At 72.9% G+C, this 43,614-nt stretch carries 38 protein-coding genes; 19 read left to right on the top strand and 19 right to left on the bottom strand.

Annotated elements, in window-relative coordinates; genetic code table 11:
* Nucleotides 1-132: 132 nt before the first annotated feature.
* Complete coding sequence (locus MOX02_RS18905; protein WP_147027348.1) at nucleotides 133-402, top strand: hypothetical protein; 270 nt, start codon at nucleotides 133-135, stop codon at nucleotides 400-402.
* 34 nt (nucleotides 403-436) lie between these two features.
* Nucleotides 437-1,333, top strand: coding sequence for a GNAT family N-acetyltransferase (locus tag MOX02_RS18900; protein WP_147027347.1), 897 nt, complete (start codon nucleotides 437-439; stop codon nucleotides 1,331-1,333).
* A 43-nt stretch (nucleotides 1,334-1,376) separates the two neighbouring features.
* Here MOX02_RS18900 and MOX02_RS18895 read toward each other — a convergent pair whose 3' ends face one another.
* Together MOX02_RS18895 and MOX02_RS18890 are read right to left on the bottom strand one after the other, a co-directional pair.
* The gene (locus MOX02_RS18895; protein ID WP_170267924.1) at nucleotides 1,377-2,843 is read right to left on the bottom strand and encodes a GumC family protein; all 1,467 of its coding nucleotides are present in this window, start codon (nucleotides 2,841-2,843) and stop codon (nucleotides 1,377-1,379) included.
* 289 nt (nucleotides 2,844-3,132) lie between these two features.
* Nucleotides 3,133-5,145 (bottom strand): heparinase II/III family protein, encoded by a 2,013-nt coding sequence (locus MOX02_RS18890; protein ID WP_170267923.1) that lies wholly within the window; start codon nucleotides 5,143-5,145, stop codon nucleotides 3,133-3,135.
* A 238-nt stretch (nucleotides 5,146-5,383) separates the two neighbouring features.
* On the opposite strand from MOX02_RS18890, the gene wecB reads away from it, so the two are divergent.
* From wecB to MOX02_RS18870, 4 genes are read left to right on the top strand one after another with little or no spacing between them, the layout of a single operon-like run.
* Nucleotides 5,384-6,583, top strand: coding sequence for a non-hydrolyzing UDP-N-acetylglucosamine 2-epimerase (gene wecB, locus MOX02_RS18885; RefSeq protein WP_147027344.1), 1,200 nt, complete (start codon nucleotides 5,384-5,386; stop codon nucleotides 6,581-6,583).
* Between the two features lie 49 nt (nucleotides 6,584-6,632).
* Entirely contained in the window at nucleotides 6,633-7,901 is a 1,269-nt protein-coding gene (gene wecC, locus MOX02_RS18880; protein WP_147027343.1) for a UDP-N-acetyl-D-mannosamine dehydrogenase, read from the top strand.
* Nucleotides 7,902-7,925: 24 nt separating this feature from the next.
* Nucleotides 7,926-8,708 carry a WecB/TagA/CpsF family glycosyltransferase gene (locus MOX02_RS18875; protein ID WP_147027342.1) on the top strand — a complete coding sequence of 261 codons (783 nt, stop codon included), beginning with the start codon at nucleotides 7,926-7,928 and terminating at the stop codon, nucleotides 8,706-8,708.
* An 18-nt stretch (nucleotides 8,709-8,726) separates the two neighbouring features.
* Nucleotides 8,727-10,205: a lipopolysaccharide biosynthesis protein gene (locus MOX02_RS18870; RefSeq protein WP_147027341.1), complete on the top strand. Its 1,479-nt coding sequence runs from the start codon at nucleotides 8,727-8,729 to the stop codon at nucleotides 10,203-10,205.
* A gap of 7 nt (nucleotides 10,206-10,212) precedes the next feature.
* On the opposite strand, the gene MOX02_RS18865 is transcribed toward MOX02_RS18870, so the two are convergent.
* The 3 genes from MOX02_RS18865 to MOX02_RS18855 are packed head-to-tail and all read right to left on the bottom strand — an operon-like array spanning nucleotide 10,213 to nucleotide 14,375.
* Nucleotides 10,213-11,292 carry a glycosyltransferase gene (locus MOX02_RS18865; protein WP_147027340.1) on the bottom strand — a complete coding sequence of 360 codons (1,080 nt, stop codon included), beginning with the start codon at nucleotides 11,290-11,292 and terminating at the stop codon, nucleotides 10,213-10,215.
* A 1-nt stretch (nucleotide 11,293) separates the two neighbouring features.
* Nucleotides 11,294-13,198, bottom strand: a complete 1,905-nt coding sequence (asnB, locus tag MOX02_RS18860) for an asparagine synthase (glutamine-hydrolyzing) (protein WP_147027339.1) — start codon at nucleotides 13,196-13,198, stop codon at nucleotides 11,294-11,296.
* Nucleotides 13,199-13,232: 34 nt separating this feature from the next.
* Nucleotides 13,233-14,375, bottom strand: a complete 1,143-nt coding sequence (locus MOX02_RS18855) for a glycosyltransferase family 4 protein (RefSeq protein ID WP_147027338.1) — start codon at nucleotides 14,373-14,375, stop codon at nucleotides 13,233-13,235.
* A gap of 288 nt (nucleotides 14,376-14,663) precedes the next feature.
* On the opposite strand from MOX02_RS18855, the gene MOX02_RS18850 reads away from it, so the two are divergent.
* From MOX02_RS18850 to MOX02_RS18835, 4 genes are read left to right on the top strand one after another with little or no spacing between them, the layout of a single operon-like run.
* A complete protein-coding gene (locus MOX02_RS18850) occupies nucleotides 14,664-15,938 on the top strand; it encodes a VpsF family polysaccharide biosynthesis protein (protein ID WP_147027337.1) in 1,275 nt (424 codons plus the stop codon).
* Complete coding sequence (locus MOX02_RS18845) at nucleotides 15,935-17,212, top strand: glycoside hydrolase family 5 protein (protein ID WP_147027336.1); 1,278 nt, start codon at nucleotides 15,935-15,937, stop codon at nucleotides 17,210-17,212. The genes MOX02_RS18850 and MOX02_RS18845 overlap by 4 nt, the downstream gene beginning before the upstream one ends.
* Before the next feature lie 56 nt (nucleotides 17,213-17,268).
* The gene (locus MOX02_RS18840) at nucleotides 17,269-18,453 is read left to right on the top strand and encodes an acyltransferase family protein (RefSeq protein WP_147027335.1); all 1,185 of its coding nucleotides are present in this window, start codon (nucleotides 17,269-17,271) and stop codon (nucleotides 18,451-18,453) included.
* Nucleotides 18,450-19,973, top strand: a complete 1,524-nt coding sequence (locus tag MOX02_RS18835; protein WP_147027334.1) for a glucosamine inositolphosphorylceramide transferase family protein — start codon at nucleotides 18,450-18,452, stop codon at nucleotides 19,971-19,973. The genes MOX02_RS18840 and MOX02_RS18835 overlap by 4 nt, the downstream gene beginning before the upstream one ends.
* Before the next feature lie 16 nt (nucleotides 19,974-19,989).
* On the opposite strand, the gene MOX02_RS18830 is transcribed toward MOX02_RS18835, so the two are convergent.
* From MOX02_RS18830 to MOX02_RS18775, 12 genes are all read right to left on the bottom strand, one after another.
* Nucleotides 19,990-20,601 carry a hypothetical protein gene (locus MOX02_RS18830; protein ID WP_238179920.1) on the bottom strand — a complete coding sequence of 204 codons (612 nt, stop codon included), beginning with the start codon at nucleotides 20,599-20,601 and terminating at the stop codon, nucleotides 19,990-19,992.
* A gap of 53 nt (nucleotides 20,602-20,654) precedes the next feature.
* Nucleotides 20,655-20,876, bottom strand: a complete 222-nt coding sequence (locus tag MOX02_RS18825) for a hypothetical protein (RefSeq protein ID WP_147027333.1) — start codon at nucleotides 20,874-20,876, stop codon at nucleotides 20,655-20,657.
* Between the two features lie 50 nt (nucleotides 20,877-20,926).
* Nucleotides 20,927-21,964, bottom strand: coding sequence for a formate dehydrogenase subunit gamma (locus MOX02_RS18820; RefSeq protein ID WP_147027332.1), 1,038 nt, complete (start codon nucleotides 21,962-21,964; stop codon nucleotides 20,927-20,929).
* A 52-nt stretch (nucleotides 21,965-22,016) separates the two neighbouring features.
* Complete coding sequence (gene fdh3B / locus MOX02_RS18815) at nucleotides 22,017-22,613, bottom strand: formate dehydrogenase FDH3 subunit beta (protein ID WP_109891549.1); 597 nt, start codon at nucleotides 22,611-22,613, stop codon at nucleotides 22,017-22,019.
* Between the two features lie 15 nt (nucleotides 22,614-22,628).
* Entirely contained in the window at nucleotides 22,629-25,571 is a 2,943-nt protein-coding gene (locus MOX02_RS18810; protein WP_147027331.1) for a formate dehydrogenase subunit alpha, read from the bottom strand.
* Nucleotides 25,572-25,578: 7 nt separating this feature from the next.
* On the bottom strand, nucleotides 25,579-25,797 hold the full coding sequence (locus tag MOX02_RS18805; RefSeq protein WP_147027330.1) for a formate dehydrogenase: 219 nt from the start codon (nucleotides 25,795-25,797) through the stop codon (nucleotides 25,579-25,581).
* 78 nt (nucleotides 25,798-25,875) lie between these two features.
* The gene (locus MOX02_RS18800; protein WP_147027329.1) at nucleotides 25,876-26,508 is read right to left on the bottom strand and encodes a TorD/DmsD family molecular chaperone; all 633 of its coding nucleotides are present in this window, start codon (nucleotides 26,506-26,508) and stop codon (nucleotides 25,876-25,878) included.
* A gap of 95 nt (nucleotides 26,509-26,603) precedes the next feature.
* Complete coding sequence (locus MOX02_RS18795) at nucleotides 26,604-27,299, bottom strand: DUF3306 domain-containing protein (protein ID WP_147027328.1); 696 nt, start codon at nucleotides 27,297-27,299, stop codon at nucleotides 26,604-26,606.
* The gene (locus tag MOX02_RS18790) at nucleotides 27,296-27,805 is read right to left on the bottom strand and encodes a DUF3305 domain-containing protein (RefSeq protein ID WP_147027327.1); all 510 of its coding nucleotides are present in this window, start codon (nucleotides 27,803-27,805) and stop codon (nucleotides 27,296-27,298) included. The genes MOX02_RS18795 and MOX02_RS18790 overlap by 4 nt, the downstream gene beginning before the upstream one ends.
* Nucleotides 27,806-27,822: 17 nt before the next feature.
* A complete protein-coding gene (locus MOX02_RS18785) occupies nucleotides 27,823-28,827 on the bottom strand; it encodes a DUF6352 family protein (protein ID WP_147027326.1) in 1,005 nt (334 codons plus the stop codon).
* Nucleotides 28,824-29,384, bottom strand: coding sequence for a DUF6505 family protein (locus MOX02_RS18780; RefSeq protein ID WP_147027325.1), 561 nt, complete (start codon nucleotides 29,382-29,384; stop codon nucleotides 28,824-28,826). The genes MOX02_RS18785 and MOX02_RS18780 overlap by 4 nt, the downstream gene beginning before the upstream one ends.
* On the bottom strand, nucleotides 29,381-30,151 hold the full coding sequence (locus tag MOX02_RS18775) for a biotin/lipoate--protein ligase family protein (protein WP_238179439.1): 771 nt from the start codon (nucleotides 30,149-30,151) through the stop codon (nucleotides 29,381-29,383). The genes MOX02_RS18780 and MOX02_RS18775 overlap by 4 nt, the downstream gene beginning before the upstream one ends.
* Nucleotides 30,152-30,295: 144 nt before the next feature.
* Between MOX02_RS18775 and MOX02_RS18770 the strand changes: the two genes are divergently transcribed.
* Nucleotides 30,296-32,293, top strand: coding sequence for a 4Fe-4S binding protein (locus MOX02_RS18770; RefSeq protein ID WP_147027350.1), 1,998 nt, complete (start codon nucleotides 30,296-30,298; stop codon nucleotides 32,291-32,293).
* A gap of 46 nt (nucleotides 32,294-32,339) precedes the next feature.
* On the opposite strand, the gene MOX02_RS18765 is transcribed toward MOX02_RS18770, so the two are convergent.
* Nucleotides 32,340-33,626: a c-type cytochrome gene (locus MOX02_RS18765; RefSeq protein WP_238179438.1), complete on the bottom strand. Its 1,287-nt coding sequence runs from the start codon at nucleotides 33,624-33,626 to the stop codon at nucleotides 32,340-32,342.
* Between the two features lie 147 nt (nucleotides 33,627-33,773).
* On the opposite strand from MOX02_RS18765, the gene MOX02_RS18760 reads away from it, so the two are divergent.
* The 4 genes from MOX02_RS18760 to MOX02_RS18745 are packed head-to-tail and all read left to right on the top strand — an operon-like array spanning nucleotide 33,774 to nucleotide 38,674.
* Nucleotides 33,774-34,889 carry a molybdopterin-binding protein gene (locus tag MOX02_RS18760; protein WP_147027323.1) on the top strand — a complete coding sequence of 372 codons (1,116 nt, stop codon included), beginning with the start codon at nucleotides 33,774-33,776 and terminating at the stop codon, nucleotides 34,887-34,889.
* Entirely contained in the window at nucleotides 34,886-36,883 is a 1,998-nt protein-coding gene (locus MOX02_RS18755) for a molybdopterin biosynthesis protein (protein ID WP_147027322.1), read from the top strand. The genes MOX02_RS18760 and MOX02_RS18755 overlap by 4 nt, the downstream gene beginning before the upstream one ends.
* Before the next feature lie 14 nt (nucleotides 36,884-36,897).
* A complete protein-coding gene (mobB, locus tag MOX02_RS18750) occupies nucleotides 36,898-37,437 on the top strand; it encodes a molybdopterin-guanine dinucleotide biosynthesis protein B (RefSeq protein WP_147027349.1) in 540 nt (179 codons plus the stop codon).
* Entirely contained in the window at nucleotides 37,421-38,674 is a 1,254-nt protein-coding gene (locus tag MOX02_RS18745) for a molybdopterin molybdotransferase MoeA (protein WP_147027321.1), read from the top strand. The genes mobB and MOX02_RS18745 overlap by 17 nt, the downstream gene beginning before the upstream one ends.
* Nucleotides 38,675-38,680: 6 nt before the next feature.
* On the opposite strand, the gene MOX02_RS18740 is transcribed toward MOX02_RS18745, so the two are convergent.
* Entirely contained in the window at nucleotides 38,681-39,682 is a 1,002-nt protein-coding gene (locus MOX02_RS18740; protein WP_147027320.1) for a helix-turn-helix transcriptional regulator, read from the bottom strand.
* A 71-nt stretch (nucleotides 39,683-39,753) separates the two neighbouring features.
* On the opposite strand from MOX02_RS18740, the gene MOX02_RS18735 reads away from it, so the two are divergent.
* From MOX02_RS18735 to MOX02_RS18720, 4 genes are all read left to right on the top strand, one after another.
* Complete coding sequence (locus MOX02_RS18735; RefSeq protein WP_147027319.1) at nucleotides 39,754-40,449, top strand: ABC transporter permease; 696 nt, start codon at nucleotides 39,754-39,756, stop codon at nucleotides 40,447-40,449.
* Nucleotides 40,446-41,171: an ATP-binding cassette domain-containing protein gene (locus MOX02_RS18730; protein ID WP_147027318.1), complete on the top strand. Its 726-nt coding sequence runs from the start codon at nucleotides 40,446-40,448 to the stop codon at nucleotides 41,169-41,171. Before MOX02_RS18735 ends, MOX02_RS18730 begins: the two co-directional genes overlap by 4 nt.
* Nucleotides 41,144-41,989, top strand: a complete 846-nt coding sequence (locus MOX02_RS18725; RefSeq protein WP_147027317.1) for an ABC transporter substrate-binding protein — start codon at nucleotides 41,144-41,146, stop codon at nucleotides 41,987-41,989. The genes MOX02_RS18730 and MOX02_RS18725 overlap by 28 nt, the downstream gene beginning before the upstream one ends.
* Before the next feature lie 86 nt (nucleotides 41,990-42,075).
* The gene (locus MOX02_RS18720) at nucleotides 42,076-43,590 is read left to right on the top strand and encodes an aspartate ammonia-lyase (RefSeq protein ID WP_147027316.1); all 1,515 of its coding nucleotides are present in this window, start codon (nucleotides 42,076-42,078) and stop codon (nucleotides 43,588-43,590) included.
* Nucleotides 43,591-43,614: the final 24 nt, after the last annotated feature.

Here is a 43,614-nt window from a genome sequence, read left to right as displayed (position 1 = left end):
GGAACTCAGCCGGGGCGCGCGCCCGATCCTCGACGACGGGGCCGGTCCTGAGCGAAGGACCGGCCCCGTTACGTTTCATGAACCCTGCCGTGCGACGCTCCGGACACGAATCGTCCGCGTCCGGAGCTTGGCATGAACGAAGACAGCGAGAGCGTCGCGACGCGCCTCTGGCGCGACCGGGTGCAGGTGCGCGAGCAGGAGCGCAACGAGGCGCAGGCCCGTGCCCGCATCGCCGAGGAGAAGGTGGCGCTGCTCGTGGCCGAGACCGAGCGCCTGGAGCGCGAGGTGGCGCGGCTGCGCGCCCTCCTCGCCCCCGACGCCGCCAGCGCCCGCGCCGAGACCGAGGCCCAGATGGAGGCGCTCCGCGGCGCGCTGCTGCCCCTCCTCAGCCGCGCCGCCTGACGCCCCTCCCCTCTCCCCGCGAAGCGAGGCCGCCATGGCTGGCGCGATACATGAGACCGCCGCTCGCCTGCGCTGCCGCCGGATCGACGCGGCCGACCGGCCGGACCTCGCCGCCCTCCTCGCTCGCGGCTTTCCGGGCCGAAGCCTCGCGGAATGGGACGACGCGCTCGCCCGCCTCCTCGACCACACGGCCGCGAGCGGCGGCCCGCACGCTGGCTACGTGCTCGATGCGGGCGGTGAGCTCGTCGGCGTCCTCCTGATGGTGTTCGGGGCCTCGCCCGGCGATCCGCCCCGCTGCAACCTGTCGAGCTGGTTCGTGGACGACCGCTACCGGGGCTACGCGTCGCTCCTCGTGGCCTCCGCCACGCGGGACCGGGCGGTCACCTACGTCAACATCTCGCCCGCCCCCGCGACGCGCTCGACCATCGAGGCGCAGGGCTTCCGGCGCTACACGGCGGGGCTGCAGGTGGCCGTGCCCCTGCTGACGCGCGGCGCCGAGGCAGGGGTCCGCGTGGTCGCGGGCGATCCGCCGCCCGGCATCGCCGTCGAGGCGGGAGACCTCGCTCTGATGCGCGCGCACGCGCGCATGGGCTGCCTGACGGTCTGGGGCGTGGCACGGGGCCGCGCGCACCCCTTCGTGTTCCAGCGCCGCCGCATCGCCGGCCACCGGGTCACGGTCGCCTACCTGCTCTACTGCGCCGAGGAGGGCGACCTGCGCCGGTTCGGGCGGGCGCTCGGCCGGTTCCTGCTGCGCAGGGGGCTCCTCCTCGCCATGGTCGACGCGCCGGCGCCCGTCGCCGGGCTGATCGGCCCCTACCTGCCGGACCGGATGCCGAAATACGCGAAGGGCCCGCAGGCCCCGCGCCTCGGCGACCTCGCCTACACGGAGGCGGCCGTGCTCGGCGAGGCGTTCTGGCTGAAGCGGACCTGAGCAGTCCTTCGAACCGTCGCCGAGGATCGGCGCGGGCCGCCGGTCACCACCGGGCCCGCGAGGCGGGCAGGTAGCGCGCCTCCGGTTCCCGCCACACGCTTATCGCCTGTGTCTCGTAGGCCGGCGGGTCGAACTGCTCGCGCAGCAGCGCCAGGGCGAGGCCGAGGAGCAGCCCGACGAGGAGCCCGCCCGCGATGACGGCGATCTTGGAGATGCCGGCCTTCGCGACGGGCGCGGTCGCGAGCTTGATCGTGCGGGCGTTCGTCGTGTCGAGGTAGTAGCGCTGCTGCAGGTCCTTGGCGCGGTTGAGGAAGGCCTCGTAGACGCCGCGGTTCGAGGCCGCCTCGCGCTCCAGCTCGCGCAGCTGCACCTGGTCCTCGTTCGCCCGGGCGGCCTCCTTCTTCAGCGCGTTGATGCGCTGGTCGAGATTGGCCTCGGCGGAGCGGGCGCGCTCGTAGTCGGTGTTCGCCGTGCGGGCGATGCGGCCGAGCTCGTCCTCGAGCTGCTGGCGCGCCGCGCGCACGCGCTGCGCCATCCCGGCATTGGCCGGGTGGCGGGGGCCGTAGACGAGGGCCGCATCGGCCTCGGCGCGCTTGGCCTCGGCCAGCGTCGCCCGCAGGGCCGCGATGGCGGGCGACTGCACGGCTTCGGCAGTCGAGTCCTGCAGGTCGCCGGAGCGGCGCACCTTCTGGATCTGCTCCAGCCGGGCCCCGGTCTCGGCCGTGCGGGTGCGGGCGCGGGCGAGCTGGTTCGTGAGGTCGGTGAGCTGCTGCTCGCCGATCAGGCGCCCGGAGGCGCCGACGAGATCGTGGCTGCGCCGGTAGCGCTCCACCGCGGCCTCGCTGACCTGCAGGCGCTCGCGCAGCTCGCCGAGGCGGGCCTCGAGCGCGCCGCCCGCGCGCTCGACCTCGTCGGTGCGCACGCGGGCGAGCTCCTTCAGGAAGGCGTCCGCGACGGCGTTGGCGATCCGCGCCGACTTGTCGGCGGATTCCGTCGAGATGCCGATCTCGATCACGAAGGTCTTGTCGGGCCGGCGCACGGAGATCGCCCGGTCCAGCGCCCGCAGCGCGCGCGCCTCCGGCGACTCGGCGTCCTTCTCCTTGAGGGCCGGGCCGAGGAGCTGGCTCTTGAAGGCCGCGAGGAGGCCGGGGCGCGGCGCGCCGAACTCGGGGTCGGTGGCGAGATGCTCCGACTGCACGACGCTCGTCAGCACGCTCGTCGCCCGCACCACCTGCAGCTGGCTCTCGCTGATGAGCGTTGCCTCCTCGCCGTTGCCGGCGGTGGGGTTGATGTCGTTCTGGAAGACCTGGAGGTTGCGCGGGTCGAGCAGGATCTTGGCCGTCGCGTCGTAGCGCGGCGGCATGGTGAGGGCCGCGCCGAGCGCCACGAAGGTCAGGGCCGCCATCGAGCCGGCGATCCAGCGCCAGCGCCGCCGGAAGGTCGAGAGGATGCCGCGGACGTCGATGACGGCCGCGGGCGCCGGCTGAAAGGCGAAGTGCGGGTCGTTCACCGCGAATCTCTCCAACCGGACCATCCCGACCTCGCTCCGCAGGCGCGCCGCCGCGCCGAAGCCTGTCCCGGCTCGGGACGGATCGGGCGTAGCCGCGCTGCCGGCCTAGAGATTTGCAAGGCGGGGACCATCGGACAGAGGTGGGGCCTGGAATTCCGGAGTCGATCGTCGGACAGGGTTAAGCCTCGGCCGGTTTACCGGCGATGAATTGCTGCGGCCTTTCCACAAGAGACCGATCAAAGATTGTTCATCACGTTTCAAGATCAAGCGACGTCTTCGTGACCACGACTCAGGACCGCGCGCCGATCTCGATCCGGGTCAGGGCCTCTTCGGCCCCGAGCGTACCCGCAAAGATCAGGCTGTGGGCCGCGGCGAGGTGTCCGAAGCGCGGCGCGTGGACGGCCTCGGGCTCGGGGCCGGCCCGGTCGGCGGACACGAGCCGCGTCCCGAAGCCGGACGGTGGCGCGAAATGGCACAGGAGCCCCGAGGCGTCGCGGACGCTCACCCCGCCCTCGTGCTCGGCCACGGCGAGGTCCGGGTGGATCAGGAAGCGGATCTCGACCGAGAGGGGCTGCCCCGCCCCGTCCAGCGCGTCGCCGATCCGGAACCCGTCCCCGGCTTTCGCGACGCGGCGCCGGTGCGCCACGCCGAAGCGGCGCCGGTAGCCCTCGTGAGCGCCGGTCATTGACCACTCCGCGCCGCCGGCCTCCGACACGAGGCGCGCGTCGGCCCGGCTCGCCCAGTGGAAGCCGGCGGAGGCCACGCTGTGCGAGGCGCCCATGACGCTCAGCGTGTTGTGGGCGAGGCTCTCGCGCATCGCCACCCGGCGGCGCCCGCCCGCATGGTACAGGTAGGTCCCGGCATCGATCAGCACCGGATTCCCGTCGATCGAGAGCCAGACGGCGAGCGCGTCGGCGTGCCCGTGCGCGGCGAGGCCGAGATAGCCGATCGGGCCGTGGTCGAAGACGAGGTGGGCGGCGCGCCCGCGCACCTGCGCGTGACAGACGGTGTAGCCGCCGGTCCGGAAGACGCGGAGACCGGGCTCGACCGGCCGCGCGGCCGCAGGCGCCCCGAAGATCGCGTCGCGCAGGTGCGGGTCGCGGGCGGGCGGGGCGAGGTCCGGGCGCCCCACGAGGCCGGCGATCGCCGCGGTGACCGAGGCCACGTAGCGCGGCTCGGGCCCGAGCCCGTCGCTGAGGATCCGCCCCTCGTCGTCGTCGCCGATGGCGGGGCAGCGGCCGCCCGCGTCGAGCATCGCGCGCAGGAACCCCGCGCCGAGCGCGAGCCGCGCGGTGACGGAGGCCGCGAGCGGGCGCCCGGCGGCGCGTGCCAGGACCGCGCCGAGCCCCAGCATCTCCATCGTCCAGGCCTGATAGGTCAGGGACTGCTCGGCCCCGACCCCGTCCGGGAAGATCTGCCGCTCCGCCTCCGTCTCCAGGATGCCGCGGCCCGCGGCCTCGTAGGCGGCCGCCTCGCGGTCCGCGCCCGCGAGCAGCAGGCCGGCCACGAGAAGCCCCAGCCCCTCCGCGATGCGGTGGTTGTTGGCCGAGGAGTGCAGCGAGGGAAAGGCCGCGATGGCGCGGGCATGGGCCGCGACGAGGCGCCGGAACGCGGCGCGCTCGCCCGGCGGCAGCCCCTCCGGCCCCGCCGAAGCGGCGACGAGCGCGAGCCCGACGAGCCGCAGGGCCATCTCGATGCCGGAGAACCAGTGGACGCCGCCGTAGGGCGGATTTTCGGCGATGAAGCTCGCGAGGATCGCGCGGGCGCTCTCGCCCGCCGCCGCGTCCTCGGCCGCCCAGGCGGCGGCGAGCGGGTGTAGCATCTGCAGGCGAGCGGGCTCCCACACGTACTTCACGTCGCCGGGGCGGCCCGTGCCGTCCGGCGCCTCGACGGTCGAGCGCACGTCGACGCGGAAGGCGCCCACCTCCGGACCGGGCCAGCGCCCGCCGCACACGGGATCGTGAAACCAGAACGCCGCGCCCGCCCCCGGCTCCGCGAAGCCGGGCTCCGGCCAATCTCGGCCGAAATAGTGGAAGCGGCCGGCCCGGATCTCGTCGAGGCTGCGGGCGACGCCCGGCAGGACGGCCGAGGCCGCGAGCGCGCGGCGCAGCTCGGGCAGATCCGGCAGCGGGGCCGGGTCCCCGGGGGGCAGCGCGTCCCAGGCGGCCGGCCGGCGCATCCAGGCGCGCCTGCGGGCCGCCTCGCCGACCCGGTGCAGGATCTCGCCCGGCCCCATCGCGCGCAGGCGCCCGAGATACCAGGCGAGTCGTTTGGCGCGCGCGCCATCCCGTCGCGAAGCCACTACCACCGGTTGCTGTTGTGCGAAGTCACGCGTACCGAGGCCGTCCACACCGATATCCCTATCCGACATGCCGCGTCCCGATTTGAGCCGTCGAAGTGCTGAGGTTGCGTGAACGGGATCGTAAGAGTGTCAAAACACAACAGTTGGCGGTAGCAAACCCGTGGTTCTCATTTTGCTGTCATCACAACCGCTGAGATGAGCGTCTCAAGATCGTCCTGAGTCGGGAATGGGCCATTCGATGAAAATCCTGTCGGTGTTCGGGACCCGGCCCGAGGCGATCAAGATGGCGCCCGTCGTCGCGATGCTGCAGCAGACGCCCGGCATCGCGTCCCGCGTGTGTTCCACGGGGCAGCACCGCAGCATGCTCGACAGCGTGCTCTCCACCTTCGACATCCGGCCCGACGACGACCTCGACGTCATGCGCGCCGACCAGAGCCTGACCGACGTCTTCGCCCGCGTGATGACCGGCCTCGACCGCATCCTCGCCGACTGGAAGCCCGACTACGTCCTGGTCCAGGGCGACACGGCGACGAGCACGGCGGCCGGCATGGCGGCCTTCTTCCGGCGCGTGAGGATCGGCCACGTCGAGGCGGGCCTGCGCACCGGCAACATCCTGAGCCCCTGGCCGGAGGAGGCGAACCGCCGCGTCACGGCGGTCGTCGCGGACCGGCACTACGCCCCGACGAGCCGCGCCCGCAACGCCCTCCTGCAGGAGGGCTACCCGGCCGACCGCATCCTCGTCACCGGCAACACCGGCATCGACGCCCTGCTGCGCATGGCCGAGTTCGTGCAGCGGCCGGGCGAGACCCGCGCGCGCCTCGAGGAGCGGTTCGGCTGGATCGATCCGTCCGCCCGCCTCGTCCTCGTGACGGGCCACCGCCGCGAGAGCTTCGGCGAGGGCTTCCTCGGGATCTGCAAGGCGCTGTCGGAACTCGCCAGGAAGCCCGGCATCCAGGTCGTCTACCCCGTCCATCTCAATCCGAACGTGCGTGGGCCGGTCTTCGAGCATCTCGGCGACAATCCCGGGATCCGGCTGATCGAGCCCCTCGACTACCCCGATTTCGTCTACCTGATGACCCGCGCGTCGCTGATCCTCACCGATTCCGGCGGCGTGCAGGAGGAGGCGCCGGTGCTGCGCAAGCCCGTCCTCGTGATGCGCGACACCTCCGAGCGCGCCGAGGCGGTGGAAGCCGGCGTGGCCCGCCTCGTCGGCACCGATCCCCGCGCCATCGTCGCGGGCGTGAGCCGCCTTCTCGACGAGCCGGCCGCCTACTCCGCCATGGCCTCGGGCGCCAGCCCGTTCGGCGACGGGCACGCCAGCGCCCGCATCGTCGCCGACCTCGTGAACCAGTCGGAAACCACGCCCGCGTTTCGTCCGAACCTTCGGGTCTCGCGCGAGTTCGCCGCCCCGAGCCCGCGCTTCCAGCGCTTCGCCTGACACCCCGCCCCTCGCAGCAGCCTTCCAGCCCACCGGAGCTGATCCCCCCATGACGCGCACCCGCCAGACCATCTCGGTGATCGGCCTCGGCTATGTCGGCCTCCCCACCGCCGCGACCTTCGCGTCGCGCGGCCTGCACGTGATCGGCGTCGACATCCGCGAGGACGCGGTCGAGCGCATCCGGACCGGCCAGGCCCACTTCATCGAGCCCGACCTCGACATCGTGCTCCGGGCGGTCGTGACCGCGGGCAACCTCCGCGCCACGACCCATCCGGAGCCCGCCGACGCCTTCCTGATCGCGGTGCCGACACCGATCCGCGACGACAAGACCGCCGACCTGACGGCGGTGCGCTCCGCCCTTGCCTCGGTCGCGCCGGTCCTGAAGCGCGGCGACCTGATCATCATCGAGTCGACCTGCCCGGTCGGCACGACGCAGGGCGCGGCCGAGCAGCTCCGGGGCCTGCGCCCCGACCTGACCTTCCCGGACACCGACCCGGAGACCTCCGACATCCTGCTCGCCTACAGCCCGGAGCGGATCCTGCCCGGCCACACCCTGCGCGAGCTGATCGAGAACCCGCGCACCTACGGGGGCCTCGACCATCGCAGCGCCGTCGCCGCGAAGGAGCTCTACGCCGTCTTCGCCACGGGCCCGCAGCGGCTCACCACGGCGCCCACGGCGGAACTGTCGAAGCTCGTCGAGAACGCCTACCGCGACGTCAACGTCGCCTTCGCCAACGAGTTGTCGCTGGTCTGCGACGCGCTCGGCCTCGACGTCTGGTCGGTGATACGGCTCGCCAACCTGCACCCGCGCGTGAACATCCTGGCGCCGGGCGCGGGCGTCGGCGGCCACTGCATCCCGGTCGATCCCTGGTTCATCCACGAGGCGCTGCCGCAGCAGACGCCCCTGATCCGGGCCTCGCGCGAGGTGAACGACGGCAAGCCGCGCTTCCTCGCCGACAAGATCGCCGGCATCGCTTCCCGGTTCCGGGAGCCGAAGATCGCGCTGCTTGGCCTCACCTACAAGCCGAACGTGGACGACCTGCGCGAGAGCCCGGCCCTGCACATCGCCTGCGACCTCGCCGATCGCCGCATCGGCCAGCTCATGATCGTCGAGCCGCACGTTCCGGAGCTGCCGGAGGGTCTGTCGGACCGGACGAACGTCGAGCTGATGAGCCTGAACGACGCGGTGGCCGCCGCCGACGTGGTCGCCGTGCTGGTGGCGCACGACCGCTTCCGCAACCTCAACCGCGGCGCGGTCAGCGCCAAGATCGTGGTCGACGCCGTCGGCCTCCTCGCCCAGCCGCTGGAAGCGGCCTGAGGCGCCAAGCGAGAGCCTGAAGCGATGCGCGTCGAACTTCTCGGACTGCCGGTCGACCTCCTCAGCTACGACGCCACCGTCGGGCGGGCGCTCGCGGCGATGCGCGGCGAGGCGCCGCGCTGCCAGCACGTGGCCCTCAACGTGGCCAAGCTCGTCAACGCGCGGCGCGATCCGGAGCTCGACCGGGACATCCGGGACAGCGACCTGATCGGGATCGACGGCGCCGGCATCGCGCTCGCCCTGCGCCTGCTCGGCCAGCGCGGGGTCGAGCGGGTCGCCGGCATCGACCTGTTCGAGAGCCTGATCGCGGCCTGCGCCGCGCACGGCTTCCGGCCCTACCTCCTCGGTGCGCGCCCCGACGTCGTCGCCGACACCGCCCGCGCCCTGACCCAGCGGCACCCGGGCCTGGAGCTCGCCGGGTACCATCACGGCTACTTCCGGCCGGAGCAGGAGGCCGAGATCTGCCGTCAGATCGAGATGAGCGGGGCGCACTGCCTGTTCATCGCGCTGCCGACGCCCCACAAGGAGCGCTTCATGCGCCGCCACCGGGACGCGCTGAACGTGCCCTTCCTGATGGGCGTCGGGGGATCCTTCGACGTGGTGTCGGGCCGCGTGCAGCGCGCGCCGCGCAGCGTCCAGGCGCTCGGGGCCGAGTGGTTCTACCGCCTCGCCCAGGAGCCGCGGCGGCTCGCCGGCCGCTATCTCAAGACCAACGCCGTCTTCGCCGGGCTCCTCCTCGGCGCGGCCGCCCGCCGCCTCGTGGCCCCGCCGACGGCGGGGCCGCTCGGGCGGGGCCGCGGGCGATGAGCCGCCGATGAGTCGCCGATGAGTCGCTCAGCCTATGCCCTCTACTTCCTGGCGAACCTCGCGCCGCGCGCGCTGATGTTCCTGCTGCTGCTCGTGCTCACCCGGCTGATGCCGATGGCGGAGTACGGCCTGTTCGTCCTCGTCGTGACCACTGGCGAGATCTTCGACATGGCGCTGTGCAACTGGGTGCGGATCTTCGCCCTGCGCAGCGAGGGCGCCAGCGCCACGATGCGCCCTCACCGGCTCGGGCGGCTGCTTGCGCTGACGGTGGTGACGACGACGCTCGCCTTCCTGCTCGCGGCCGCGAGCGGCCTCATGCGCCAGGAGCAGGCGCTGGCCTTCGCCGTGGCGACCGCCGCGATGATCCTCGCCTTCGCGCCGCTGCGGCTCTCGCTGATGCTGCTCCAGGTGCAGCGCAAGCACTCGGCCTACGCCGCCGTCGAGGCCCTGCGCGCGGGCGGCACCTTCGGCGCCACGGCGCTCGCCATGCTGCTCCTGGAGCCGACCTTCCTCAACGCCGCGCTCGCGCTCTCGGCGGCGACGGCGGTCGCGGGGCTCGTCGGTCTCTGTCAGGCGCTCGGCCGCGCCTCCCGCCCCCGCCGCGCCCGGGCTGGCTACGGCGCCGCCCTCGCCTTCGGGCTGCCGATCATGGTGGCGCAGATCCTCGTCTACGCGCTGGGCTATTTCGACCGCTACATCGTCGATTTCCTGCTCGGGCCGCACGCGGTCGCGGTGCTGGCCGCCGCCTACTCGCTCGGGCGCCAGCCGATCGAGCTGTTCATCGGGCCGCTCAACAACTACGCCTTCCCGCACCTCGTGAAGATCTACGAGCAGGAGGGGCCGGAGGCCGCCGGCACCGCCCAGGCGGGCCTGCTCGCGACGCTGATCACGGTCGGCAGCGCGATCGTGATGGGGCTGATCCTGCTGAAGGAGCCGCTCCTGACCATCGCACTGCCGGCGGATTACCGCGAGGAGGCGGCGCTGCTGCTGCCCTGGATCGCCTTCGGCTCGCTGGCGCTGTTCGTGAAGTTCTTCATCTTCGACAACGGCTTCCACCTCGCGAAACGCACCTGGCTGCAGCCCGTGGCGATGCTGCCGCCCGCGATCCTCAGCTTCGTGGCCTGCTTCGTCCTGATCCCGCGCGTCGGCATCGTCGGGGCCGGGATCTCGTTCGCGGTGGGCTCCACGATCGCGGCCCTGTCCACGGCCCTCGTCACCGCGCGCATCCTGCCGGTGCGCCTGCCCTGGGGCATGCTCGCCCGCATCGCCGTCGCCAATGCCAGCGCGAGCCTCGCCCTCTACACGGTGCGCGGCTACGTCGAGCCGGCCGGAGCGATCGCCGAGCTCGTCGTCAGCACGCTCGTCTTCATGGCAGTCTACGCGGCGGCGCTCAGCCTGATCGGAGTCTCGATCCGGCGGACCATCGAGACGCCGTGGGCGGCGGTGGCGCCGCCGGCCCACCGGCCGGTGCTGGAGCCGGCTCTGCAGAAGCCCTGACCGCCCCTCAGGCGTGGCCGGCGACCACGGACTCGAACACGGCGAGATACCGCTCGACGATCTGCGGCACGGCGTAGGCCGCCGCCCGCGCGATCCGGAGTGCCGGGTCGCCCGGATCGGCGAGCGCGGCGCCGAGGCCCGCGGCCAGCGCGGCGGTGTCGCCGACCGGCACCAGGGTGCCGTAGCGGCCGCCCTCGAGGATCTCGCCGGGCCCGCCGCAATCGGTGGCGACGACGGGCAGCCCGGAGGCCAGCGCCTCCACCACCACGTTGCCGAAGGACTCGCTGACGGAGGACAGCGCGAAGACCCGCGCGGCACCGTAGGCGGGCCAGGGCTCGGCGAAGCCCGGCAGGCTGACCCGCGCCGCCACGCCGGCCTCCGCCGCCGCGCGCTCGAGCGCCGCCCGCTCCGGGCCGTCGCCGAGAATCGTGAGGCGCACGTTCGCCGGCAGCAGGGTCAGCGCGCGGATCAGGCTGTCGTAGCGCTTCTCGGCCACGAGGCGCCCCACCGCGACGATGGCGGGCGGCCGGGCGGCGAGGTCGGCGGCGTCGGCCGCGCGGTGCGCGTGCTCCACGGGGATCGGGTTCGGGATGCTGACGATCTTGGCGCCCTCGGCCCGCCACTCGGCGACGAGGCGGCGCGCCAGCCCCTCCGACACGCAGACCGTCCGGTCGGACAACCGCGTGAGCAGGAAGGCGAGGCGGAAGGCGGCGCCGCCGAGCCGGCCGCGCACGATCTCGGCGTGGCCGTGATAGGAGATCACGATCGGCGTCCGGCTGCGGGCGAGGAGCTTCGCGGCCGCGAGCTTGACGCTCGCCGGCGCGTCGATCGCCATCACCACGTCCGCCCCGCTCCGACGCAGCCACCCCGCGAGGCGCCGCGTGTTGCCGAGATGTCCGCCGCCGAGCACGACGACGCTGACGCCCGGTGCCACGAAGCCGCGGTTCTCCGGGCGCTCGGCGTCGACGATGAGCGTGGTGGAGATGCCCGCCACGTGGAAGCCGGTGGCGAGCACGGCCGCGACCCGCTCCGCCCCTCCCGGCTGCAGGCAGGGCACGTAGATGGCGACCGAGCGGATCCGCGACACCTCAGGCGACCTGCGCCTCGGGCATCCCGGCCCCGAGGTCGGGCCTGAAGGTGCGCAGGAAGAGCTCGAGGTTGGCGAGCGCCCACAGCACCTTCTGGTGGTCGCTGCGGCCGTCGAGATGCTCGTGGACGAGGCGGTCGATCTCCGGCGCGCGCAGGATGCGGCGGGTCTCGGACGATCCGGAGAGCAGGAGGTCGTGCAGGCGCTCGCGCAGCGGGCCGCGGAACCACAGGCCGGTCGGCACCGTGAAGCCGACCTTCCTGCGGTTGAGGATCGAGGCCGGCAGCATCCTGGCGGTCGCCGCCCGAAGCACGGCCTTGCCCTTCGGGTGGCCGACGAGGAAGCGGTCGGGGAAGCGGGCGACGAGGCGCGCCAGCTCCACGTCCATGAAGGGCATGCGGCCCTCGATGCCGGCGGCCATCATCATGCGGTCGCCGCGCTCCAGGAGGTTGTCGGGCAGGTAGGAGGTCTGGTCGTAGAACTGCGCGCGCCGCACGCCGGAGCCCGTGGCGATGGAGAACGGGAAGCCGTCGATCTCGGCCGGCACCGCGCGGCCCGTCAGCGCCGCGCGCTCGTCCGGTGAGAGGCCGCCGAACCAGCGCCGCATGCGCACCGCGGGATCGCGCTCGGAGAGGGCGTTGGCGAGGATCTTCACGCGGCGCGCCCGGTAGGGCATCGCGCCGACTGCCGGGTGGACGAGCCGGTCGTGCACCACGCCCGGCACCAGCGACTGATAGAGCGCGAGCCAGCGCTCGGCCCGGTGCTTGGGATAGCCCGCCAGCAGCTCGTCCGAGCCCTCGCCGGTCAGGACCATCTTGACGCTGGCGCTCGCCGCGCGGGCGAGCAGCAGGATCGGGACGTCGGAGGTTTCGGTGACGGGCGCCCCGCGATGCGCCAGCGCGTCGGGCCAGGCGTCGAGGAAGTCACCGGGCGTGATCACGCACTCGGTGTGGTCGGTGTCGAACAGCCCGGCGACGGTGCGGGCGTGGTCGAGCTCCGAGTAGGCGGCCTCGGCGAAACCGACCGAGAAGGTCTTGAGACGCCCGCGGGCGTGGCGCGCCATGGTGGCGACCACGGCCGAGGAATCGAGCCCGCCCGACAGGAAGGCGCCGAAGGGCGCGTCGCTGCGCATGCGGATGCGCACGGACTCGTCGAAGCCGGCCTCGAACAGGCGCACGGCCTCGCCGAAATCGGTGACGTCCGGCGCCGTCTCGGCGAAGGGCGGCGTGAAGTAGCGGCGCAGGGCGAGCCGCCCCTCCTTCCAGACGCCCAGGCAGCCGGGCGGCAGCTTGCGGATGCCGGCGAAGAAGGTCGAGGGGCCGGGCACGTAGCGGTCGACGAGGTAGGCGTCGAGGGCGTCCCAGTCGAGGCGGCGGTCGGTCCCGGGCAGGCGCAGGAGCGCCGGGATCTCCGAGGCGAAGGCGATGCGCCCCGGCGACTCGGCGAGGAAGAGCGGCTTCTTGCCGAAGCCGTCGCGCGCCACGAGCACGCTCTGGCGGGCGCGGTCGAACAGGGCGAAGGCGAACATTCCGCGGAAGCGCCCGACGCAATCCTCGCCCCAGGCGCGGTAAGCCTCGATCAGCACCTCGGTGTCGGATTCGGTGCGGAAGGCATGGCCGCGGGCGCGAAGCTCCTCGCGCAGCTCGACGTAATTGTAGATCTCGCCGTTGAACGTGACGGTGACGGCCTCATCGGCCGAGGACATGGGCTGGTGGCCGCCGCCGAGATCGATGATCGAGAGGCGGCGGTGGCCGAAGGCGATCTCGTGCCGCCCGTCCGCGGTCGGAACCCGCCACAGGCCCGAGCCGTCGGGGCCGCGATGCTGCAGGTCGTCGGCGAGAGCCGCGAGCGTCGCCTCACCCGGCGCCCGCGACGCCTCCACCATCCAGCCGACGATGCCGCACATGCCGTGACCGTCCCGCTCCTGGGCGACGCGCGCGCTACGCGCGATCGCCTAACACAAGTTGAGCGGTCGGTGCAGTTCGCGTGCCCGTTCCGCCGGCCAGATCGGTGTAGATTCGGCACAATTCCGTCTCGAAGGCGCCGATCGTGAAGGCGTCGAGGAAGTGACGGCGCGAGGCCGCCTGCATCGCCCCGAGGCGGTCGGGATCCGCGATCAGCGCCGCGATCGCGTCGGCGAAGACTTTCGGATCGCGGGGCAGGAGCTGCCCGTTGACGCCGTCGCGGACGATCTCGGACGTGTTGCTGACGGGCGTCGCGAGGAGCGCGGCGCCGCCGCAGGCCCCCTCGATCAGGCTCAGGGGCAGCGCCTCCACCAGGGAGGGCAGGACCACGATGTCGGCCTCGCGCATGAGCGCGTGCACGGCGTCGGACCCGAGCCAGCTGGTGAACCGGATCCTGTCGTCGACGCCGCCGTTCCGGGCGAGCGCGGCGAAGGGCTCGATCTCGCCGTCGCCCGCGATCGTGCAGCGCCAGCCGGCGACGCCGCGCTGCGCGAGCAGGGCCAGGGCCTCCACGAGGACCCCCGCCCCCTTGCGCGGCCCGACCCGGCCGGCGAGCAGGATCTCGACCGGCGCTCCCGGGGCCCGCCTCTTCGGCAGGGCGAGGCCGGAGGCGAAGTCCGGCGTGCCGTTGAGGAGCACCCGGATCCTGTCCGCGGCCACGCCGTGGCTGGCGACGCGCTCGGCGGTGGGACGGCCGAGGACGATCAGCCGATCGACGCCCCGGCAGATCGCCAGGAACAGGCGGCCTTCGAGGTTCCGGGCGCGGATGCTCTCCTCGGGAACGCTATCGTGGAGATGCGCGGCCACGCGCGCGCCGAGAAGCTTGGCGAGACGCAGGATCGCGTACTTGCGCCAGGCGCTGCCGCGGTTGGCGAAGTTGATGTGGACGATGTCGGGACGGAACCGGACGAGCATCCACGCGATGCCGGCGAGATGGAGCGGGAAGGCGAGCGGCCACAGCGCCCCCTCGATGGGTCCGCGCGAGGCGGCGAAGCGCAGGTCGATGCCCGCCCAGCACGGCGCCTCGCCCGTGCGCAGGTAGCTGTAGAGCCGGTCGATGCCGCCCCGCCCCTCGGGGCCGGTCGGCGTCACGCAGAGGACGCGGATGCGGCGGCTCATGTCCGGGGCTCCGGGTGCGGGGGTGGCGCGCGCGTCGGGACGGGAATCGGCAATGGGCTCATCTCCGCAGCGAGTGCATGCGACGCTCGGGCAAGGAAATCTTTCTGTTCATCGGATTGGATCGGCGCCGGTCCCGTGTCACGACAATGGAGCGACACGAGCACATAATAATCGCTTTCTGCGGAGCGGGATTCCGGACTGTGGATAAAGGACAAGTATTAACCTCCGCATGTTTCCGTCGTGTTACTCGGCAGGCACACGATGAGGATTGAGCGTGGGGGCGAACCGGTGACCGCCATCAGCACGGCCGGTCTGTTGCCGCACCGGACGCGGGCCACGCCGCTTCTGTCCGCGCTGTACCTCGCCTTCGCGGGCCTCGTCCTGGCGCGCGTGACGCTGAACCCGCTGCTCCTCGACCTCGCGATGAACTACACCGAGGAAGGCGGCTCGATCCTCGAGAAGATCCACCCGACCTTCTGGGGCTTCCTCGCCATCGGGGCCGTGGTCCTCGTCACGCAGCGCATCGATCTCACCGCCTGGGAGGTCCGGGTGGTGCGGGCGCTGCTCGCCTTCTGCGCCACCTGCGTCGGGCTGCTGGTCTTCGCGGCCGCGACGGGCCGCAGCGCGTCCGTCGGCTACGTTCTGGACACCTACGTCACGCTCGCGACCCTGGTGCTGATGTTCGCCTTCCCGGCGCCGTGGCGGCGGGCGGTCGGCCAGGCGCTCGTCTGCTGCCTCCTCGCCTCCGCCGCGGTCGCCGTGGTCGAGTACGGGCTCGGCTTCCGCCTCATGCCCTTTGTCGAGAGCGAGCCGGTGTTCCGGCCGACCGGCCTGACGTCCCACCCGCTCGAACTCGGGATGTGGTGCGCGGCCGGCATCGGCTTCGCCGCCGCGGCGCCCTGGACCTACCGGCAGCGCTTCGCCGCCGCCGCGCTCCTGCTCGTCGGCTGCGTGGCGTCGGGCGCGCGCACTGCGACGCTGCTCGCGGGCCTCAGCGCCGTGATCCTGCTCGTGGCCGGGATCGGGGCGGGGCTTCCGGCCAAGCGGCGGCAGGAGCGGCGAGTGCTCGTGCTGCTCGGCGTGCTGCTGCTCGGCCCCGTGCTGCTCGGCGGCCTGTTGGCGGCCGGCGCGCTCGGGCGTTTCTCGGAGGGCATGGCGGACGGCAACGCGATGGCGCGCGTCGATGTCTACGGCGTGCTCTCCTACCTCTCGTGGAACGAGTTCCTGCTCGGGGGCGACCTGCCGGCCGTGCGCAAGCTCGCCTGGGAGAAGTTCAAGCTGCCCTACATCGAGAGCTCCGTCGTCGTGCTCATCGTGCAGTTCGGACTGATCGGAGCCCTGGCCTTCGCGCTGATGCTCGGGCGGCTGGTCTGGGCGATCGTGCGTGGAGGGCACGGCAGCGCGGTGCTCGGCACCGCGATCTTCTTCGCGGCGGCTCTGAGCAACAACGGCCTGTCGAGCAAGACCGCGGCTGTCTTCCTGATCCTCTCGCTGGCCATCGCGTTCCACCCGGAGGGCCCGGCGAACCGCCCGGTCCGGGCCGATGCGCAAGGCCGGCCGTGAGCGCGACGCGCCGCGCCGCGCTTCTCGCGGCGACCCGTTTGGCGGCCGGCCTGTGGGCGGCGGCCTCCGCACCGTCGTGGGCAGCCCCGCAGCCCGCGTCGGGCTTCCGGCGCGGCGTCGGCGTCCACACCATGATGAACTGGGGCCGGCTCGATCCGGCCGACCGGGGGCGCTACGCCGCCGAGCCTTTCTCGGGACCCGCCTACGCGCTGTCCGATGCGGTGATCCGGAACATCGCCGCGGCCGGGTTCGACTTCGTCCGCCTCACCCTCGATCCTGGGCCCTTCCTCCAGCTCGAGGGCGCGCCCCGCGACGCCCTCGACGCGCAGCTCGGCGCGACCGTGCAACGCTTCCTCGCCGCGGGCCTCGCCGTGCTGGTAGACCTGCACCCGAACACGCAGGTGCCGCGCTACGACCCGGTGCAATGGCTGCGCTCGACCGAGGACCCGATCTACCTCCAGTACGTCGCGACGGTGCGGCGCACGGCCCGCCTCCTCGCTGGACTCGGAAGCCCGGCCGTCGCCTTCGAGCTGATGAACGAGCCGCCGTACGGCTACGACCGCGCCTCCGTGCGGCGCTGGCAGGTCATGTGCGAGGCCCTGCACGCCGCCGTCCGCGCGGTCGCGCCCGATCTCCTCGTCGTGCTCACCGGCGCGCATGGCGGAGACCGCGAGGGACTCGCCGCGCTCGACCCGGCGCCGTTCCGCGGCAGCCGCGTCCTCTACTCATTTCACTACTACGAGCCCTACCCGTTCACGCACCAGGGCGTCGTCGCGGACAACGGGGATTCCGCCTTCTGGCGCTACTTCTCGGACATGCCCTACCCGGCCGCGAGCGTGCCGGCCGAGCTCGTCCTCGAGACGGTGCGCGCCAACGTCGAGGACGATGCGCGGCGCGGATCGGGGCGCGGGCGGCCCGCGATCGGCCCCGCCCAGGCGCAGGCCCGCGCCTATCTGGCCACGGGCTTCGACCGGGCGCGCATCGCCCGGGCCTTCGACGAGGTCACCGCGTGGGCACAGCGCAACGGGATCCCGCCCGACCGGATCTTCCTCGGGGAGTTCGGCGCGACGCGCACCTACGGCTCCTACCGCGCCTCGGACCCGATCTCCTACGAGAACTGGCTGCGCGACGTCCGCGAACTCGCCGAGGAGCGGCGCTTCGGCTGGGCCTTCTGGGCGCTCGGCGGCCACGGCGGCATGTCGCTCGTGAGCGAGGACGGCGGCTCCAGCCTCGATCGCCCGACGCTGCGCGCCCTCGGGATGCGGACCCCGTAGCTGCCGTGCGGAAGCCTCACCTCGCAGAACCGGCAATCTTGGAACCCTGACCCCAGATGCGCGCACCGCCCCACACGAGCGAGACGACCAGGCCGCCCGACGCCGCTCGGCACGGCGCCCGATCGGGCGCGGCCGCACCGGGCCGGATCGCGGGCCTCGACGGCCTGCGTGCCGTCAGCATCCTCCTCGTCATGGCCTCCCATTCCGGGCTGCAATCCGTGATCCCGGGCGTGTTCGGCGTGACGGTCTTCTTCTTCATCAGCGGCTTCCTGATCACCGGCCTGCTGATCGACGAGTGGACGCGCACCGGCACCATCGCGATCGGGCCGTTCTACATGCGGCGCTTCCTGAGGCTCTATCCGCCCCTCGTCGTGTTCATCGCGATCACCGGCATCGTCTGGTCCGCGCAGGGCAACGTCCTGCACCCGCTCGGCGTGCTCGGCGCCCTGGCCTACCTCGCCAACTACCTCGCCATCTTTCACAAGGAGCTGATGGCGGGCATCGGCGGGCAACTCTGGTCGCTCGCCGTCGAGGAGCACTTCTATCTGTTCTACCCGCTCCTTCTGGTCGCGCTGCTGCGGCGCGGCGCGCGCGTCATCCCGGTCCTGCTCGGCATCTGCCTGCTGTCCCTGGCCATCCGCGCGGCGGTCGCGTCGACGCATCCCGAGATCGCGGTGGACTACACGGGCATGGCCACCGAGTGCCGCATCGACCCGATCCTGTTCGGCGCCGTGACCGCCCTCGCCTGGCGCGCGCCGTTCGGCGCGCGCTTCGTCGCCGCCGTCACCCGGCCCGCCCTCGTCGCGGCGGCGCTCGGCGTCATCCTCGCGACCCTGCTGATCCGGGACGAGATGTTCCGCGCGACGCTCCGCTACACGCTCCAGGAGATCGCGCTGGTTCCCCTCGTCCTGGCGAGCAGCGTCGCGCCCGGCTGGTCGCGCCTCAAGGCCGCGCTGGAGATGCCTGTCGCCACCTATCTCGGTCGCCTGAGCTACTCGCTCTACCTGTGGCATCTCGCGGGGCTCGCCGCGGGCGAGGCGCTCGTGCCCGGTGCGGGCTGGCGCTTCGCCGCGGCGATGGCGGCCGGCTGGGCGCTCACCTTCCTCTTCGCGGAGATGTCCTACCGGCTGGTCGAGCGACCGTGCTTCGCCCTGCGCCGCCGCTTCGGCTCCCACGTCGCGGAGCCGGCAACGCCGCGCTCCGACGAGCCCGGCCGCGCGCTGACCCGGGGGGCCCTGTGACCGCGCGGCACGGCGATCCCGCCGGGTCTGTGGATGCGGCGGCCGCCGACGCGCGGCCGCGCGCCGATCTGACCGTGCGCCTCGACCCGAACCGCCTCTGGCGCTGGCACCTCTGGCTCGTCGACGAGATCGCCGCGACCGGCCGCTACCGGATCGCGCTCGATCTCTCGGCCGCGGGCGCGCCGATGCCCCGCGGCCTCGGCCTGCTGCTCGATCTCGAACGCCTCGTGTTCCGGCTCAGGGGCGAGCAGGCGGCGGAGCCGATCCCCGCCGAGACGATGCGGCGCGCCTGGCCGCTCGCGCGAACCTCGGACCCGGCCGACCTCGTGCTCGACCTGTCCGGCTGCGCCGGCGCGGGCGACGCCCCGGTGCTGCGCCCGCTCTTCGACGGCAGCCCGGACGAAGACGTGCTGCTGGAGCGGGTGATGGAGCCGGCGGGCCTCACCCTGACGATCGACGGGGCGGCCCGCCCCGAGCGGGCTCGGCCGGAGGTTGCCGGGCGCCCCGTCCTGACGGAGCGGCTGAACAACGTCTTCAGCGCCCTGCTCGGCCTGTGCCTGCGCGCCCTGGACGGAGGAGCGGCCTCCGGTGCCGGGGCCGGCTCGCCCGCGCCGCGCCGCCCCGGCTCGACCGATCTCGCCGCGTTCGCGGCGCGGGCCGCCCGCGCGAAGGTCGCGCGCAGCCTGACGAAGCTCAGCCGCGAGGCTCCGCGCTGGCGCGTCGGCGCCCGGCGCACCCGCGACGAGGACCTCGTCGCGCGCACGCTGAGGCTGCCTCCGGCCGGCTACACGATCCTGCCGGACGACGGGCGCCGGTTCTACGCCGATCCCTTCCTCCTGCAGGCGGAGGGCACGACCTACGTCTTCGTCGAGGAATTTCCGTTCGACACCCAGAAGGGCATCATCTCGGTCGGGACGCTGGACGAGAGCGGACGCATCTCGGCGATGCGGCCGGTGCTGGAGGAGGCGCACCACCTCTCCTACCCGCACGTCCTGGAGCATGCGGGGGCGACCTACATGGTCCCGGAAAGCTGCAACAGCGGCACGATCTGCCTGTATCGGGCGGTGCGCCTGCCCGACATCTGGGAGAAGGTGGCGGTGCTCGTGGACGGGCTCGACGCCTCGGACTCCACCCTGCACCGGCAGGACGGCGTCTGGTGGATGTTCGCCGCCGTGCGGGAGCGGCAGGGCTCGCGCAACGACACCCTGTGCCTCTTCACGGCGCCTGACATCCTCGGTCCCTGGACGCCGGCGCAGGCGGGGCCGGCCCTGATCGACGCCACCTCGGCGCGGCCGGCCGGCAACCTGTTCGAGATGGACGGCAAGCTGTGGCGGCCGGCGCAGGACTGCTCGCGCAGCTACGGCGGCGCGCTCTCCCTCTGCACGGTCGAGCGGCTCGCCCCCGAGGGCTACGCCCAGACCCGGATCACCACGATCGAGCCGCGGGCGCCGCTACCCGGCTACGGGCTGCACACGCTGAACTTCGCCTACGGCTACGAGGTGGTCGACGTCGTGATGTGACGCCGGGCGGTCTGGCTCAGCGCGCCGCCTCGAAGAATTTCGGGTCGAGCGCGGAGAGCGCCAGAAGCGGGGCGGGCATCGCAATGCCGGCGACCCGCATCTGCCGCGCCGCGTCGCGGCAGGCCGAGATGTTGTTGTCGCGCGCGGCCGCGTCGACACGCTCGATCATATCGGGCGTCGGCTTCGGCGGCGGGGGTGGCGCCGGGGTGGCAGGAGCGGCGGGCGGCGGCGCGGCGGGGGGCTTCGCCTCGGCCTGCGCGCCGGGTTGGGCGGCACCTTGCGCGGGCTGGGCGGCACCTTGCCCGGCCTGGGCCGCACCCTGGGGACCGGCCGCGCCGGGGCCCGTCTGGGTGACGGGACCGCTGAGACCGGATTTCTGCTGGGTCTCGCCGGCCGCCGCCGAGGCTCCGCCGCCGGGCTGGCCCGAGGACGGCGCCTGGACGGCGGGGGTCGGCTGGCCGCCGGCGGCCGGCGCCGGTGCCGGCGCGGGGGCCGGCGGGTGCACGAAGGTCACGAGTTCCTGGCAGAGATTGGCCGGCTTGCCGGTGCCGGCCTGCCCGAAGGCGAGGCCCGGAGCGAGGATCGCGGCGACCGCGAGCGCGGCGACGTGGGGGGCCTTCATCGTCATGCGTCCCTTCTTGGCTCTCGTGATCCCGGCTCTCGTGACGGTGCGCGGGCGGGTCAGGACCGCTTCGGCGCCGTGGTCTCGCCCGCCACCTCGTCGTGCGGACCCTTCACGTCGCCGGTCCAGCGCGGACCGACGAGGTTCGTGCCCGGGTGCGAGACCCGGGCGGACGAGGTCGAGAAGGCCTGCCAGGCGTAGCGCTGGCTGGTCGACAGGACGTACGAGGCGGCGATGCCGATCGCCACGGCGCAGATGACGGCGACAGCGAACGCTTTCATGGTGGTCTCCCGGTCCCGGCCGCGCGCCGGATAGCGAATGCCTGTCTCGGTTACTCGGCCGGCGCCTGATGGGCCCGCAATTGGGGGCCGCTCGCGGTGCGGGCCTGCTCCTTCTCGACCCAGAGGTCGTGGTGCACGCGCGCCCAGGCGAGATCGACCTTGCCGCTGCCCATGGCGTCGTAGGCGCCCTCCATGCCGAGCGAGCCGATGTAGATGTGGGCGAGGATCGCGGCGATGAAGGCGACGCCGATCAGCGAGTGGATCCCCTGCATCACCTGCATCCCGTTGATGTCGGTGGCCGCGAAGGGGAACAGCATGACCAGTCCGGTCACCGACATGGCCGCGCCGAAGCCCGCCACCATCCAGAACACCACCTTCTGGCCGGCGTTGAAGCGCTCGGCGTGGGGATGCTTGTCGCCGATTATGCCGCCGCCGGCCTTGATCCAGGCGACATCGATGCGGTTCGGGATGTTGTCCTTCAGCCAGACCACGAACATGAAGATGATGCCGAGCATGAAGGGCCACGCCAGGTAGACGTGGGCGTACTTCGCCCATTGCGAGAGCGTGGCGAAGGCGTCCGGCCCGATCACGGGCATCAACAGGCGCTTGCCGAAGATGTAGTTGAGGCCCGACAGCGCCAGGATGATGAAGCAGGTCGCCGTCATCCAGTGGGTGAAGCGCTCGAAGCCGTTGAAGCGCAGGATCTTCCGACCGGATTCCTCGCTGTGCTCCAGGCGGATGCGGCCGCGCGTGAAGTAGAACAGCGCCAGCAACACGACCATGCCGAGGATGGCGGCGGCGCCGATCCAGGGCATCCAGGTCTCGTGGAAGCCGCGCCATTCCCGGCCCTGCGGCTGGATCAGGTTGGCGGCCTTCTGGTCGGGGATCGAGATGCGGCCGCCGATCGTGGGCGCCTGCTTGAAGAGCAGGTCCTCGTTGACCGATTCCGCGGTCGGGTTCGGGGCCGTGGTGGGCGCAGTGGTCGGCGGAGCCGTCTGCGCGAGGGCGGGCCCCGCGCCCGCTCCCGCGACGCCCGCCAGCATCGCCGCCGCGACGAATGTCCTGATCAGCGTCCTACCGCGCCGCATGAGCCGTTCCTTCCCTCGTCCTCGCGCTGTCGTCCTGAGCGGGCGTGCCCGGTCAGATCGCCACGGTCTCGCGGTAGGCCGTCTTCCAGCCCCACGCGCCCGAGCCGTAGCCGCGCTTGATCACGCGCTCCTTGTAGATCTGGGCGATCATCTCGCCGTCGCCGGCGAGCAGCGCCTTCGTCGAGCACATCTCCGCGCAGAGCGGCAGCTTGCCCTCGGCGAGGCGGTTCGAGCCGTACTTCTCGTACTCGATGGTCGAGAGGTCGGGCTCGGGGCCGCCGGCGCAGTAGGTGCACTTGTCCATCTTGCCGCGCGAGCCGAAGTTGCCGACGCGCGGGTACTGGGGCGCACCGAAGGGGCAGGCATAGAAGCAGTAGCCGCAGCCGATGCAGAGGTCCTTCGAGTGCAGCACCACGGCGTCCGCCGTGGTGTAGAAGCAGTTGACCGGGCAGACGGAGGCGCAGGGCGCATCCGTGCAGTGCATGCAGGCCATCGACACCGAGCGCTCGCCCGGCTTGCCGTCGTTGAGCGTCACCACGCGCCGGCGGTTGATGCCCCACGGCACCTCGTGCTCGTTCTTGCAGGCGGTGACGCAGGCGTTGCACTCGATGCAGCGGTCCGCGTCGCAGAGAAACTTCATGCGTGCCATGGCGATGTCGTCCTCTTACGCCGCCCGGATCTGACAGAGGGTGGCTTTCGGCTCCTGCATGCCGGTGACAGGATCGAAACCGTAGGTGGTAATTGTGTTCACGCTCTCGCCGAGGACCACGGGGTCGGTGCCCGCCGGGTAGTACTGACGCATGTCCTTGCCCTGGTACCAGCCGGAGAAGTGGAAGGGCATGAAGGCCACGCCCTTGCCGACCCGGTCGGTGACCAGCGCCTTGACCTTCGCCTGCGTGCCGTCCTCGGGGCCGGACACCCAGACCCACTGGCCGTCCTTGATGCCCCGGTCGGCCGCGTCCTTCGTGTTGATCTCGACGAACATCTCCTGCTGGAGCTCGGCGAGCCACGGGTTCGAGCGCGTCTCCTCGCCGCCGCCCTCGTACTCGACGAGGCGGCCCGAGGTGAGGATGATCGGGAAGTTCTTCGCGACCTCCCGGTCGACGGCCGCCTTCTGCACCGAGAAGCCGATGTTCGGCATCCGGAACTGGCGGTCGTCCGGCCGCGTCGGGTACTTGGCCACGAGGTCGGGCCGCGGCGTGTAGATCGGCTCGCGGTGCACGGGCACGGGGTCGGGCAGGTTCCAGGCATTCGCCCGCGCCTTGCCGTTGCCGTAGGGCACCACGCCGTGGTCGAGGCAGACGCGCTGAATGCCGCCCGAGAGGTCTGTGGCCCAGCTCACCGCGTCGATGTTGTTGCCGCCGATCTTGGTGATCACGGCCATCTCCTCGGCGGTCAGGTCCTTGTCCCAGCCGAGCTTCTTGAAGACGCCCATCGTGAACTCGGGATACCCGTCGGTGAGGTCCGAGCCCTTGCTGAACGAGTCCTCGGCGAGCAAGGTCTGGCCGTTGCGCTCCACGCCGAAGCGGGCGCGGAAGCAGCCGCCGCCGTCCTTCACGTGGAGGTTCGTGTTGTAGAGGATGTGCGAGCCCGGATGGCGGATCTCCGGCTTGCCCCAGCAGGGCCAGGGCAGGCCGTAATAGTCGCCGCCGACCTCCGGATCGTCCTTGGGCGCGCGCAGCGTCACGAGGTCGAACTTGTGCTGGTTCTTCATGTGCGCCTTGAGGCGCTCCGGGCTCTGGCCGCAATAGCCCGTCGACCAGCCGCCGCGGTTGATCTCGCGCAAGATGTCTTCGGCCACCGGCAGGCCGTTCTCGACCGCGATGCCCTTGAACATCCTGTCGCCGAAGCCGAGCTTCGTCGCGAGCCGGTACATGACCTCGTAGTCGGTCTTCGACTCGAAGGCCGGCTTCACGATGGTCTCGCCCCACTGGATCGAGCGGTTGGACGCGGTGCGCGAGCCGTCGCACTCCAGCGTCGTGCAGATCGGCAGCAGGTAGGTGTTGTCCTGCCGCGCGTCGAGCGCCGCGAAGGTGGTCGGGTGCGGGTCCGCGACCACGAGGAGCTCAAGCTTGTTCATGCCCTTGATGGCGTCGGGCAGGCGGGTGACCGTGTTCCCGCCGTGGCCGAACACCATCATCGCCTTGATGGGGCTCCTCTGGTCGATCTGGTCGTCGGGAAGGTTCACCGCGTCGAACCAGCGCGTCGAGGTGATGCCCGGCGCCTCCATGTTCTCCTTGCGGGTGCGGGCCTTGCGGCCGCCCTTGGCCGGGATCTCGTCGAAGCGGGACTGCAGCCACTCGTACTCGACATCCCAGACGCGGGCCCAGTGCTTCCAGGCGCCCTCGACGAGGCCGTAGTAGAGCGGCAGCGTCGTGACATCGAGGCCGAGGTCGGTGGCCCCCTGCACGTTGGTGTGGCCGCGGAAGATGTTGGCGCCGGTGCCCGGCTTGCCGACGTTGCCGGTGGCGAGGCACAGGATGCAGAAGGCGCGCACGTTGGCCGTGCCCACCGTGTGCTGGGTGGCGCCCATGCACCAGATCAGCGTCGAGGGCTTCTCCTTGGCGAAGATCTCGGCGACGCGCTTGAGCTGCTCGCCCGGCACGCCGGTGACGCGCTCGACCTCGTCGGGCGTCCACTTGGCGACTTCCTTGCGCACGTCGTCCATGGCGTAGACGCGCTGGCGGATGAATTCCTTGTCCTCCCAGCCGTTCTGGAAGATGTGCCAGAGCATGCCCCAGATCACTGGGATGTCGGTGCCCGAGCGGATGCGCACGTACTCGGTGGCGTGCGCCGCCGTGCGGGTGAAGCGCGGATCGATGACGATCATGTTGGCGCGGTTGATCTCCTTGCCCGACAGCACGTGCTGCATGGAGATCGGGTGCGCCTCGGCCGGGTTGCCGCCCATGATGATCATGGTCTTGGCGTTCCGGATGTCGTTGTAGGAGTTGGTCTGGGCGCCGTAGCCCCAGGTGTTGGCCACGCCCGCCACCGTGGTCGAGTGGCAGATGCGCGCCTGATGGTCGACCGAGTTCGTGCCCCAGAAGGCGCCGAGCTTGCGGAACAGGTAGGACGCCTCGTTCGTGAACTTGGCCGAGCCGAGCCAGTACACGCTGTCCGAGCCCGCCTTCTCGCGGATGGCGGTGACCTTGTCGCCGATCTCGTCGATCGCCTGGTCCCAGGAGATCCTCGTCCACTGCCCGCCGACGAGCTTCATCGGGTACTTGAGGCGGCGCTCGCCGTGCACGAGCTCGCGGATCGCCGCGCCCTTGGCGCAGTGCGTGCCGCGGTTGATCGGGCTCGCGTAGGACGGCTCCTGGCCGACCCAGACGCCGTTGACCACCTCGGCCGTCACCGTGCAGCCCACCGAGCAGTGGGTGCAGATGTTCTTCTTGATGGTCACGGCGTCGCCGCTCACGGCCGAGCCCGCGGCCTGCGCCCTGCGCACCGCGCCGAGCTGGATCGTGCCGGCGGCGGCGAGGCCGCCCGCCGCGAGGCCGGACTTCCGCAGGAAGCTGCGGCGGTCGAGGACGCCGGAGGCGAGACCGGCGGCGATGGCCTGATGTTTCGTGCGGCTCGCCTCGCCGCTCTTGCGCTTGATCAGCATCGCGATCTCACTTCTTCAGGGTCTCGTAGCCGTTCGTCCGGTAGAAGGCCTTGACGTGGTCGGTCTCCCGGTACCGCGCCTTGGTCTCCTCGCTGCCCGGATCGTAGGCCTGCGCCTCGTTCGTCGAGACGGGGGAGATGAGGCCCGCCGCCGCGACGGCCGTCCCGCCGCCGAGCGTGCGGAAGAACTGGCGGCGACCGATCTCGCCCTTCTTCTCCTGAGCCATCCTCGTCACTCCCGACTGGTCTCTCGTTCTCATCGCCGGCGCGGCCCGGTCCGTTCCGGCCGCGCCGCCCGCGTAGTCTCAGGTGTCGAGCGCGAAGGCTTCGGCCTCGATCTCCAGGAAGATCTGGCCGAGGGCGCCCACCGCCCGGTAAAAGTCCGTGTCCGCTTCCCGCTCGAGATCCGCGAAGAACCGCCCCGCCCAGGGCTGCAGATGCTGCGCGAAGAACCGCGCCTCGACGCCCGGCTCCGCCTCGACCCGGCCGGAGGCCAGCGCCGCCATGACTTCGAGCAGGATCGCCACGTGGTCCTCCGGCTCGCTCACCGCGTCGCTGCGCTCGATCCCGAGGGCGTCGAAATCGGCGCGCACCCGGGCGAGCGGGCGCTCGTTTAGGAAGCCGGTGAGGTAGTAGGACGCGTAAGGCAGGAGGCGACCGCGCCCGACACCGATGAAGGTCTCGAAATGGTCGCGCTCCAGCACCGCCGGCTCCGCCTCGCGCGCCGCGGCGCCGAGCCGGCCGAGAGCCTGGCCGAGCGGCGTCGCGTCACCGTCGAGACCGGAGATCTGCCCGAGCACGCGGCCGCAAGGCACGCGACCGAGCAGCGTGGCGAGAAGGTCGTACTGGCGCGAGCGCAGCAGGTCGACCTCGTCCACCGTCGCAGCCACGCCGCCCCCCATTTCGGCAACATTCCGACCGAACGCACCCGACAGCATCGTGCTCCTCAACCCGCAGGCGCCCCCCGCGGACCGAATTCATTGTGCACACTATAAACGCGTTCCAGGCGCCCGCAATCTCACTTTTGAGCAGTTCAAATCGGAATCGCACCCCCATGGCGTCGCACCCGCGTGAGAGATTCCGGATTCTGTCTCACGGAAGCGTCGCCGGAGGGCGCCGCGGGGGCTTGCGCGTGCTCGTGGAGCAACTCGGGCTGGGCGACCTCCGCAACCGCGATCGGCGTCGACAGAGCGGCCGGCGCCTCGGGAAGCGGCTGCGAATCGGTGGCGGAAGGCTCCGGCTCGGGCAGCGCGCCGGCGTCCTCGCTTGCCGCCAGTTCCGCGGACGGCTCGGGTGACGGATCGGCCTCGGCGTCCGGGACGTCCCCGAAGATGCGGCCGACCATGGCCTTGACGTCGTCGCCCGGTAAGAGCGGGCCCGTGCCGGGGACGCCGCCGGCGACGTTCCAGTCGTAGGCGTATTCCCGCGCCTCGCTGACGTAGTCGCGGATCGCCGGGTCGAGGGACCACATGCGCCGCAGGGCGGCGTTGCGGAGAAGGACCGGCACCCCCTTGCGCAGGAAGGGTGCGAGGTCCGTGCCCGCCGTCAGCGTGTCGAGGGAGGGGAGCGCGGCAATCTCCTCCTCGGTGAGCGCGGCCTCAGCCTCCGCCTCGGCCGGACCGGGTACCGCCTGCGGCGCGGGCTCGGGCGCGTGCTCCGGCCTCGCCTCGGGCGCCAGCGCCTCGCGCTTGCGGCGCGACCAGCGGGCGAGGAAATCCGAGCCGCTCATTCCGAGCCTCCTCCGCGCGGGCCAACGATGCCGCGGCGGGCCAGGGCCTCCGGGTCGGCGCGGTCGCGCTTGCGCTTCTCGAAGCTGCGCTCGATGTGGAAAGCCTCGACGAAGGCGGCGACCACAGCCTGCACCGGCTCCGGCATCGGCACCGCCTCGACGATCTCGCCGATGCCCTCTGCCAGGGCCTCGCCCTCGTACGGGTCGGCCGTGACGGTGGCGATCTCGTAGGCGTCGCCGCCGACGTGCCGCAGGGCCACCCAGAGCGCGGGGCGCCCGGAGACGAGGTTGTCCCGGTAATGGCCCGTCTCGCTGATGTGCAGGCCGACCTCGTGGGCGCCCGCGTAGAACGTCTCCTCCGCGGGACCGCCGCCGAGCCGCGTCCAGGGCGCGGTTGCCGGCACGTCCGGCAGCGCGCCGACGGGCAGCCACTGGTGGTCGGCCCAGGGGCTCTTCAGCTTCCTGCGCGCCACGATCACGCCGACCGAGAACCGATCCTGGATCACGAAGCCTCCCGCGGGGTTCAGGCCGCCCTGCCGGCGAGCGGCAGGCCGGCCACGAGGTTCTGGGGCTTCAGGACCACGCGCTTGTCCGGCCCCATCGCCAGCAGGAGATAGATAGGGTGTCCGGCGACCGTCCGCTCCACCCGCGCCGTGTCGGGGATCGTCATGCGGAACAGGGCGATGACCCGGGTCTGGGCCTCGGGGTCCACCGCCTCGCCCCGCCACAGCGCGTTGCCGATGCGCGTCGCTTCGGCGTCCAGACCGACGAACCAGCGCCAGTCCCGGTCCTCGATGCGGGCGAGCGGCTCGACGCGGGTCTCCAGCGCGAGGAGGTGGCGCAGCCACGCCTCGATCGCACGGGCGAGCCCCTCGCGGCTCCGCGGATTGGCCGAAACGTTGAGCGCCATCGTGAAGGCGTCCGACCGGCTCCAGTAGGTCCAGGCGTTCTCGTCCGTCATCACGTCGAGCTCGGAGGCCGGCTCCGCCTCGAACATCGCCATGAGCGGCGAGGCCGAGGCGCCCGCCTCCCGCGCCTCGATGATCTCGGCGTCCGCCAGGAGCGTCGACTCGCCGGAGAGCGAGACGCGCTGGGGCCGGAAGAACAGCTCGGCGGCGCGCAGCGTGTAGGGGTCGTCGCAGCCGTCGAGCGCGTTGCGTAGGATCAGGTGGACGAGCTGGTTGAGGAACAGCCCGGGCGTGCCGGCCGTGCCCCCGCGCACGAGGTCGAGATAGGCCGCCTCGATGGAGCGGGCCTTCAGGAGCCGGTCGCGGAAGCCGAGGATGACCTCCCAGTTCTCCACGGCGTCCGGGTCGGCGAGCGCCCGAAGCTCGGCCGGCCTCACGGGCCGGCGCGGGTCTGCCAGGAGGGCGGCGTGGAGCGCCCGCTCGGCAGAGCAGGCCTCGGGCGGCGGCACCAGCTCCGGCCGGGCGAGATAGGCGAGCAGCAGCGCGTCCGTCACCGCGAGACCGCCGGCCTCCGTGCGGCCGGCGAGATGGTGGCCGCTCGATACCCAGAACTCGGTCATCGCGGGCCCGTCCCCATCAGCCCGACGAGGTCGACGCTCTCGTCGGGCTCGTCGTCCGTCTCGACGAAGGTGAAGGCGCGGGCCTGTGCGTGCAGCCGGTCGGCACCGGGCATCGCCTCGCGCCGCTGCAGCGTCCGGAAGCGCTCCTTCAGCGCGCCGGCCTCCAGGCTGCGGGCGAGCGCGATCACCGTGCCGACCGGCGGCCCGCACAGGGAGGCCGCCACCGCGATCTCCTCCTCGGCGGCGGCGCGGGCCGCCTCGGGGTCCGGCGCGCCGAGCTCGTCGAGGATGTGGCGCGCCAGTGCCGCGACCGCCTCCGCGCGCTCGGACTCGGTGGCCTCGCTGACGACGACCAGCGTCGAGAAGCCGAACGAGGCGACGCCGAGGAAGCCGGAGCGGAAGGCCGCCCGCTCCTTCGGGGAGAGCGCGTCCGGCTCCGCGTCGAGGAACAGGAACGAGCCCGTCACCGCCCACTCGCCGGGCTCGGCGGCCTGCGCGAACACGAACGTGTCGGACGGGTCGAGCCGCAGGGTGCGCGGCAGCTTGAGCGGGCTCACAGGCGGGGCCTCCCGGTGGCGGGGTCGAGCCACGTCGGCGCGGCGAGACCGGCGGCGAGGCTATCACGCCGGGCGCCGCCCGGTGCGGCCGCGTCCTCCGTCAGCAGGTCGCCCGTCACGTCGACGCGCTGCGGAGCACCCGACAGGGCGGGGATGAGACGGTCGGAGAAGAGCTGCGCGAAGGTCTCGAAGCCCTGCCCGTTCCACGTCTCGAAGGCCCGCATCAGGTAGCGCGCGAAGCTCTCCACGAGGACGCCGCGATCAGCGATCTCGAAGCCCTCCTCCTCCAGCGAGGTGGTCTCCGGGGTGAGGCCCGGATCGCCGGCCCAGCGTTTCGAGGCGATCAGCGTGACGGAGAAGACGAGCCAGGCCGGCGTCTCGTCCTCGGCGCAGTGCTCCGGCCAGGCGAGGCGGGCGCCGCCGATCCGCGCCTCGTTGAAGAGGACCGCGTCGGGCCACGCGAAGCGGACCGCCCGCTCCGGCGGCGCGTGGGCGCCGAGCGCCTCGCCGAACGCCACCATCCCGGCGAGGAAGGCGCGCCGGGCGCTCGCCAGCGGCTCGTCCGGCGCCAGCACCACAGCGAAGGCGGGACAGTCGCCGTCGAGCCCGTGCACGATCGTGCCCGCCGCCTCCGGCGAGGCCAGCCGGCACGCCTCGACGTGCGCGCCCGAGCCCCCGCCGGCGGCGATCACGGAGAACAGGGGCGGCAGGTCGAGCGCCCTCCCCTGTGACATCGCGGCATGGTTCGTCATCGTGGCGTCGCGCAAGCCTTGCGCCCATCTCCTGAATCGCAGTTTGGACCTATTCGAGTATAAGAAGCGGCTGCAAGCGCGTGGAGGCCACGGACCTCCGCTTTTGGGGATGACACAGTGTCCGACCGTTCGGTGATCGCCTGTTCCTGCGAGAAGACGATGTCGCTCGACGGCGCCGCCCTCGCCAGGGGCTGCGGCGGCACGCTTTCCACCGCGGACCAGCTCTGCGGGCGCGACCTCGACCGCTACCGGCGCGCGCTCGCCGGGGACGCGCCCGTCACGGTCGCCTGCACGTTGCAGGCCCCGCTGTTCGAGGAGATCGCCGAGGAGGCGGGCGCCGAGGGCCGCGTCGCCTTCGCCAACATCCGCGAGACGGCGGGCTGGTCGGCGGACGGGCCGGCGGCGGGCCCCAAGATGGCGGCGCTCATCGCCGCGGCGGCCGAGGCGCAGCCGGATTCGCCGATCGTCACGATGGAGAGTTCTGGCGTCGCGCTCGTCTACGGGCGCGACGAGACCGCGATCGAGGCGGCGCGTCGCCTCGCCGACCACCTCGACATCACCGTGCTGCTGACGCGCCCCGAGGCCGTGGCTCCGCCCCTGCGGGCCGACTTCCCCGTGCTCCGGGGCACCATCACGGCGGCGACCGGGCATCTCGGCGCCTTCGCGCTGCGCATCGACGATTACGCCCTGCCGGCCCCCTCCTCCCGGAGCGCCCTGGTCTTCGGGCCGGCGCGCGACGGCGCGAGCTCGACCTGCGACCTCGTGATCGACCTCACGGGCGGCGTGCCGCTCTTCCCCGCGCACGAGACCCGCAGCGGCTACCTGCGGGCGGACCCGCGCGACCCGCGGGCGGTCGAGGCAATGCTGTTCGAGGCGTCCCACCTCGTCGGAACCTTCGACAAGCCCCGCTTCATCGAGTTCAAGGCGGATCTCTGCGCGCATTCACGCTCGCGCATCACCGGCTGCACCCGCTGCCTCGAGGTCTGCCCCACGGGCGCCATCAGCCCGAACGGTGACCACGTCGCCATCGACCCTCACGTCTGCGCGGGCTGCGGCTCCTGCGCCGCCCTCTGCCCCACCGGTGCGGCCTCCTACGCGCTGCCGCCGGTCGAATCCCTGATGCGGCGCCTGCGCACGCTGATGGGCGCCTACGCGGCGGCCGGGGGATCCGATCCGGTGGTGCTGTTCCACGACGGCGAGCACGGCGAGCCCCTGATCCACGCGCTCTCGCGTCACGGCGAGGGCCTGCCCGCCAACGTCCTGCCGGTGCGGGTGAACGAGGTGACGCAGCTCGGCGCCGAGGTCTTCGCGGCGCTCTTCGCCTACGGCGCCGTGGGGGCCCGCCTCCTCCTGCGCGCGCGGCCGAAGCACGACCTGGGGAGCCTCCACCGCACCCTCGACCTGACGAACACCGTCCTGCGGGGCCTCGGCTACGACCCCGAGGGCGCCGGCCTCGTCGCGACGATCGAGACGGACGACCCGGACCTGCTCGGTGAGGCCCTCCGCGCCGGCGCCCGCGGCACGCCCGCGCCGAACCCGGCCCGGTTCATGCCGGCCGGCGACAGGCGCGGCGTGCTGCGCACGAGCTTCCGCGAGCTGCAGGTCGCCGCGCCGGCTCCGGTCGCCGCAGTGCCGCTCGCGGCGGGCGCGCCCTTCGGCGGCCTCGATTTCCGCACCGAGGCCTGCACGCTCTGCCTCGCCTGCGTCGGGGCCTGCCCGACGCACGCGCTCTCCGACAGCGCCGACCGCCCGCTCCTCGCCTTCGAGGAGAGCCTCTGCGTCCAGTGCGGCCTCTGCGCCGCGACCTGCCCGGAGGACGTGATCACGCTCGCGCCGCGCATCGACTTCGCCGCCTGGGCTGAGCCGCGCCGGATCGTGAAGGAGGAGGAGCCCTTCGACTGCATCGCCTGCGGCAAGGGCTTCGGCACGCGCAGCACCATCGAGCGCATCATCGAGAAGCTGCGGGGCAACCACTGGATGTTCGCGGGCGCGGCCGGCGAGGCGCGCGTGCGCTCCCTGATGATGTGTGAGGATTGCCGCGTCGAGGCCGCCCTCAACGAGGGCTTCGACCCGCACGCCGGCCCCGAGCGGGCCCGGCCGCGCACCGGCGAGGATTACCTGCGCGAGCGCGCGGAGCGGAACGGGCAGACGGTCTAGGAAGGCCGGTGGTCTACGGCGCGGGGGCTCGGGCCGCTCCCGCGCCTCAATGCGCCTGCGTCGCCTTCTCCAGGAAGCGCACCAGCGCCTCGCGGTCGGCGGCGCTGCCGACCGTCTGCTCGGGCATCTTGGTGCCGGGCGTGTAGCGGGCGGGCCCCACCTCGAACAGCTTGGCGATGGTCTCCGCGTTCCAGACGATGTCGAGCTTCTTCAGAGCATCCGAGAAGTTGTAGCCCTCGGCTGTCGCGATGCGCCGTCCGAACACGCCGCTGAGCGTCGGGCCGGCCCGGTTGCCGCCGTCCGGCGTGAGGCTGTGGCAGGCCGCGCAGGCCCGGAACACCTCCGCGCCGCGGTCGCCCGCGTAGGCCGCGAGGTCGTCGTGCGGGCGGGCCATCGCCAGCATGCCAATCGGCTGACCGGTCCGCATGTCCCAGCGGCGGATCAGCCGGTCGCCGCCGCCGGTGACGAGTTCGGCGTCGGACCGGAAGGCGAGCGACCAGACCGGCAGGCCCGGGCCGACGAGGTTGAACAGGGGCTTCCCCGCCTTCCGGTCGATCACCGAGACAGAGCCGGCCACCGTCGCCGCGGCGACCCGGCCGCCGTCCGGCGAGAGCGCGAGGGCGATGACGGGGCTCGGGCCGATCTCGATGACCGCGCGCTCCGCGCCGTCGGGCGAGAACAGGCGGACGCTGCTGTCCGCGCCGCCCGCCACGATCTCGCCGTCCGGGGCGACCGCCACGGTGTTGAGCGGCGTCGGCAGCGTGACGATCCGGACCGCGTCCGACCCGTCGAGGGGCCAGATCCGCAGGGTGGCGTCGTAGCCCGCCGTGACGAGGCGCCCGTCGCGCGTGAAGGCGACGCCGTTCACGTTGCCCTTGTGACCCTCGAACACCTGCGCCTCGCCGCCGGCGAGCGGGCGCAGGCGCGCCGTGCCGTCCCAGGAGGCCGAGGCGAGCCGCGTCCCGTCCGGCGAGAGCGCGAGCGCCACGATCGGGCCCTGGTGCTCGGCGAAAGTCGCGGCGGGCCGCGTCCCGCCCGGCCGCCACAGGGCGATCCGCCCTTCCTCGCCGCCCGTGACCGCCCCTCCATCCGGCAGCGCCAGGACGGCGTTCACCGCGCCCTCGTGGACGCGCAGGACCTGCCGGGCGGTGCCCTCTTCGATCGACCACAGGATCGCCGACTGGTCGAAGCTGCCCGAGACCGCGCCGCGCCCGTCGGCCGTCACCGAGAGCGCGCGGACCGGGCCGCCGTGGCCGCGCAATTGCGCCTCGGCCCCGCCCGCGAGGGTGCAGAGGAGGAGCGTCAGGGCGAGAAGGGGGGCGGTCGGTCTCACGGCGGCATCGCGGCGGGCTGCGGAGTGCGCGACCATAGACGCGGGCGGCGCGCCTGTCGTCCGTGCCCGATCGGCGCAGGGCCTTGATCGCGGACCCGCGATCGGCGACGTGAGGGACCGACCCGACGCGGACATGACCACGCGACCATGAACACGCGCACGGCCTCGACGGCCCTGATGCCGCTCGCGGAGGCGCTCGGCCTCCTGCTGGCCGGCGTCGCGCCGGTCCCCTCGCGCGCCGTCGAGCCGCGCGAGTCGATCGGGCGGGTCGCCGCGGCCGACATCCTCGCAGAGGGGCCGAAACCGGCGCGGCGCATCGCGCTCCGCGACGGCTGGGCCGTGCGCGGGGCGGACATCGTCGGCGCCTCGCCCTATGCGCCCGCCCCGCTCGCGGCACCGCCTGCCTGGGTCGAGGCCGGCGACCCTCTGCCCGCGGACGCCGACACCGTGCTGCCGGCGGAAGGCGTCGAGGCGGCCGGCCCGCTCGCGGAGATCGTGGCGGACGCGCCGACCGGCGAGGGCGTGCGGGAGGGGGGGGACGATCTCGCCGCCGGCAGCCGCATCGTCGCGGCGGGCACCCGCATCCGGTCCCTCGACGTGCTGGCACTGGCGGGTCTGGAGCGCGTGACCGTGCGCGTGCCTGAGGTGGCGATCCTGCTCTCAGGCCCTGAGCGGCGCGCCTCGGCAGAGGCCCGCGCGGCGACGCTCGCCGGCCTCGTCGCGCGGGCCGGCGGCGCGGTGTCGGATGTGGCGGATGTCGCGGGCGGCGAGGACGCCCTGGCCGCAGCTCTCGGCGGGAGCGCGGCGGACCTCACCCTCGTCGTCGGCGCGACCGGCCTCGGGCGGGAGGATCGCGCCGCCGCCGCGCTCGCGCGGGCCGGCAGCCTCGCGGCGCACGGCATCGCCCTGCGCCCGGGCGAGAGCGCCGGCTTCGGCCGGGTCGAGGGCCGGTCCGTCCTGCTTCTGCCCGGCGCGCCCGACGCGATGCTCGCCGCCTTCCTGGCCCTCGCCCGTCCGCTGCTCTCGGCGCTCACCGGCGAGGCGCCCGAGCCCCCGCGCCCCGCGCGTCTGCGCCGCAAGGTCTCGTCGGTGATCGGCCTCAGCGAGATCGTCTTCGTCGCCGAGGCGGCGGACGGCGTGGAGCCGCTCGGCTCCGCCGAGCTTGCCCTGCACCGCCTTCTCCTGGCACGAGGCGCGATCCTCGTGCCCCCGGATCGGGAGGGCTACGCGGAGGGGACCCCTGTCGAGATCATGCCGCTGTGAGTGACGCGTCGCAGAGCGAGACCCGAGCCGCGTTCCTGGAACGCCTGGCGCAGGTCGCGCGCCAGGAGCAATTCCTGAGCGTGCTCTCCCGCGAGGAGGCGGCCGAACGCTTCCGCGCGGCGGTGCCGCACGTCGCCCTGCCGGCCGAGCCGGTGCCGCTCGCCGAGGCTCTCGGGCGGGTGCTCGCTCGGGACGTCGCCTCGCCGATCGACGTGCCCCCGTTCGACCGGTCGCTCGTCGACGGCTTCGCCGTGCGCGCGGCGGACACCGAGGGCGCGCGAGAGGGCAGCCCGGCGCGCCTCGTCCTCAACGGGGAGATCCTGGCCTGCGGCACGGCGCCGGCCATCGCAGTCACGCCCGGCACCGCCACGCCGATCGCCACCGGCGGCGTCATCCCGCGCGGGGCCGACGCGGTCGTCATGGTCGAGGCGACGGAAGCCGTCGGCGGCGCGGCGGAGCCGGCGATCGAGATCGCTCGCGCGGCGACGCCCGGCCAGTTCGTGGGCTACGCGGGCGCCGACATGGCGCTCGGCGAGACCGTGCTCCGCCGGGGCGTGCGGGTCACTGCCCGCGAGATCGGGATGCTGGCCGCCTGCGGCCTGAGCGAGGTGCCGGCGGTGCGCCGGCCCCGCGTCGCCGTGCTCTCCACGGGCGACGAGCTCGTCGCGCCGGGCGAGCCGCTGAAGCCCGCCGGGATCTACGATTCGAACGGCGCCATCGTCGCGGCCTCGGTGGCCGAGAACGGCGGCGTCGCGCGGCCCGGCGGCATCGTGCCGGACGACGAGGAGCGCCTCGCGGAGGCGATACGCCGGAGCCTCGAAGAGGCCGACCTCGTGGTGCTCTCGGGCGGCACCTCGAAGGGGGCGGGCGACGTCTCGCACCGCATCCTGTCGCGGCTCGGCGCGCCCGGCATCCTCGTCCACGGCGTCGCCCTCAAGCCCGGCAAGCCGCTCTGCCTCGCGGCCGTCGGGGACAAGGCGATCGTCGTGCTGCCAGGCTTCCCCACCTCCGCGATGTTCACGTTCCACGAGTTCGTCGTCCCGCTGGTGCGGGCGCTCGCCGGCCTGCCGCCACGGGAGGAGACGAGCGTCGAGGCGCGCGTGCCGCAGCGCCTCGCCTCCGAGATCGGCCGGATGGAGTTCGTGATGGCCTCGCTCGCGCGCGACGGCGCGGGCGACGGCCTCGTGGCGCTGCCGCTCCCGAAGGGGTCCGGCTCGGTCACCGCCTTCTCGCAGGCCGACGGGTTCTTCCCGGTCCCGGCGAACCGGGCCGGGCTGGAGGCCGGCGAGACCGTGACGGTGACCCGCCTCGGAGCGGGCGTGAAGCCGCCGGACCTCACCATCGTCGGCAGCCACTGCCTCGGGCTCGACCGGATCGTCGGTCTCCTGGCCGAGCGGGGATTGCGCGCGCGCACCGTCTGGGTCGGCTCCGCGGGCGGGCTCGCCGCCCTCAAGCGCGGCGAGTGCGACCTCGCCGCCATGCACCTCCTCGACCCGGCGAGCGGGCGCTACAACGCGCCGTTCCTGGCGCCGGGCATGACCCTCGCGCCCGGCTGGCGGCGGATGCAGGGCGTGGTCTTCCGTGCCGGCGACGCCCGCTTCGAGCGCCGCTCACCCGAGGAGGCCGTCGCCGCCCTCGCCGAGGAGCCCGATGCCGTGATGGTCAACCGCAACACCGGATCCGGCACCCGCCTCCTCGTCGACGGGCTGATCAAGGGCGCACGCCCTGCCGGCTACTGGAACCAGCCGCGCTCGCACAACGCCGTGGCGGCCGCCGTGGCGCAGGGGCGGGCCGACTGGGGCGTGGCGATCGAGAGCGTGGCGCGCGCCTACGGGCTCGGCTTCCTGCCGCTCACCGAGGAGCATTACGACCTCGCCTACCGGACCGACCGGGCGCAGGAGCCCGCCCTCGCGGCCTTCCTCGCGCTCATGGCGGAGCCCGCCACTCTGCAGGCCCTGACGGAGCTCGGCTTCGCGCCGGGCGAGGCGGCGTGATGGTCGGGACGGGCATGCGCGTGATCGGGCTCGCGGGCTGGAGCGGCGCCGGCAAGACGACGCTGCTCGCCAAGCTGATCCCGGCGCTCACCGGCCGGGGCCTGCGCGTCGCGACCCTGAAGCACGCCCACCACGCCTTCGAGATCGACCGGCCGGGCAAGGATTCCTTCGTCCACCGGGAGGTCGGGGCGAGCGAGGTGATCATCTCCTCGGCCCGGCGCTGGGCGCAGATCCACGAGCTCGGCGACGCGCCGGAGGCGAGCCTGGCCGACCTGCTCCGGCGCCTCTCCCCGTGCGATATCGTCCTCGTGGAGGGCTTCAAGCGCGAGAGCCACCCGAAGCTCGAAGTCCACCGGGCCGCGAACGGGCGGGCGCCGCTGCACCCGCAGGATCCCCGTATCGTCGCGGTCGCGAGCGACGCGCCCTTCCCGGAGGCTGGCCGGCCGGTGGCCGACCTCGACGACGTCGCCGCCATCGCGGACCTCGTCGTCGGGCTGTCCGAGCCGATCGGCGAGGTTCTGGAGAGGCTGGAATCCCATGGCGCAGCTGACTGACGACTGCTTCGCCTTCGGCGGCCCGCTCATGACGATCGAGGACGCGCTCGGCCTCATCGCGGAGCGCCTGCCGCCGGTCGAGGAATGCGAGACGATCGCGCTCGCCGAGGCGGACGGCCGGATCGCTGCCGAGGACGTGGTCGCGCTGATCGACCTGCCGCCGTTCCGCAACTCGGCTGTGGACGGCTACGCGGTCCGCTTCGACGACCTCGCGCCGGACGGCGACACCTGTCTCCCCTCGCGCGGGCGCCTCGCCGCGGGCGCCTCGGCGGAGGGGGTCTCGGCGCGGGGCGCGGCCGTGCGCATCTTCACGGGCGCGCCGATGCCGGACGACGCCGACACCGTCTTCATGCAGGAGGACGTCCGGATCGAGGGCGAGGCGGTCCTGCTGCCGGCCGGGCTCAAGCGCGGCGCCAACGCCCGTCCGGCCGGCGAAGATCTGGGCCGCGGCGCCGTCGCGATCCCCGCCGGACAGCGCCTCGCGCCCCAGAACCTGGCGCTCGCGGCGGCGACGGGGCATGGCCGGATCCGGGTGCGCCGCCGTCTTCGCGTCGCGCTGTTCTCGACCGGCGACGAGCTCGGTGAGCCGGGCGGGCCGCTGCGCCCCGGCGCCATCCACGATTCGAACCGCGTGATGCTCGGCGCGCTCCTCCGGCGCCTCGGCGTGGACGTGAGCGACCTCGGCATCCTGCGCGACGAGGCCCGCTGCCTCGCCGAGCGCCTCGCGGAGGCGGCGGCCGGCCACGACCTCATCCTGACGTCGGGCGGCGTCTCGACCGGCGAGGAGGACCACGTGAAGGCGGCCGTCGAGGCGGCGGGGCGCCTCGTCTTCTGGCGCCTCGCGATCAAGCCGGGACGCCCGGTGGCGATGGGCGTGATCGGCGGGACGCCGTTCTGCGGGCTGCCCGGCAACCCGGTTGCGGTCTACGTGACGCTGCTCTTCGTGGTGCGCCCGCTCCTCGCGCGCCTCGGCGGCGGAACATACGCGCGGCCCCTCGGCGTGCCGGTGCGCGCGGCCTTCGCCTACCGCAAGAAGACGGGCCGGCGCGAATTCGTGCGCGTCAGCCTGCGGCGGGCCGCGGACGGAAGCGTCGAAGCCGTGAAGTATCCCCGGGACGGCGCCGGGGTGATCACTTCCCTCACCGGGAGCGACGGCCTCGCGGAGCTCGCCGACGAGTCACGCGGGGTCTCGGACGGCGACACGATCCTGTTCCACCCGCACGCGACGCTCCTGTAAGGACACTCAGATCGGCGCCGTCTCGGCCGGGGCGTAGCCGATCTCGTGCCGCGCCTGCGCCCGGACCGCGCCGACGAATCCCTCCAGGGCCGGGTGCTGCGCGCCCGAGCGCGTCGCCAGGAAATACGTCTCCTCCCCGAGCGGCAGGAATTCGAGGTCGAACCGGGCGGCGACGGCGCGGGTGCCCATGCCGACATCGGCCGCCCCCGACGCGATGATGGCGGCGACCGCCTGGTGCGTGAACTCCTCCGTGTCGAAGCCCGGGACGGCCTCGGGCCGCACGCCGGCCTCGGCGCACAGGCGCTCGAACCAGAGCCGCGTTCCGGCGCCCCGCTGGCGGTTCACGAAGCGCGCCCGCCGCGCCGCGATGTCGGCGACCCCTCCGAGTCCGAGCGGGTTGCCGCGGGCGAACATCAGGCCCTGCTCGCGCAGGAACAGGGGCACGACGCGGATCTCCGCCTCGGCGAACACCGCCGCGAAGGGAGAGCCCGGCCGGGGCGCGCGCTCGCCGAAGTGGAAGCCGGCTCCGTCGACCGCGCCGGAGGCGAGCTTCGCCAGCGCCTCGGCGCTCCCCGCGACGCTGACATCGATGCCCGGGCAAGTTCTGGCGACGGCCGAGAGGAGGGTGTCGTGGCTCAGAGCGAGGCGCAGGCGAGCCGGCGCCGGGGCGAGGAGCACGGCGAGCCGGCCGTCGAGGCGCCCTCGCGCGGCAGAGATCACCCCATCGGTCGCCGCGAAGGTCTCGGCGAGCGCGGCGCGCAACGCCTCGCCGAACGGCGTCAGGACCGAGCCGTGCCCCTTCGTCTTGAGGGCGACCGGCTGCCCGCAAGCGGCCTCGACGGCCGCGATCCGTCCCCAGGCGGAACGGTAGGAGACGCCGAGCCGCCGAGCGGTGCCCTGGACCGAGCGCTCGCGGGCGAGCGCGTCGAGGAGCGCGAACGCCGCGTCGAGGGGCACGGAGCCGTGCCCGAGGTCGAGGGTGCCCGCAAGGCGCAGCTCGGCCGACATATGCAAGCGCTTTCCTATTGAATTTGCGCTGCTCCCGTTACCATGAGGAGGCGGAGCGCGCAGCACCGCCGATGCACGAGACCCTGTCCGACACGTTCTCGCGTCTCGCGAGCCTTGACCGCGAGGTCTTCGCCATCGCGTGGCTCTCCCTGCGGGTCAGCCTCTCGGCGGTGCTGATCGGCTGCCTCGTCGGCATCCCGCTCGGGTCGCTCGTCGCCGTCTCCCGCTTTCCCGGACGCTCGGGCGCGGTCGGCCTGCTCAACGCCGCGATGGGCCTGCCGCCCGTGATCGTCGGCCTCGTGGTCTACCTGCTGCTCTCGCGCTCCGGCCCGCTCGGCCCACTCGGCATCCTGTTCACGCCGGCCGCGATGGTGGCGGCCCAGAGCGTGCTCGTGACGCCCCTGATCGCGGCGCTGACCCGCCAGATCGTCGCGGATGCCGAGGCGCATCTCGGCGAGCAGCTGCGCTCGCTGCGCCTGTCCGCGTGGCGGCGGGCGGGGATCCTGATCTTCGACGTGCGCTTCTCCCTCCTCACGGCGGTGCTCGCCGCCTTCGGCCGGGCGATCTCGGAGATCGGCGCCGTACTCGTGGTCGGCGGCAACATCGACGGCTTCACCCGCACCATGACGACGGCGATCTCGCTGGAGACCCAGAAGGGCGACCTCGCCCTGGCGCTCGCCCTCGGCCTCGTCCTGATCGGGCTGGTGATCCTGGTGAGCATGGCGGCCTCGCTCCTGCGCGCCTACGCGGCAAGGGCCTACGGATGAGCCCCGCCCTGCCGATCCGCCTGGAGCGGCTCGCCTATCGCGTCCCCGGCAAGACCATCCTCGACTGCCTGGAGGCGACGATCGCGGAGCCCGGCATCACCGCCCTGATCGGCCCGAACGGGGCGGGCAAGAGCGTCACGCTGCGCCTGATCGACGGCCTGCTCACCCCGAGCGAGGGCACGATCCGGATCGGCGCGGACGGCTCGGCCCGCCGCGCCTTCGTGTTCCAGCGGCCGGCCCTGGTGCGCGCCAGCGTCTCCCGCAACGTCGCCCTCGCCCTCGAGCCGCTGGCCCTGAGCCGGCGGGAGCGGACCAGCCGCATCGAGCGCGCCCTGGCCCGCGTCGGCCTGCGCGGGCGGGCGGGCGATCCGGCAACCAAGCTCTCGGGCGGCGAGCAGCAGCGCCTCGCCCTCGCCCGGGCCTGGGCCACGGAGCCGCAGCTCCTGCTCCTCGACGAGCCGACCGCGAGCCTCGATCCTGCGGCGACCGAGGCGCTCGAGGCGCTCGTCGCCGAGATGGCCGGTGGCGGCACCAAGATCCTCATCGTCTCGCACAATCTCGGCCAGGTCGCGCGCCTCGCCGACGACGTGGTCGTCCTCGACGCCGGCCGCGCCGTCGAGCACGGGCCGACCCGTCAGGTTCTCTTCCACCCCCGCACCGCGGAAGCCCGCGCCTATCTCAAGGGAGAACTCCCATGGACATCCTTCGCCGCAGCCTCCTGAGCCTCGGGCTCACGGCCCTGCTCGCCGGGTCCGCGCTGTCCGGACCGGCCTCGGCCGAGCCGCAGAGCACGATCACCGTGGCCTCGACCACCTCGACCGAGCAGTCCGGGCTGTTCAAGCACCTGCTGCCGACGTTCACGGAGAAGACCGGCATCGGCGTGAAGGTGGTGGCCCTCGGCACCGGGCAGGCGCTCGACGTCGGCCGCCGCGGCGACGCCGACGTGGTCTTCGTCCACGACAAGGCCGCGGAGGAGAAGTTCGTTGCCGAGGGCTTCGGCACCAAGCGCCACGCCGTGATGTACAACGACTTCGTGGTGATCGGCCCCAAGGCCGACCCGGCCGGCGCCAAGGGCTCCGACGTGACGGCGGCATTCGCCAGGATCGCGGCCGCCAAGGCGCCGTTCGTGTCCCGCGGCGACCGCTCGGGCACCCACGCGGCGGAGCTGCGCTACTGGAAGGACGCCGGGATCGACCCCGTCGCGGCCAAGGGCGGGTGGTACAAGGATGTCGGCCAGGGCATGGGCCCGGCGCTCAACACAGCCTCGGCGGCCAACGCCTACATCCTCGCCGACCGCGGCACCTGGCTGTCCTTCAAGAACCGCGGCGACCTCGCGATCCTCGTGCAGGGCGACAAGCGCCTGTTCAACCAGTACGGCGTGATGCTGGTGAATCCCGAGAAGCACCCGCAGGTGAAGGCCAAGGAGGGGCAGGCCTTCATCGACTGGCTGGTCTCGCCGGAGGGCCAGCGCACCATCGCCGACTACAAGATCGAGGGCGAGCAGCTCTTCTTCCCGAACGCCGAGCCCGGCAAATCGTGATCGGCCGCACCCTGGCCTGATCCCTGCGACGCGCCTCCGGGTCTGTTAGGCTTCTCGCCCGGCCCTGACTCGACCCGGAGGACCCGATGGACACGGAAGCGGGAGCGCCGGGCGCGCAGACGCCCGGGATGCCGGACAACCTCGCGGTCTCGACCGTGCGCACCGTCGAAATGGAGGGCTCGCGCACCCGCTCCGAGCACGACCTCCTCGGCTACGCCGACGTGCCGGCGGACGCGCTCTGGGGCATCCACACCAAGCGGGCGGTGGCGAACTTCCCGATCACCGGCGTGCCGGTGGGGCACTTTCCCGAGCTCGTCCGGGCGCTCGCCCTGGTGAAGCAGGCGGCGGCCCGGGCGAACCGGCGCCTCGGCTACCTGGCGCCCGAGAAGGCCGACGCGATCGAGCGGGCCTGCGCCCTCGTCGCGAGCGAGAAGGAATACGCCGAATCCTTCGTGGTCGACGCGATCCAGGGCGGGGCCGGCACCTCGACCAACATGAACGCGAACGAGGTGATCGCGAACGTCGCCCTCCGGCTCATGGGCCGGCCGCTCGGCGACTACGCGGCGCTCCATCCGAACGACGACGTCAACATGGCGCAGTCGACGAACGATGCGTACCCGACGGCGCTGCGGCTCGCCGTCATCTTCGCCACCGAGCCGCTGGTGCGCGCCCTCGACGACCTCGCCTACGCCTGCAAGGGCAAGGCGGTGGAGTTCGCCGACGTCCTCAAGATGGGCCGTACGCAGCTCCAGGACGCGGTGCCGATGACGCTCGGCCAGGAGTTCGACAGCTTCCACACCACGATCAAGGAGGACGTGGCCCGGATCACCGAGATCGTCGGGCTGTTCCGCGAGGTCAATCTCGGGGCCACCGCCATCGGCACCGGCATCAACGCCGACCCGCGCTACGCGGCTCTCGCCGTCGAGGAACTGTCGCGCGCCGCCGGGCAGCCGATGATCCTCGCCTCGAACCTGATCGAGGCGACCTCGGACCTCGGCGCCTTCGTTCTGTTCTCGGGCGTCTTGAAGCGCGTCGCCGTGAAGCTCTCGAAGCTCTGCAACGACCTGCGACTGCTCTCGTCGGGCCCGCGCACGGGCTTCGGCGAGATCCGCCTGCCGCCGGTCCAGGCGGGCTCGTCGATCATGCCCGGCAAGGTCAACCCGGTGATCCCGGAGGTCGTGAACCAGGTGGCCTTCCTGGTGATCGGGCAGGATCTCACCGTGACGCTCTGCGCCGAGGGCGGCCAGCTCCAGCTCAACGCCTTCGAGCCGACCATCGGCTACTGCGTTCTCTCGTCGATCCGGATGCTCACGGCCGGCGTCGAGACCCTGACCCGCCGCTGCGTCGAGGGCATCGAGGCCGACCGCGAGCGCTGCCGAAGCCTCGTCCACGGCAGCATCGGCCTCGTCACCGCCCTGGTGCCGGCGCTCGGCTACGAGACCTGCTCGCGCGTCGCCCGGCGCGCGTTGGCCGAGAACCGCCCGGTGGCCGACCTCGTGCTGGAGGAGGGTCTGCTCACGGACGAGCAGCTCCACGAGCTCCTGGAGCTCGAGGCGATGACGCGGCCCTCGCGCGGACGCAAGGTGACGAAGCCCGTGTGAGGTGCCCACCTCTCCCGTTCGGGG

It is taken from the genome of Methylobacterium oxalidis, from assembly GCF_007992195.1.
Taxonomy (GTDB): Bacteria; Pseudomonadota; Alphaproteobacteria; order Rhizobiales; family Beijerinckiaceae; genus Methylobacterium; species Methylobacterium oxalidis.
Note: the sequence above shows the minus strand (reverse complement) of the source record. Positions and strands in the feature narration are given on the sequence as shown.

Excerpts from the sequence above, each read along its gene's own strand:
- MOX02_RS18740 (WP_147027320.1), bottom strand. The coding sequence starts at position 39,682 with ATGTCGGCCGAGCTGCGCCTTGCGGGCACCCTCGACCTCGGGCACGGC.
- MOX02_RS18805 (WP_147027330.1), bottom strand. The coding sequence starts at position 25,797 with ATGGCTCAGGAGAAGAAGGGCGAGATCGGTCGCCGCCAGTTCTTCCGC.
- wecC (WP_147027343.1), top strand. The coding sequence starts at position 6,633 with ATGACGCGCACCCGCCAGACCATCTCGGTGATCGGCCTCGGCTATGTC.
- MOX02_RS18870 (WP_147027341.1), top strand. The coding sequence starts at position 8,727 with ATGAGTCGCTCAGCCTATGCCCTCTACTTCCTGGCGAACCTCGCGCCG.
- wecB (WP_147027344.1), top strand. The coding sequence starts at position 5,384 with ATGAAAATCCTGTCGGTGTTCGGGACCCGGCCCGAGGCGATCAAGATG.
- MOX02_RS18800 (WP_147027329.1), bottom strand. The coding sequence starts at position 26,508 with ATGCTGTCGGGTGCGTTCGGTCGGAATGTTGCCGAAATGGGGGGCGGC.
- MOX02_RS18855 (WP_147027338.1), bottom strand. The coding sequence starts at position 14,375 with ATGAGCCGCCGCATCCGCGTCCTCTGCGTGACGCCGACCGGCCCCGAG.
- MOX02_RS18830 (WP_238179920.1), bottom strand. The coding sequence starts at position 20,601 with ATGACGATGAAGGCCCCCCACGTCGCCGCGCTCGCGGTCGCCGCGATC.
- MOX02_RS18840 (WP_147027335.1), top strand. The coding sequence starts at position 17,269 with ATGCGCGCACCGCCCCACACGAGCGAGACGACCAGGCCGCCCGACGCC.
- MOX02_RS18820 (WP_147027332.1), bottom strand. The coding sequence starts at position 21,964 with ATGCGGCGCGGTAGGACGCTGATCAGGACATTCGTCGCGGCGGCGATG.
- MOX02_RS18810 (WP_147027331.1), bottom strand. The coding sequence starts at position 25,571 with ATGCTGATCAAGCGCAAGAGCGGCGAGGCGAGCCGCACGAAACATCAG.
- asnB (WP_147027339.1), bottom strand. The coding sequence starts at position 13,198 with ATGTGCGGCATCGTCGGCTGGATGGTGGAGGCGTCGCGGGCGCCGGGT.
- MOX02_RS18905 (WP_147027348.1), top strand. The coding sequence starts at position 133 with ATGAACGAAGACAGCGAGAGCGTCGCGACGCGCCTCTGGCGCGACCGG.
- mobB (WP_147027349.1), top strand. The coding sequence starts at position 36,898 with ATGCGCGTGATCGGGCTCGCGGGCTGGAGCGGCGCCGGCAAGACGACG.
- MOX02_RS18825 (WP_147027333.1), bottom strand. The coding sequence starts at position 20,876 with ATGAAAGCGTTCGCTGTCGCCGTCATCTGCGCCGTGGCGATCGGCATC.
- MOX02_RS18770 (WP_147027350.1), top strand. The coding sequence starts at position 30,296 with ATGTCGCTCGACGGCGCCGCCCTCGCCAGGGGCTGCGGCGGCACGCTT.
- MOX02_RS18760 (WP_147027323.1), top strand. The coding sequence starts at position 33,774 with ATGAACACGCGCACGGCCTCGACGGCCCTGATGCCGCTCGCGGAGGCG.
- MOX02_RS18795 (WP_147027328.1), bottom strand. The coding sequence starts at position 27,299 with ATGAGCGGCTCGGATTTCCTCGCCCGCTGGTCGCGCCGCAAGCGCGAG.
- MOX02_RS18900 (WP_147027347.1), top strand. The coding sequence starts at position 437 with ATGGCTGGCGCGATACATGAGACCGCCGCTCGCCTGCGCTGCCGCCGG.
- MOX02_RS18735 (WP_147027319.1), top strand. The coding sequence starts at position 39,754 with ATGCACGAGACCCTGTCCGACACGTTCTCGCGTCTCGCGAGCCTTGAC.
- MOX02_RS18720 (WP_147027316.1), top strand. The coding sequence starts at position 42,076 with ATGGACACGGAAGCGGGAGCGCCGGGCGCGCAGACGCCCGGGATGCCG.
- MOX02_RS18745 (WP_147027321.1), top strand. The coding sequence starts at position 37,421 with ATGGCGCAGCTGACTGACGACTGCTTCGCCTTCGGCGGCCCGCTCATG.
- MOX02_RS18875 (WP_147027342.1), top strand. The coding sequence starts at position 7,926 with ATGCGCGTCGAACTTCTCGGACTGCCGGTCGACCTCCTCAGCTACGAC.
- MOX02_RS18785 (WP_147027326.1), bottom strand. The coding sequence starts at position 28,827 with ATGACCGAGTTCTGGGTATCGAGCGGCCACCATCTCGCCGGCCGCACG.
- fdh3B (WP_109891549.1), bottom strand. The coding sequence starts at position 22,613 with ATGGCACGCATGAAGTTTCTCTGCGACGCGGACCGCTGCATCGAGTGC.
- MOX02_RS18725 (WP_147027317.1), top strand. The coding sequence starts at position 41,144 with ATGGACATCCTTCGCCGCAGCCTCCTGAGCCTCGGGCTCACGGCCCTG.
- MOX02_RS18730 (WP_147027318.1), top strand. The coding sequence starts at position 40,446 with ATGAGCCCCGCCCTGCCGATCCGCCTGGAGCGGCTCGCCTATCGCGTC.